Source organism: Pedococcus soli (assembly GCF_054782575.1).
Map to the genome: position 1 here is coordinate 1,181,115 of NZ_BAAGSF010000004.1, position 57,491 is coordinate 1,238,605.

Below are 57,491 nucleotides of genomic sequence, written 5' to 3' on the forward strand. Positions count from 1 at the left end.
CGGGCGAGTACGTCACGTTCGTCGACCACGACGACTTCCTCGGTCGGGACGGCCTGGCGACGGCCTGTGCCTTCGCTCGGCAGCACCACAGTGACGTCGTGGTCGCCCGCGAGGTGGGCGTGGGGCGCAGCATCGGGCGCTTCATGTTCACGCGCAACGAGCCGGACGCGACGTTCGAGAACTCGCCGATCGTCCGACTCCTCACGCCGCACAAGCTCTACCGGCGAGAGATGTTGCGCGAGAACGGTATTCGCTTCCCGGAGGGCAAGGTCCGGCTGGAGGACCACCTGTTCACGATGGCTGCCTACTTCGCGGCCGAACGGATCTCGATCTACGCCGACCACCCGTTCTACTACTGGACCCGTCGCGAGGGGACCGCGCACGCGTCCTTGGACCTGAAGGACCCGCACGAGTACGTCGAGGTGGCGCTCAACAGGGTGCTCGACCTCGTGGAGGAGCACGTGCCGCCTGGCCCGCGCCGGGACAGGATCAAGGCGCACTGGCTCGAACGGAAGCTGCTGCCCATCGTCGCCCGGGCGCCGATGCTCGAGTACCCGCCGGAGTACAGAGCGGAGATGGTGCGGGCGGCCCGGGCCCTGGTCGACCAGCGGTACCCGCCCGACGCCGACCGGGAGCTGCACTTCTCGGCCCGAGTCCGGGTCCACCTGCTGCGGGCTGGTGCCACCGAGGCGCTCATGGCCCTGGCGCGGACCGAGCAGGGGATCACCACCCGTGCCGTGGCAGAGCAGGTGACCTGGGGTCAGGAGGAGGTCGAGATCGGGCTGCGGGTCGAGCTGCTCCACCGAGACGGCCAGCCGGTGGAGTTCGCGGAGGTGGGCGGGCGCCTGCGCTGGGTGCCGAGGGAGAGCCTGGACGATCCCAGCCTCGACCTCGACGTCACCGACGAGGTCCAGCGTGCGTCGGTCCTGCTGGTCGTGGGGCGCCGCGACGGTGACGACGACTTCGCGGTCACGGTCCCGGGAGGGGTCGTGACGGGGGAGGCAGGCGCCGGTGGCCGGCGAGAGCTGGTCTTCACCGGGGTCGCGCACGTGCCGCTCGACCGGATGCTGCGACTGGCCGGCACCCGGGGTCGGGCTGTCCTCGATGTCCGGACGGAGACCGAGGTGCTGGGGTGGCGCTCCCTGCGAAGGGTCGAGGCCGGGGACGCGGAGGTGTCGGCCATGTCGCCACCTGTCGCCGCGGCGGGGCTCACGGCCTACCGCACCGCCAAGGGGAACCTCAGCCTGCGCCGTGGCGCCCCGGCCAAGGGGGAGGGTGAGCCGAGGTCGCGCGCCTCCTGGGGGCGCCGCGTCGCCCGCAGGGCGGTGCGTGTGGCTCGTTCCGTCCGTCGCGGCTACGGGCGCCGCTGACGCCGGACCTGACCGGTTCGCGTTGACAAGTACGGACAAACCGACTCATGATCATGGGGCTTCAAGCAGTCGGAGCCTTCCATTCGTCGCGAGCAAGGAGGCCGCCGATGACCGATTTCCTGGAGTCGGTGAGACCGGTCGAACCCCTCTCCCTGGCGGTTCCCGTCGCCCAGCGCGGGGGTGTGGAAGAGGTCGTGGGCGAGCCTGACGACGCGGCCACCGAGCCGAGCGTCCGCGAGCTCCTCTCGGAGCTGGCCCACCTCGAGGATCTCCTGCGTGCCGCCGGTCCGGTGGCTGTCGGTGACGACGAGGTCCTGGCGGTGATGGCGCGCGAGCAGGCGATCATCGACGAGCTGCACCGGCGCAACCCCAGCCGCCCCGGTGGGGCCCCGGCGCCTGCGTGACCGTCATCCTCCGCGTCGGGAAAGCGGTCAGGAACTGACCTGTTGTCTTCCTAGGCTGGGGCTGTCGCAGGTTCCCGGACGAGAGGCAGCACCATGGACTTCAAGATCGAGCTCATCCCCATCTCCGTGTCGGACGTCGACCGCGCGAAGGACTTCTACGCCCGGGTCGGCTGGGTCGCCGAGCAGGACGGCTCTCCCCACGAGGACCTGCGCTTCGTCCAGGTCACGCCGCCGGGATCGGCATGCTCCTTCTGCTTCGGCAAGGGGCTCGGGATGCTCCCCGAGGGTCAGGCGCAGTACATCCAGGTCGTCGTCGCGAACGCGGACGACGCTCACGCGTACCTCGTGGAGCGCGAGATCGAGTGCACCCCGGTCGAGGAGCTCGCGTGGGGGCGCTTCGTGAACTTCAGCGACCCCGACCGGAACCGCTGGGTCCTCCAGGAGCTCCCGGTCCGGGGGTGACCGGTCCGGGGGTGACCGGTCCGGGGGTGACCGGGCCGGGGGTGACCGGGCCGGGGGTGACCGACCCGGCACGGCGCGACAGCAGGAGGCCTGCCACCAGGGCCCCCGCAGTCCCCAGGACCTCGTCGCCGAGCGTATCCGTGTAGGCGGTGCCCAGCTCGGTGCCGTGCCGGATGAAGGTCCACCACTCGGCCACCTCCCACGCGATGGCGAGCACCGCGCCCAGCCCGGTCACCAGCAGCGCGCGCGCCCAGGGTTCCGCGATCCGTTGCAGGACAAGCATTCCCAGACCGCCGCAGAGCAGGGCCCAGTTGACGAAGTGGTTCGCGTCGTCCCACCAGTCGACCGAGTCGTAGAGATCCAGGGTGTTGCCGCTGACGTCGATGAGGAACGGCGCCATGACGAGGGCGAAGGCGCCCCACGGAGTCGGCGTGGGCCCTCGGCGGTGGGTCGCCCACCACGCCAGGGGCACGAGCAGCATGAGCACGGGGTAGGCGACCAGGCGCGCGCCGAACGCCTTGCCCTCGAACTGCGCCAGCCCGGTCGCGAAGGTCGCCAGCGCGAGCTGGCCCACCGTGGCCAGGAGCACCAGCGCCGGCACCCACCGGGGGCATCGGCGCCCACGCGTCACGTCCATCCCACGATCATGGGGGACGTCAGGGGCGGTCGGCGCGCGGCTCGCTCAGGCGGCGTAGACGGCGACCTCGCTCGCCTTCACGGTGAGGACGACCTCGGCACCGACGGCCAGGTCGAGCTCGGCGACCGCGGCCGGCGTGACGTCCGCGGAGACGTGGGCCGTGTGGACCCGCACCTGGTGGCCGTGGGGTTCGAGGTCGGTCACCGTGGCGCGCACCGTGTTGCGCGGGCTGCCGTGCGGAGCCTCGCGGTACACCCCCACCGAGCTCGGGCTGAAGACGGCGACGGCCGGCTCCCCGGCCACGAGCGACTCCTCGGCCAGACCCTCGACCCGCAGGCCCTCGGGGGTGCTGACGGCGGGCGTGGTCTCGGTGCCGGCGCTGGTCCCGCGCACGAGGTTGAGTCCGGCGATCCGGGCTGCGAACGCGCTGGTGGGGCGCGAGAGCACCCGCGTCGTCGGTCCCTGCTCGACGACCCGACCTGACTCGAGCACGGCCACGTCGTCGGCCAGCAGCACCGCGTCGAGGATGTCGTGCGTCACCACCACGGTCGTGCGGTCGCGCAGCACCCGCCGCAGCAGCTGGCGGATCGCGGGGGCGGCCTCGACGTCCAGGGCCGAGAGGGGTTCGTCGAGCAGGAGGAGCTCGGGCTCCGTGGCCAGGGCCCGGGCGATCGCCACCCGTTGCGCCTGGCCGCCGGACAGCTCCGCCGGGCGCCGCCGGGCGAGCTCCGACGCGTCGACCTCCCACAGCCAGTGGGCGGCCCGCTCTCGCGCCTCGCCACGCGGCATACCGGCACTGCGCGGACCGAAGGCGACGTTGTCGGTCACGTCCAGGTGGGGGAAGAGCCGTGCCTCTTGTGCCAGCAGGGCCACGCCGCGGGCGTGCGGGGGCACCCAGGTGCCGGATCCGTTGGAGGAGAACAGGGTCCGGTCGCCCATTCGGATCTCCCCGCTGTCGGGGTGGAGGAGGCCGGCGATGGAGGAGAGCGCGGTGGACTTGCCGGCTCCGTTGGCCCCCAGCAGCGCGAGAGTGCGTCCCTGCTCGACGTGGAGGTGGAGGTCGACGTCGCGTCCGGGGATGCGCAGGGTCGCGTCGAGCGTCACAGGGCGGTCCGGGATCGACGCGTCACGGTGATGACGACGGTGGCCACGACGACGAGCACCAGCGAGAGCGCCACCGCCGCCTGGGGGTCGGTCTCCCGCTGGAGGTAGATCTCGAGCGGGAGCGTGCGCGTCACGCCCTGCAGGCTGCCCGCGAACGTGATGGTCGCGCCGAACTCCCCGAGGGCGCGGGCGAACGCGAGGACCGCCCCGGAGGCGAGGCCGGGGAGGACCAGCGGCAGCGTGACGCGGAGGAACACCGTCGTCGGCCGGGCACCCAGCGTGGCGGCGACCTCCTCGTAGCGCTGCCCTCCTGTTCGCAAGGCCCCCTCCAGGCTCACGACGAGGAAGGGCAGCGCCACGAAGGTCTGGGCGAGGACGACGGCCGTCGTGGAGAAGGCGATCTGCAGGCCGAGGACCTCGATGGTGTTGCCGAGCAGACCCCGGCGGCCGAACGTGTAGAGCAGAGCGATGCCTCCCACCACCGGCGGCAGCACCAACGGCAGCAGCACGAGCGACCGCAGCACCGACTGCCCACGGAACTCGGTGCGCGCCAGGACGACCGCCATCGGTACGCCGAACACGACGCACAGCAACGTGCTGGTAGCAGAGGTCCGCAGACTGAGGAGCAGAGCCGCCCGGGACGACTCCGACGTCACGAGCTCGGGGAACTGGGTCCAGTCCACGCGGGTGAGCATCGCCAGCAGGGGCAGCACGACGAAGAGGGCGCCCACGGCGGCCGGGACGAACACCCAGCCGGGCAGTCCCAGTCGGGGTGCTGGGCGGCCTGGACGTCGGGAGCGGGTCACGGTGCCTTGGCGAACCCGGCGTCGGCGAGGACCTGCTGACCACCGGCTCCGGTGACGGCCTTGACGAAGGCATCGGCCAGCGCGGTGTTCTTCGAGGCCTTGAGGGCCGCGATCGGGTAGGAGTTCACGGCGGCCGACGATTCGGGGAAGGTGATCCCCTGGACCGTGGCGCCCGCGCCCTTGACGTCGGTGACGTAGACGAGGCCCGCGTCGGCCTCACCGGCGGTGACCTTGCCGAGCACGTCGGTGACGGACTGCTCCTCGCTCACGGGCGTGAGGTCGACACCGGCCGACGCCTCGACCTTGGCGGCGGCCGAGCCGCACGGGACGGCCGGTGCGCACACGACGACCTTGACCCCGGACTTCGCGAGGTCGGCGAACGAGGCGATCTTCGCCGGGTTGCCCGGCGGGACGGCGATCTCGAGGGTGTTGGAGGCGAAGACGACGGGGGCTGCGGCGGTGAGCGACTCGGCGGTCACCTTGTCCATGTTCTTGGTGTCGGCCGAGGCGAAGACGTCCGCCGGGGCGCCCTGCTGGATCTGCGCGACGAGGTCGGAGGAGCCGGCGAAGCTGAACTTCACCGTGGCGCCCGGGTTCGCCTTCTCGAGGTCGGCGCCGATCTGGGTGAAGGTCTTCTTCAGGGACGCTGCCGCGAACACGGTGATCTCGCCCGACAGCCCGCTGGACGACGAGCTCGAGCTCGTTCCCGCGGAGCCGGACCCGCCGGCGGCGTCGCCCGAGCTGCTCCCGCAGGCGGCCGTGCCGAGGGCGAGCGTCAGGGCGGTGGCGAGGAGGGCGAGGCGGGCGGGGCCGATCATGATGCTCCCTGCGGGGTCTCGACGATGACGGTGGTGGACTTCACGACGGCGATGGCGACCGACCCGAGCTCGAGGCCGAGGTCGCGGACGGCCTCGCTGCTCATGAGGGAGACGACGCGGAACGGGCCGCACTGCAGCTCCACCTGCGCCATCACCGGGTCGGTCTTGATGTCGGTGACCAGTCCGACGAAGCGGTTGCGGGCGGACCGCCCGACGGTCGAGGGATCGGTGGCGGTGTGGGCCTGGTCGCGGGCGAGGAGGGCGACCTGGTAGCCGTCCACCACCTTGCGCCCGGCGTCGTCGGCCTCGGAGGCGAGCGCGCCGCTGTCGACCCAGCGCCGGACGGTGTCGTCGCTCACCCCGAGGAAGGTGGCGGCATCCTTGATCCGTAGCTGCGGCATACGGGCCACTCTAGGACCGCAAGTGCGGGTATGGCGAGTGTTTCAGTCCGCGTCTGCGGTCTCGGGTGGGTCCTGGGCGCCATCTCGTTCGTCCCGCTCGGCCCACTCCACGAGCTGGTCGATCCCGAAGACCGCGTCGTCGATCCCCGCGTGCAGGTCGCCGAGCTCGGCGTAGCGGGCAGGAACGGTCGCGATGGTGAAGTCGTCCGGCGTGATGTCGTCGACCTCGTCCCAGCGGATCGGGGTGGACACCGTGCCGCGGGGGTTGCCGCGCACGGAGTAGGCGCTGGCGATGGTGTGGTCGCGGGCGTTCTGGTTGTAGTCCACGAACAGCGCCGCCGGGTCGCGGTCCTTGCGCCACCAGGTCGTCGTCACGTCCTCAGGGGCGCGGCGCTCCACCTCCCGTGCGAAGGCGAGCGCGGCCCTGCGGACGTCCTTGAACCCCCCCCGGGGGTCGATCCGCACGTACACGTGCAGTCCCGAGCCCCCGCTCGTCTTGGGCCAGCCCACCGCCCCGAGCTCGTCGAGCACCTCCTGGACGACGTGGGTCACGCGCTGAACCCGGTCCCACGGGCACTCCGGTCCCGGGTCGAGGTCGATCCGCCACTCGTCGGGCCGCTCCACGTGCCCGCGGCGGCTGTTCCACGGGTGGAACTCGACCGTCGACATCTGCACCGCCCAGATCACGTGGGCCAGCTCGGTGACGCACAGCTCGTCGGCCGTGCGGTTGTACCGCGGGAACTTCACCCGCACCGTCTCCAGCCACGGCGGGGCCCCGTGCGGCACCCGCTTCTGGTGCACCTTCTCGCCGGCCACCCCCTCGGGGAACCGGTGCATCATGCACGGCCGCTCCCGCAGGGCGTTGACGATGCCGTCGCCCACCGCCAGGTAGTACTTGACGAGGTCGAGCTTGGTCTCGCCGCGCTCCGGGAAGTACACCCGGTCGGGGTTGGAGATGCGCACGTCCCGGTCGCCGACCTCCAGCTCGATCGCGGGGGACGTCGCCTTGGCTGCCATGCAGCCCAACCTAGGCCCGGTGTGGCGCGGCGTCACCCGGAGTGGGTGGACTGCCGTCCCAGCCCGCGTGGGCCGTTCGACCGAACTGCCCGATTCGCCGCATACGCAGCACTTCCGCGGGCTACCGTCGTCGCCGTGCGCTCCCTCCGTCTCGTGGTCTCCGCAGGCGCCGCGACCCTCGTGGCGGCCGCCGCGCTGACCGCGGGTGCCGGGACCGCAGGAGCGGCGACAGCCACGGCGGCTGGGGCGGTCCCCGCCAGCGCCGCCCGGCCGCTGACGGTCGGCCACCGGGGTTCGAGCGCCGTCGCGCCCGAGAACACCCTCGCCTCGTTCGCCCTCGCGGTGCGACAGGGTGCCGACCTCGTCGAGAGCGACGTCCAGCGCTCCAAGGACGGCGGACTGGTCCTCATGCACGACACCACGCTGGCCAGGACGACCAACGTCGAGCAGCGCTACCCGACCAGGTCGCCGTGGCGGGTCGCCGACTTCACCCTGGCCGAGATCAGGACGCTGGACGCCGGGTCGTGGAAGTCCTCCCGCTATGCGGGGCAGCGGGTCCCCACCCTCGCCGAGCTGGTCAAGCTGGTCCGCTACTCGCGCTCGGGCATCCTCATCGAGCTCAAGTCACCCTCGCTCTACCCCGGGATCGAGGCGCAGGTGACGCGCACGTGGAAGCAGTTCCCCGGGTACCTCACGACAGCCCTGCGGACCAGGCGCCTGGTCGTGCAGTCCTTCGACGCGACCTCCCTGCGCCGGTACCACGTGCTCCAGCCGGAGGTCCCGGTCGGGTTGCTGGGCACCCCTGCGGTCGCGGACCTTCCCGCCCTGTCGCGCTGGGTCGACCAGGTGAACCCCGCCTACGCCACCTTCGACGCGGCCTACGTCGCACAGGCACACCGGTGGGGGCTGCAGGTCCTCGCCTGGACGGTCGACGGAACGGCAGCGATGGACGCCGCGCTCGACCGCGGCGTCGACGGGGTGATCACCAACCGGCCCGACCTTCTCGAGGCGGTCCTGACCCAGCGCGCCGCCGGGGTCACGAGCGCCGTCCGGCACGCGGCATAGGGGCGGCTGGGTCCCTTCCCGACGGGGCGGGTGGCCGCGCTGTCGGCGACCGCGAGCCGGTCGTATGCTCGGCCCATGCTCGAGCAGAAGCGCGTCCTCGCCACCAGCATCCCCGGCCCGAAGTCCCAGGCCCTCCAGCAGCGCAAGACCGCTGCAGTCTCCGCCGGGGTCGGCACCGGCCTCCCCGTCTACATCGAGCAGGCGGCCGGCGGCATCCTGCGCGACGTCGACGGCAACCAGCTCATCGACTTCGGCTCGGGCATCGCCGTGACGACGGTGGGCAACGGCAACCAGCGCGTCATCGACGCGGTGACGGCACAGATCAACGACTTCACGCACACCTGCTTCATGGTCACCCCCTACGAGGAGTACATCCTCGTCGCGGAGGCGCTGTCCGAGCTCACCCCGGGCACCCACGAGAAGCGTTCGGCGCTGTTCAACTCCGGCTCCGAGGCCGTCGAGAACGCCGTCAAGGTGGCCCGCCACTTCACCGGTCGGCAGGGGGTCGTCGCGTTCGACCACGCGTACCACGGCCGGACCAACCTCACGATGGGCCTGACCGCGAAGAACATGCCCTACAAGCACCGCTTCGGGCCGTTCGCGAGCGAGATCTACCGGGTGCAGATGGCCTACCCCTACCGCTGGCCCACCGGCCCCGAGGCCTGCGCCGACGAGGCGTTCGAGGCGTTCGTCGCCGACGTCCACGCGCAGGTCGGCGAGGACAACACCGCCGCCGTCATCCTCGAGCCGATCCAGGGCGAGGGCGGGTTCATCGTGCCCGCCCCCGGGTTCGTCAAGAAGGTCTCCGACTGGTGCACCGAGAACGGCATCCTCTTCATCGCCGACGAGGTGCAGACCGGGTTCTGCCGCACCGGTGACTGGTTCGCGTCCGAGCACGAGGACGTGGTCCCCGACCTCATCACCACCGCCAAGGGCATCGCCGGCGGTATGCCGCTCGCGGCCCTGACGGGGCGCGCGGACGTCATGGACGCCATCCACGTCGGTGGCCTCGGTGGCACGTACGGCGGCAACCCCGTCGCCTGTGCGGCTGCCCTCGCCTCCATCGAGACGATGAAGGAGGAGGACCTGCGCGGTCGGGCCAAGGCCGTCGAGGCGATGTTCCGTCCCCGTCTCGAGGCGCTCGCCGACAAGTACGGCGTCATCGGCGACATCCGCGGCCGCGGCGCCATGCTCGCCGTCGAGCTCGTCAGCGACCTGGACAAGAAGACCCCCGACGCAGACCTCACCGGGCGGATCAACAAGGCCTGCCACGCCGAGGGCCTCGTGACCCTGACCTGTGGCACCTTCGGCAACGTCTTCCGGTTCCTGCCGCCGCTGTCCTCTGGCGACGACCTGCTCTCCGAGGGACTCGACATCCTCGAGAACGCGTTCGCCACCTCCGTCTGACGCCTTCCGTCTGACACCCGCGTCCGAGGGGTGCGGTCGGACGGCTGCGTCCGGCCGCACCCGTGAGGTCCGCCACTGTTCACATGACCGTCGCGTGTCGGTGACCTGCCGGTGCGGTCGGCGCTGTTAGACAGGTGCTGACCCGGCCAAGTATGAGTTGGCCGGGTCGATTCATGCCCTGACGGGCCGGTGGGCCCGGCGTCGACGGGGCCCCGTGCGGCAGACTGCCGGCATGGTGCTTCCTCCGTCCCTCGACCTGTCCGGACGCACGGCCCTCGTCACCGGCGCGGGGAGCCCCAACGGGATCGGGTTCGCGACGGCCCGCCACCTCGGTGCGCTGGGCGCGGGCGTCGTCCTCGCGGCGACGACGAACCGGGTCAAGGACCGGGCCCGGGAGCTCGAGGACTCGGGGGTCGAGGCGCTCGGCCTCGTGGGCGACCTCACCGATCCCGAGGTCGTCGCCGACCTCGTCGACGCGGCGGCGGAGTGGGGTGGCCGGCTCGACGTCCTCGTCAACAACGCAGGCATGGTGTCCACCAGCCAGCCCGACTACCTCGAGGGAGACCTCACCGCGACGACGCCCGACCGCTGGTCGGAGTCGCTGCGCCGCAACCTCGACACCGCGTTCCTCGTGACCCGGGCGGCCCTGCCGCACCTGCGGGTCAGCGGCTCGGGGCGGGTGGTGATGGTCGCGAGCGTCACCGGTGCCGTCATGGGCATGCGCGGTGAGGTCGCGTATGCCGCGGCCAAGGCCGGGCTGGTCGGCCTCACCAGGGCGCTCGCCGTGGACGAGGCCGTGCACGGCGTCACCGTCAACGCGGTCGCCCCGGGTTGGATCGCCACGGGCTCCCAGACCGACGACGAGGCCGCCGAGGGGCTGGTCACGCCGGGCGGGCGCTCGGGGACCGCGGACGAGGTCGCCGCGGCGATCGCCTACCTCGTGAGCCCCGGCGCCGGGTACACGACCGGCCAGGTGCTCGTCGTCGACGGCGGCAACAGCATCACCGAGGAACGCGCGCTGCCCCGCTGAGTGCAGGCACTCGGCGGGGCAGCGTCAGCGTCTGGCGCTCGCGCGCCGGGTGTGAACCGGTCAGCGCGGGGGCATCCGCAGGGCGCCGTCGAGCCGGATGACCTCGCCGTTGAGCATCGAGTTGTCGACGATGTGGGCGACGAGGTTGGCGTACTCCTCGGGCTTGCCGAGACGGGACGGGTGCGGCACCTGCTTCTCCAGGAGCTCCTTCACCTCGCCGGGCAGGCCGGCGAGCATCGGCGTCTCGAAGGTCCCCGGAGCGACGGTGACGACGCGGATGGCCTTGTCCGCGAGGTCGCGGGCGGCGCTCAGGGTGAGGCCGACGACCCCACCCTTGCTCGCGGCATACGCGGCCTGGCCGATCTGGCCGTCGTAGGCGGCGATGGACGCCGTCATGACGACCACGCCGCGGTCGCCGTCCTGCGGCTCGTTCGCGAGCATCGCGGCGGCGGACAGGCGCAGGACGTTGAAGGTGCCGATGAGGTTGATGTTGACGACGTTCGCGAAGTCCTCGAGGCCGAGCGGGCCGCGCTTGCCGACAACGCGACCGGGGGTGGCGACACCGGCGCAGTTGACGACGATCCGCAGAGTCCCGAGCTCGGCGGCGGCGTCGATGGCGGCCTGGACCTGGGCTTCGTCGCGCACGTCCGCCGGGACGAACACGGCCATGTCACCCAGCTCTTCGGCGAGGGCCTGGCCGGGTGAGGAGGGGAGGTCGACGATGACGACGGCTGCACCCTCGGCGTGCAGGCGGCGGACGGTCGCGCCGCCCAGGCCAGAGGCGCCGCCGGTGACGAGGGCAACGGTGGAGTCGTTGATCTGCAAGGGTTTTCGGCCTTTCGGTGGGGAGGTCGGTATGGGGCGGGATCAGCCGCGGAGCAGCTGGCGGCTGATGACGAGCCGCTGGATCTGGTTGGTGCCCTCGAAGATCTGGGTCACCTTGGCCTCGCGCATGTAGCGCTCGAGCGGGAAGTCCTGGGTGTACCCGGCACCACCGAGCACCTGCACGGCGTCGGTCGTGACACGCATGGCGTTGTCGGTGCAGATGAGCTTGGCGACCGCCGCCTCCTTGCTGAACGGCCGTCCGGCGTCGCGGAGGCGGGCCGCGTGGAGGTAGGAGGCGCGCGCCGAGGTGACCGCCGCCTCCATGTCGGCGAGCAGGAACGCGAGGCCCTGGTTGTCGCCGATGGGGCGCCCGAACTGCTGGCGGTCCTTGGCGTAGTCGACGGCTCGGTCGAGGGCGGCCTGCGCGAGTCCTGTTGCGGCAGCTGCGATCCCGAGCCGACCGGAGTCGAGGGCGGAGAGGGCGATGGCCATGCCCTGACCGCGTTCGCCGACCAGGCGGTCGGCCGCGACGTCGACCCCCTCGAAGTGCACCTCGCTGACGGTGTCGCAGTGGAGGCCCATCTTCTTCTCGGGGGTGCCGAACGCGATCCCCGGGGCTTCGCCGGGGACGACGAAGCAGGACAGCCCGCGACCGCCGTCGTCGGAGGTGCGGACGAACGACGTGTAGAAGTCGGCGTGGCCGGCGTGCGAGATCCACGCCTTGGTGCCCTTGAGCCGGTAGGACGTCGGGTCGGTCTCGTCGTCCGCGACGGCCCTGGTCGTCATGGCGGCGACGTCGGAGCCGGCGCTGCGCTCGGAGAGGCAGTACGCCCCGAGCTGGTCGCCGGACAGCATGTCGGGCAGCAGGCGCTCCTTCTGCTCGTCGCTGCCGAAGGTCGCCACGGGGTAGCAGGTGAGGCCGTGCACCGAGACGCCGACGGCGACGCTCATCCAGACCGAGGCGATCTCCTCCACGACCTGCAGGTACACCTCATACGGCTGCGCGGCGCCGCCGAACTCCTCGGGGTAGGGCAGCGAGAGCAGGCCCGCCCGCCCCAGCACCCGGAACGCCTCGAGGGGGAGCTGTGGGGTCGTGGCGGCCGCCCGCTCGGCCTCGTCGACGACGGGCGCGAGCTCCTTGGCGCAGATCTCGCGGGTCAGGTCGATGAGGTCCTGGCCCTCCTCGGAGGGCATCAGACGGGTCGCAGGCATGGGGCAAGGGTAGTAGTAGGACGTCCTACTACCTGCATCGCCGAGGTGAGGGCCCCCGACCCAGCAGACGTTCGCCCCTGACCCAGCAGACTGTCCTGCCCTGCGGGCAGGTTGCCACCTACGCCCTCGGCAGCAACGTCTGCTAGCAGAGGTTGCTGCAGTCGGGGGGGGTGGGGGAGGGAGGGGAGCGGGGGCAGACGGGGGGCGCGGGCGGGGGTCAGGTATGGCGCTGGGTCGGCTCGACCGGGGTGAGCTCGGGTCGCTTCGCGGTCACGGTGTCGCCGGAGGACTCGCCGCGCAGCCGGCGCTGGACCCAGGGGGCGAGGTGCGTCCTGGCCCAGGCGGCGTTCGCGGCCGTCGCCTCCCGGCGGCCCACCGGTGGGAGCGGGGGCAGCGGAGTGCTCCAGTCGGCGCGGTCGGTGTCGTGGCCGAGCGCGGACAGGGCGTTGAGCGCGACGCGGCGGTGGCCCTCGGTGGTCATGTGGATCCGGTCGTCGGCCCACAACCGGAAGTCCTTGAGCGCGTCCATCCCCCACTGGTTGATGACGTAGCAGCCGTGCTGCTGGGCGATGCTGAAGATGTTGGCCGAGTGGATCGCGTGCCGGCCGCGCAGGTGGCGGAGCAGGGGAGCGCCGGACGGGTCGGTCGGGGTCGCGAGCAGGACGTCGCTCCCGGCGGCGCGCAGGCGCACCACCGCGGTCTCCAGCCGGTCGGCGATCGCGTCGAGGTCGGCCTTCGGGCGCAGGATGTCGTTGCCGCCACCCACCATGGAGACCAGGTCGGGCTGCAGACCGAGCGCGGCCTCCAGCTGGGGTCCGATGACGTCGGCGAGGAGCCGGCCGCGCACGGCGAGGTTGGCGTAGGCGAACTCCCCACCCGACCGGTGCGCGATCCCGGCGAGGTGCTCGGCGAGCCGGTCGGCCCAGCCCACGTAGCTGTTGTCGCGGGAGGGGTCGGCGTCGGACATGCCCTCGGTGAACGAGTCGCCGATTGCCACGTAGCGGTGCCAGACCTTGCCGCCGCTCTCGGGCAGGTGGGTCTCGTTGCCGGGCAGCTCGGTGGCCGCGTCGGTGGTGTGCTCGGCGGTCGGGTCGGTCACGGCAGGCTCCAGTCGATCGGGTCGGCGCCCTGCTGGGCCAGGAGCTCGTTGGCGCGGCTGAACGGGCGCGAGCCGAAGAACCCCGAGTGGGCCGACAGGGGTGAGGGGTGCGCGCTCTCGACGGACGGGACGTCCCCGAGGTGCGGCACGAGGTTGCGGGCGTCGCGACCCCAGAGGATCGCGACGAGGGGGCCACCGCGGTCGACGAGGGCCGAGATGGCCTGCGCCGTCACGGTCTCCCAGCCCTTGCCGCGGTGGCTCGCCGGCTTGCCGGGGTGGACGGTCAGCACACGGTTGAGCAGCAGCACGCCGCGGTCGGCCCACGGCGACAGGTCACCGGTGCTGGGTCGCGGCAGGCCGAGGTCGGTGCCGAGCTCCTGGTAGATGTTGGCCAGGCTCCGGGGCACCGGCTGGACGTCCGCGGCCACCGAGAACGACAGCCCCACGGCGTGACCGGGGGTCGGGTAGGGGTCCTGCCCCACGATGAGCACGCGGACGGCGTCCAGCGGCTGCTCGAACGCCCTGAGCACGCGGTCCCCGGACGGCAGGTACCCGCGCCCCGCAGCCACCTCGGCCCGGAGGAACTCGCCCATCGAGGCCACGGTGCCGGCCACCGGCTCGAGAGCCTTCGCCCACGAGGGGTGGACGAGCTCGGGGAGGGCTGCGGGCGGCATACCCAGAAACGTATCCCTGCCGTCGCACACCGGCACAGTTGACCCGGGCCTTGCCGAACCCGCACCGAATCCGGACCGCGTGTTGGCCGCGGAGTTGCCCACGGCGCAACGGGTTCGGGCCAGTCTCGCTGGTCATGACCTCCCCCTCCTCCCTCCTGCGCGCTGCCGCCGCGGCCACCCTCGCCCTCGCCGCGCTCCCCGTCGCGGCCTCCGCCGCCTCCGCCCTCCCGCCGCCGGCCCCGACCGTTGCTGACTCCCGTGACCAGCTCGCCACCCTGACCGTGGCGCCCGAGGACAACGCGGGGTACGACCGCACGCTCTTCACGCACTGGATCACCATCAGCGGGACCTGCGACACCCGCGAGACCGTCCTCAAGCGCGACGGCTCCGGGGTGGTGACCGACTCGGCGTGCAAGGCGACCAGTGGTTCCTGGACCAGCGTCTACGACGGCGTGAAGACGACCGATGCCTCGACGTTCGACATCGACCACGTCGTGCCGTTGGCCGAGGCGTGGGGTTCGGGCGCGAGCGGGTGGACGCCGACGGATCGCAAGAACTTCGCCAACGACCTCGTCCGACCCCAGCTCATCGCCGTGTCCGCCTCGAGCAACCGCAGCAAGGGTGACCGCGACCCGGCCGAGTGGCAGCCGACGAGCGCGACGTGGAAGTGCGAGTACGTCCGCGAGTGGATCAACGTGAAGTACTACTGGGACCTCGACGTCGACAGCGCCGAGAAGGCCGCGGTGGAGGACATGCTCGACACCGACTGCTGAGCCGACTGCTGAACCCCACGGCTCGACCCCTGCTGCTCGACCCCACGGCTCGAGCCGCACCGCGGGAGTCGCACCGCGCGAACCGCGCCGTCGCGGCCTGCCTAGGCTGTCCGGGTGAACTCGCTGCGCTGGCCCGTCGTCCTGTTCGACTTCGACGGCACCCTGGCCGACACCATCCCGCTCATCGTCGCCTCCTACCGCCACGCCCTGACGTCCGTGCTCGGTGAGTCCGCGCACGACGACGAGGTGCGCTCGTGGATCGGGCGCCCGCTCCAGCCGGTGCTCGAGGAGCGCTACCCGGGTCGCGGGGCCGAGCTCACCGACGTCTACCGCACCTGGAACCTCGCCAACCACGACGAGCTGATCCAGACCGTCGACGGCATCCCCGAGCTGCTCGACGACCTCCACGCCGCCGGTGCCCGCACCGGGGTGGTGTCCTCGAAGAAGGCCGAGACCGTCGAGCTCGGCCTGCGTGCCGTGGGTCTCGCCGAGAAGATCGATGTGCTCGCCGGCCAGGAGGCCACCCCGCTGCACAAGCCCGACCCTGCGCCCCTGCTGTATGCCGCGCAGCGCCTCGGCGCGGCCCCCTCCGACTGCGTGTACATCGGTGATGCCACCGTGGACGTCGAGGCGGCGAGGGCGGCCGGCATGGGGGCGCTCGCGGTCACCTGGGGTGCTGGGGTGCGCTCGGAGCTGGAGGCCACCGGCCCGCACGCGGTCGTCGACGACGCGGTCGGCCTGAGGGCCGAGCTGCTGGGGTCCGCCCGGCCCTAGACTCGCCGCGTGCACGGCTACAGCGACCAGCAGCTAGAGATCCTCGGCGATGCGATCCTCGCCTACTCCGCCGACCGGTTGAAGCTCGACCCGGTCCCCCTCGACGGGCCACGGACGCTCGCCGAGCTCGACGCGGCCGCCGGGATGACGATCACCCCGGACGGCATCGGCGGCCTCGCCGCGCTCAAGCTGTTCGAGGAGGACCTCGCCCCGGCGTGCATCTCCACCGACCACCCGCGCTACCTGTCCTTCATCCCGTGCGCGCCCACCGAGGCCTCGGCCATGTTCGACCTCGTCGTCGGGGCCTCGTCGATCTACGGCGGCTCCTGGCTCGAGGGAGCCGGCGCCGTGTACGCCGAGAACCAGGCGCTGCGCTGGATCGCCGACCTCGTCGGCCTCCCCGACAGCGCCGGCGGCGTGTTCGTGCCCGGCGGCACGATCGGCAACCTCTCCGCGCTGGTGGCGGCCCGTCACACCGCCCGGATGGAGGCCACCCAGCAGGGACGCCGTGGCGATGGCTCCAGGCCGTGGCGCGTCGCGGCGACGCACGGCGCGCACTCCTCGATCCAGTCGGCGTGCGACGTGATGGATGCCGAGTTCGTCGGGGTCGAGGTCGACGACATGGGCCGGCTCACCGGGCCGGCGCTGCGCGAGGTGCTCCTCGAGCACGGGCCCGAGACGTTCTTCGCCGTGGTCGCCACGTCGGGCACGACCAACTTCGGGATCGTCGACGACCTCGAGTCCGTCGCCGCGGTCTGCCGGGAGTTCGGGATCTGGTTCCACGTCGACGGTGCGTACGGCGGCGCCGGCCTCGCCGCGCCCTCGGTGCGCCACCTCTACGAGGGGATCGAGCACGCGGACTCGTTCATCGTCGACCCCCACAAGTGGCTCTTCGCCCCGTTCGACTGCTGCGCCCTGCTCTACCGCGAGCCCGCCCTGGCCCGGGCCGCGCACACCCAGCACGCGTCCTACCTCGACGTCCTCACCGAGGCCGCCGACTGGAACCCGACCGACTACTCGGTCGGCCTCACCCGTCGCGCCCGTGGGCTGCCGTTCTGGTTCAGCCTCGCCACGCACGGCACCAAGGCCTACACCGAGGCCGTCGAGCGGACCCTGGCAGTGACCCGGTTCGCCGCGGAGGAGATCGGTCGCCGTGACTACGTCGAGGTCCTGCGCGAGCCCGACCTGTCGGTCGTGGTGTTCCGCCGGATCGGCTGGACGCCGTCGGACTACCAGCGATGGTCGGACCGCCTGCTCGAGGAGCAGTTCGCGTTCGTGGTGCCCACGTCGCACGACGGGGAGACGCTGACGCGGTTCGCGATCGTCAACCCCAAGACCTCCGAGGACGACATCAGCGCCATCCTCGACACCATGGCCTGAGGTCGTCCCAGGCCCGGCGGGAGGCTCGGTGGAGCACCTGTGGGGTGCGTGTGACAGGTGTGACCGAGCACGGAAAGTCGTCGGGCACGGCTCGCCGAACAGAATGACAAGCGTGTGATTCCCTCCGTATAGTTGCCCCTGCAAGGCACCGTCACGAAGGGTCGAGAGTGAACGCCGCACACGAGCAGGATCACGTCAGCGCCGCCGCAGGGCTGAGCGAGCGCGATCGCGAGATCATCGCCTTCGAGCGGCAGTGGTGGAAGTACGCCGGGGCCAAGGAGCAGGCCATCAAGGAGCTCTTCGACATGAGCGCCACCCGCTACTACCAGGTGCTCAACGCCCTCATCGACTCCCAGGCCGCCCTCGAGGCGGACCCCATGCTCATCAAGCGCCTGCGCCGACTGCGCGCCTCGCGCCAGCGCGCCCGCAGCGCCCGACGGCTCGGCATCCAGCTGTAGCCGGTCCCCCAGACACAGTCACGCCCGTCCAGAATCGACTGGACGGGCGTCGCTGTGTCCGCGGGCCCTCGCCGCCCGCACAAAGCGGGTGTCGCTCGGCGAACCGGGTGTTATTTGTGCCGGGTTTGCCGAACGACACCCGCTTTGCGGGGCAGGGCGGCAGGGGAGGACGGTATGGCGCCTGCGCGGCTCTGCGCGCGCCATACCGTCTCCGCGTGCTTGACTGCCGCCGTGACCGACGTGCGCACGCGCCCCGCGGGACCTGACGACGCCCTGGTCGTGGCCGGCCTGACCCTGCAGTGCGCGCTGCACCGGGGCGGCACCCCCGAGCCGGGCTTCCTCGACCGGTTCGCCCGGGCCTGGTCGGCCCAGGTCCGCACCCGCCCGGCGTGGATCGCCGAGGTCGGCGACCAGCACGCGGGCTACCTGCAGGCGGCCGTCGTGCCGGCCCTGCCGTGGCCGGGGCGCAGCGACGCGGCAGGCGTCCTGCTCGTCGACACCTTCTTCGTCCGTCCGACGCACCGGGGCCTGAGCGTGGGGGAGTTCCTCCTGCGCGCTGCCGTCGACTGGTCCCGGGCACAGGGCCTGACCGAGGTCCGGATGACGGCGGGGAAGTTCACCCGGCCGATGGTCGAGCGGGTGGGGTTCGTCGCCCACGACGCCGCCCACCACCTGGAGCTGTCGTGAGCGAGGGGCTGAGGATCGGGTCGATCGTCGTGCACGTCGCCGACGTCGCCCGGGCGATGGCCTTCTGGGCGTCCGCACTGGACTACGAACCGCGGGACGAGCCCGAGCCCGACTGGGTCATCCTGCGACCTCGCGAGGGTCGGTCCGGCCCCAACCTCTCCCTCGACGGCGTGGGTGCCGACCCGCCCCAGTTCCCCGAGATCCACCTCGACCTCTACGCCCGCGACCAGGGCGCCGAGGTGGAACGCCTGGTCGCCCTCGGTGCCCGCCGGGTCGAGGACTGGCCCTACCCCGACGAGCCGCACGACTTCGTCGTCCTGCAGGACCCGGACGGCAACCGGTTCTGCGTCGTCGACGCCTCCGAGGACTGAGCCCGTGCGACCCGGCCCGACCAACTCCCTCACCGACGTCCCGGGGATGCGGGTCGGCCACGCCACGCGCACCGAGCCCGGCTGGCTCACCGGCACGACCGTCGTCCTGGCTCCCGGTGCCGGGGCGGTCGGTGGCGTCGACGTCCGCGGCGGGGCCCCGGGCACGCGCGAGACCGACCTGCTCGACCCGCGCAACCTCGTCGACCGCGTCAACGCCGTGGTGCTCACCGGTGGGAGTGCCTTCGGCCTCGCCGCCGCGGACGGAGTCGTCCGACGCCTGTATGACGCCGGTGTCGGGTGGCCGATGGGGGCGCCGGGGCAGGTGGTGCCGATCGTGCCGGGTGCGGTGCTGTTCGACCTCGGGCGGGGTGGCGAGTTCGGGAACGCCCCCGGTGCCGTCGACGGGGCTGCGGCCTTCGACGCGGCAACCGCTGGGGCGGTCGTCCAGGGCTGTGTCGGGGCCGGTACCGGTGCCAGGGTTGGGGGCCTCAAGGGCGGCGTCGGCTCGGCCAGCGCCGTGCTCGCGGACGGCACCACCGTGGCCGCCCTGGTGGTGGTGAACGCGATCGGTACGGCCGTCGACGACCGGACCGGGGAGCTCTTCGCGACCCGCTTCGGGCTCGACGGGGAGTTCGCCGACGTCGGGGTGCCGGCAGCCTCGGAGCTGGACGCGGCCCGGGAACGTGCTGCCGCGGCACACCAGGGGCAGCCGGTCCGGCCCGGCACGGCCACGACGATCGGCGTCATCGCGACGGACGCCGTCCTCACGAAGGCCCAGTGCCAGAAGGTCAGCGGGTTGGGCCACGACGGGCTCGCGCGGGCGATCCACCCGGTCCACACCCTGCTCGACGGTGACACGCTCTTCACCCTCTCGACGGGGGAGCGCCCAGCGCCCGACCTCCCGTCCCTGCACGCGCTCATGGTGGCGGCCGGTGACTGCGTGACGCGGGCCGTCGCGCACGCCGTCCTCGCCGCGACCTCGGTGGACAACGGCACAGTCGACCTGCGGTCCTATCCCGATGCCTTCCCGTCGGCTGTCAGGATGGGGCGATGAGCAACGACTGGAGCACCCCCGAGGGAATCGCCGCCATCAAGGACGCGCTCGCCGCGACCATCGAGGGGTGGGTGGCCCCGGTCGCGTACGGCGTGGGGATCAGTCCGGCGTCGAGCTCGCCGGAGCGGGAGTTCCCGCACGTGAACGGACCCGGAGGGACGCACGGCCTGCCCGCCGTCGTGCTCGCGAAGATCGTCGGCCACGCCCACGGCACCCAGACCTATGACCTGTCCAGGGCCCAGGTCGAGGCGGCCGTCGAGACGCTGGCCCCGGCGGAGGCCTGCACGTCGATGGACCACCCCAACCTCGCCGCCCTGCGGACCGTCCTCGCCGAGCTCGAGTCCAACCCGGCGCGCGAGGCGCAGGTCGTGTTCGTCGGCGACCTCGACGACCCGGTGTCGTCGGAGGCCGACGCCACCCTGCGCACCCTGGTGCAGTCGTAGTCGTCCGACCGAGGGTGGTCGTGGTCGGGGGCCGTGGCTGGCTGTCGCGGTCGTTCGTCACCATTTGACCTGACAAAGCACGAGATTGTCAGCGTGGACCGTTTCGTCCCACTGTGGAAGGGTTGCTGACGCAGGTCAACGAGGACCTGCAGTCGGTGCAGACAGCCCCCTGGCCCGTGCCGACGTCCGAGCCCGGAGGTCCCCCGATGCGTCTCTCCCGCCGTGCCGTGCTGCTGACCAGCGGTACCGCCCTGTCCCTCGTCCTGTCCGGGTGCGTGGGCGCCAAGGACAACAGCACCACCGCAGACCCCAAGGCGAACGCCGACGCCAAGGACGTCACGCTGACCATCAGCGCGAACGACGTCGTCGGCGGCAAGAACGCCGCCGAGGCCGCGTGGATCACCGACAGCGTGATCCCCGGGTTCGTCGCGGCGCAGAAGGCCAAGGGCGTCACGGCGAAGGTGACGTTCAACGGGTCCGGCGTCGAGGACGAGCAGTACAAGACCAAGCTCGAGCTCAACCTCAAGACCGGCAGCGGCGCCGACGTGTTCGCCGCCGACGGCATCTGGCTGGGCGAGCTGGCCAGCGCCGGGTACGTCCAGCCGCTCGACACCGTCGTCGGCGACACGGCCAAGAAGTGGGACGGCTGGACCCAGATATCCAAGGCGGTCCAGCAGAACCTCACCTTCAAGGACCAGCTCTACGGCATCCCCAACGGCACCGACGGCCGGGTGCTCTACTTCAACAAGACCCTCTTCGCCAAGGCCGGTCTGCCCACCGACTGGCAGCCGAAGTCGTGGGCCGACATCCTCAGCGCCGGCCAGGCGCTGAAGAAGCTCTCCGGGGTCACCCCGATCCAGATCAACGCCGGTGTCCCGATGGGTGAGGCAACGACCGCCCAAGGGTTCCTCCCGCTGCTGGCCGGCACGGGTCAGCCGCTCTACGACGACTCCGGTGCGAAGTGGCAGGGCGCGACCGCCGGCGTGAAGGACGTCCTCGGCTTCTACACGTCGATCTACGGAGGTGGCCTGGGGGACCCGAAGGTGCAGCAGGACAAGGCCGGACGCGACCAGTCGTTCGCCGACTTCAGCAAGGACAAGATCGGCATCCTCGCCGAGGGCGACTACTTCTGGCGCTCGGTCATCTGCCCCAGCACCACCGACTGCGCGACCACGGCCATGCCGAAGCGCAACGACGTCGTCGGGTGGGCCAAGATCCCGGCGATGGCGCCGGGCAAGGGCGTGAACGGCCAGGACTTCGTCAGCGTCTCCGGTGGCGCCGGCTGGATGCTCAACCCGAAGACCAAGTACCCCCAGCAGGCCTGGGAGCTGATGGCGTGGATGTCCTCGGCGCAGATGCAGACGGCACTGTCCAAGGCCCAGATCCGCATCTCTGCGCGCGCCGACGTCAACGCCCAGACGCTGACCGACGACCCGCTGCTGAGCTTCATCTCCAAGGAGGTCCTGCCGATCACGACCTACCGGCCCTCCGACGAGAAGTACAACGAGGTCTCGCTGGCCATCCAGGAGGCGACCGCAGCGGTGGTGAGCGGGAAGTCGCCCGACGAGGCCGCCGCCACCTACCAGTCCGCCCTCCAGAAGGCCGTCGGTGCCGACCACGTCTCCGGGAGCTGACAGCGACGTCGTCGGGCTCGGCCGTGGCCGGGCGATGGCGTTCGTCGCGCCCGCGCTCGTCCTCGTCGGGGTGTTCCTCGTCTTCCCGGCGGCGTGGACCATCTACCTCGGCCTGCTCGAATACAGCCTCAGCGGTTCCGGCGCCAAGGCACCCACCTTCGTCGGGCTCGGCAACTACGTCACGGCACTCGGGGACCCGGCGTTCACCAAGTCGCTCTACCTGACCCTGCTCTACGTCGGGTTCTCCGCGGTCGTCGGGCAGAACGTCCTCGGCTTCCTGCTCGCGTGGTTCTTCCGGACCACCCGGCCGGCCATCCGCAACACGCTCAACGTCCTGGTCCTGCTCGCCTGGATCCTGCCGGGCTCGGTGGTCGCCTTCCTCTGGCAGGCGTTGCTCGACCGGCGCGACGGCACCCTCAACGCCCTGCTCGGCACGACCGACATGGCGTGGGCGCTGGACCACCCGATGGCGGTCATCATCATCTTCAACATCTGGCGTGGCACGGCCTTCTCGATGCTGCTCTACTCGGCCGCGCTCAACACCGTCCCGCGCTCGCACCTCGAGGTGGCGCGGATGGCGGGAGCCAGGCCCTGGCAGCAGCTGCGGGACGTGGTGCTCCCGACCGTGAAACGGCACGTCCTGACCAACACGCTGCTCATCACGCTGTGGACCTTCAACGACTTCTCGCCCTACCTGCTCACCGGGGGCGGTCCCGACAACGAGTCCGAGATCCTCCCGGTCTACATCTACAAGGAGGCCATCATCGGCGGCCACCTCGGCTACGGCTCGGCGATCTCGTTGCTGCTCCTGCTGGCCAACCTCGTCATCGCCGTGGTCTACATCCGGTTGCTGCGCAACGGCAGCGACAAGGAGGCGACCGCATGAGCGCCGCGACGGCGACCCACGCCCCCTCGGCCCGTCCCGCCGCCAACCCGGCGCGGACCATCGCGGCCCGGTCCCTCGGCTACGCAGGTCTGTGCGTGCTCGTGGTGTTCTTCGCGCTGCCCCTGCTGTGGCTGGTGCTGACGCCGTTCTCGCCGACCCCGTCGTACCGGGCGACCTTGTCCGGGTTCACGTTCGGCAACTTCGACAAGCTCTTCGCGAACCCCCAGACGTGGCCGTCCATCCGCAACTCGCTCGTCCTGGCGATCGGCTCCTCGGTGCTGGTGATCGTCCTCGCGGCGCTGGCGGCATACGCCCTCTCGCGGGTGCGCATCCCGGGACGCGACCAGCTCCTGTACGCCCTCCTGCTCCTCAGCTCCATCGTCACGGGGACGGCAGCGATGGTGCCGATCTTCCTCATGCTGTTCCAGCTGGGGATCATCGACCGGCAGTTCGGGGTGGTGCTCGTGCTGTCGGGCGGCCTGCTGCCGGCGGCGGTCTTCATGCTCAAGGACTTCGTCGACTCCATCCCCAAGTCCTACGAGGAGTCGGCCCGCGTCTTCGGCGCCTCACCCGGTCAGATCCTGCGCCACATCGTCCTGCCCGTGATCCGCCCCGGTATGGCGACGGTGGGGGTCTGGGCGCTGGTCCAGGTCTGGGGCAACTTCCTCGTCCCTTACGTCCTGCTGTCCGATCCGGCGAAACAGCCTGCGGCAGTGGTGATGTACACGTTCTACGACGCAGGCGGCCAGCCGAACTTCTCCCTCATCTCGACGTTCGCGCTCGTGTACTCCGTGCCCGTCGTCGTGCTGTACCTCGTCGTGAACCGCCGCTACGGGTTCGCCTTCCAAGGAGGAATCAAGGGCTGATGGCCTCAGTGACACTGACCGGACTGGTCAAGGAGTACCCCGGCGGCGTGCGTGGCGTCGACGGCGTGGACGTCGAGATCGGCGACGGCGAGTTCTTCGCGCTGCTCGGGCCGTCGGGCTGCGGCAAGACCACCTTGCTGCGCACGCTCGCGGGGCTCGAGGCAGCGACCGAGGGATCGGTCCGGATCGGCGACCGCGACGTCACGCGGCTCGATCCGGGGGACCGGGACGTCGCGATGGTCTTCCAGGACTACGCCCTCTTCCCCCACATGACGGTGACCGACAACGTCGCCTACCCGCTGCGGATCCAGAAGGTCGCCAAGGCCGAACGCGAGTCACGGGCGCGCGAGACCGCCGAGGGGCTGAGCCTGGGGGCGTTGATGCAGCGCCGTCCGGCACAGCTGTCGGGCGGCCAGCAGCAGCGGGTGGCCCTGGCCCGCGCCATCGCCTGCCACCCGCAGGTGTTCCTCTTCGACGAGCCCCTGTCCAACCTCGATGCGCGCCTGCGGCTCGAGGCGCGCACCTTCCTCAAGCAGCTGCAGAAGTCGCTCGGCGTCACCACCGTCTTCGTCACCCACGACCAGGCGGAGGCCTTGGCGATGGCCGACCGGATGGCGGTCATGGAGTCGGGGCGGATCCGCCAGATCGGGACGCCGCGTGAGGTGTTCCAGCGTCCAGCCAACACGTTCGTGGCCAACTTCATCGGCGCCACCCCGATGAACCTGCTCGACGCCCAGGTGGTCGACGGACGCCTCGACCTCGGTGGGTTCACCCTTCCCGTCCCCGACGGCTTCGCGGTCGGTGAGGGCGACAAGGTCGTGTACGGCGTGCGCCCCGAGTACGTCCTTGCCTCACCCGGGGATCGTGAGGGGGTTCCCGGGCGGGGTGAGGCCAGCCACCCGAAGGTTTCCGGGATGCGTGGCACGGTCAGTGCCGTCGAGAACCTCGGGGTCAACGTGCTCGTGACGGTGGACGCCGGGGAGCAGGCGGTCCGCGCGGTCGTCCCGGAGTCCGAGGAGCCCGGACTCGGCGACACCATCGACCTCGCCCCGGCGCCCGGCCGGGCCCTGCTCTACCGCGCCGACGGGGACGGCGAGCTGATCGGGTCGTGATCCGTCACGCCGGGACCTGGACCCCGGACGACCGCGCCGGGTCCGTCTGGCAGTACCTGCCGTTCGAGGTGTCCGCGTCGACCGCGGGGGTACGCGTGACCCTCGACTTCGACCGGTCCCACGGCGCGGGCGGCGTGCTCGACCTCGGTCTCGTCGACCCGCAGGGCTGGCGCGGCTGGTCCGGCGGCGCGCGCAGTGTCGTGGAGATCGGTCCCGGCTCCAGCACACCGGGCTACCTCGACCGGGGTCTGCCGACAGGGGAGTGGCAGGTCGTCCTCGGCCTCCACCGCCTGCCGGCCCAGGGCCTCCCGTGGCAGGTCGTCGTCGACACCGACGCCACGGTGGTCGACTCCTCGGTGGTCGACTCTGCGGTGGTGGGCTCTGCGGTGGTCGACTCCCCGGGCGTGTGGTCCGGCCCCCGGTCTCCCGTCCCACCTCGTCGGCCGCGGCGTGACCTCCCGGCGGTGGACGGCCTCACCTGGCGGGCCGGGGACTGCCACGCCCACACGGTCCACTCCGACGGTTCGCTCACGATCGACGAGCTCGCGGCGCTGGCTGCCGGTCGGGGCCTGGACTTCCTCTGGGTCACCGACCACAACACCACGAGCCACCACCCGTTCCTGGCCGAGGCGGGTGCGCGCCACGGGATCGAGCTGCTGCCCGGCCAGGAGGTGACCACGGCCGACGGCCACGCGAACGCGTTCGGCGACATCGGCTGGGTCGACTTCCGGCGCCCGGGCGGAGAGTGGGCGGCGGACGTGACGAGCCGCGGCGGGCTGCTGTCGGTCAACCACCCGGTGTCCGGGGACTGCGCCTGGCGGCACCCTCCGCCCGCCTCAGCCGATGGCGCGCCGACCTCGCCCGCCCCGGCGGCGGAGGTCTGGCACTCGTCGTGGACCGACCGCACCGACGGCGGCCCGTTGGCCTGGTGGATCGCTGCCGGGAGCCCGCTCCCGTTGGGGGGCAGCGACTTCCACCGTCCCGGTCATGACGCGGCCCCCGGATCACCCACGACGTGGGTGGCGTGCGAGGACGGCGACGTGCTCGGCGCGATGCTCGCGGGCCGCACCGCGGTCTCGGCCGGCCCGGACGCGCCGCTGCTCCTGCGGGTCGGTGACGAGCTCGTGGCGATCGATGCCGACGGCACGATGCTCGTCTGCCCGGATGGCCGCCGGTCGCCGGTCCGTGGTCGCCGTGCCATCGTCGGAGGCCACGAGGGCCACCACCTCCTCGAGCTCACCGACCGCACCGTCGTCGCCATCGCCGCCTGACGACCGCCCCCGCCCGCCCCCGCCCGCCCCGTCCCGCCCGCTGAACCCCGCGCCATACCTGTCGGAACCACTCGCCCCCACGAGAAGGAGCACCATGCACGACGACCGTCGCCTCATCGAAGGACGTCTCCGCCGGACCCTGCAGCGGATCGAGGGCGCCGTGTGGTCGGCCCCGGTACCGGTCGACCTGGGCCGCTGGGACGCGCCCGGCGAGCCCGTCCCGGTCGAGGAGGGCCTCGCCGCCCCGTATGCCGCCGCGCAGGTGAACGACCGCTGGGGGCCGCCCTGGGGCACCACCTGGTGGCGGGTGCGGGCGACCGTGCCCGACACGCACGCGGGGCGACCGGTCGACCTGAGGCTCGACCTGGGGTTCGACCCGCTGCGCACCGGGTTCCACGTCGAGGGCCTCGTCTACCGGGCCGACGGCACCCCGGTGAAGGGGCTCAACCCGCGCAACCAGTGGGTGCGCGTCACCGACGAGGCGAAGGGTGGTGAGGAGGTCGAGCTGTTCGTCGAGTCGGCCTCCAACCCACTGCTGCTGGGTGGGGGCGGGTTCGACTTCACTCCGTCCCCGCTCGGCGAGAAGGAGACGGCCGGGAGCGAACCGCTGTACTCCGTCGTGCGCGCCGAGCTCGCCGTCTTCGAGCAGGAGGTCTGGGAGCTCCAGCAGGACCTCGAGGTGCTGGGTCAGCTCGCGTCCGAGCTGCCCGAGAGCGACCCGCGCCAGTGGCAGCTGCTGCGCGCGATCGACCGGGCGTTCGACGCCCTCGACACCTCCGACATCAGCGGGTCCGCCTCGGCCGCGAGGGCGCAGCTCGCCGGGGTCCTCGCCGACCCGGCCCGCGCCAGTGCCCACCGCATCTCGGCCGTGGGCCACGCCCACATCGACTCGGCCTGGTTGTGGCCGGTGCGCGAGACCGTCCGCAAGGTCGCCCGCACCAGCTCGAACGTCCTCGCACTCATGGACGAGCACCCCGAGCTGGTCTACGCGATGTCGTCGGCCCAGCAGTTCGCGTGGCTGCGCGACCACCGGCCGGAGGTGTGGGCCGGGGTGGTCGAGCGCGTCCGTGAGGGCCGGTTCGTCCCCGTCGGCGGGATGTGGGTCGAGTCCGACACGAACATGCCCGGCGGCGAGGCGTTGGCGCGCCAGCTGAACCACGGGAAGCGCTTCTTCCTCGACGAGTTCGGCATCGAGACGCGCGAGGTGTGGCTGCCGGACTCGTTCGGGTACACCGCCGCGCTGCCGCAGCTCATCGCGCTCTCGGCGTCGCAGTGGTTCCTCACCCAGAAGATCTCCTGGAACACGACGAACCGCTTCCCTCACCACTCGTTCCGCTGGGAGGGGCTGGACGGCACGCGGATCTTCACGCACTTCCCGCCGGCCGACACCTACGGCTCGGAGGTCTCCGGCGCCGAGGTGGCGCACGCCGCCCGCAACTTCTCCGACAAGGGCGACGCGACCCGCTCGCTGCTGCCGTTCGGCTGGGGCGACGGTGGTGGCGGCCCCACCCGCGAGATGCTCGCGCGGGCCGCACGGCTGAAGGACCTCGACGGGTCGGCCCGCGTCGAGGTCGAGCGGCCGGATGCGTTCTTCGAGCAGGCCGAGGCGGAGTACCCCGACGCGCCGGTCTGGGTCGGTGAGCTCTACCTCGAGATGCACCGCGGCACGTACACGTCGCAGGCCAAGACCAAGCAGGGCAACCGTCGCAGCGAGCACCTGCTGCGCGAGGCCGAGCTCTGGGCGAGCACCGCCACGGTCCGCACCGGCGCGGCATACCCGTTGGAGGAGCTGGACCGGATCTGGAAGGTGGTGCTGCTGCAGCAGTTCCACGACATCCTCCCCGGCTCCTCGATCGGGTGGGTGCACCGCGAGGCGGTCGCCAACTACGAGGCCGTGGCGCAGGAGCTCACCGCGATCATCGAAGGGGCCCAGGCGGCCCTGGCCGGGGACGGCGACGTCGACGTGGCGTTCAACGCGAGCCCGCACCCGCGCGGGGGAGTCGCCGCGCTCGGTGGCGGCCCACGCGCCGCTGACCTGGCTGAGGTGGAGGTCGCCGCCGAGGGTGACGGGTGGGTGCTGTCCAACGGGCTCGTCCGCGCGGTCGTCGACGCGCGGGGGCTGCTCACCTCCGTGGTCGACACGACCACCGGCCGGGAGGCGCTGGCTCCCGGTGCCGCCGGCAACCTGCTCCAGCTGCACCCCGACACCCCTGTCGACTTCGACGCCTGGGACGTCGACGCCTACTACCGGCGGACCTGGACCGACCTCACGGGCGTCTCGTCGCTCTCGGCCGTGGACGGTGGGGTCCGTGTCGTGCGGCACTTCGGGGAGTCCACCGTCACCCAGCTCGTGACGCTGACGCCGGGCGAGGCCCGGGTCGACGTCGACACCGAGGTGGACTGGCGCGAGCGCGAGAAGATCCTCAAGGCCGGGTTCGACCTCGACGTGACGACGGAGCGCTCGACCGCCGAGGTGCAGTTCGGCCACGTCCAGCGCCCGACCCACACCAACACGTCGTGGGATGCGGCCAAGTTCGAGATCTGCGCGCACCGCTGGGTCCACGTGGGCGAGCCCGGGTACGGCGCGGCCGTCGTCAACGACTCGACCTACGGCCACGACGTCACCCGCCGCGACCGTGACGGCGGCGGCACCACGACGCAGGTCCGGCTCTCCCTGCTGCGCGCCCCGCAGAGCCCCGACCCGGTCGCCGACCTCGGGGTCCACCGCCTCCGGTATGCCGTCGTCCCCGGCGCCGGGATCGCCGACGCCATCCGCGAGGGGTACCGGATCAACCTCCCCCTGCGGACGGTCCCCGGCTCGGGAGCCGTGGTCGAGCCGCTGGTCACCGTGTCGGAGGGCTCCGCCGTCGTCGAGGCGGTCAAGCTGGCCGACGACGGGTCGGGTGACGTCGTGGTCCGGCTCTACGAGTCGCTGGGCTCCCGGAGCTCGGCCACCGTGATGGCAGGGTTCGAGTTCGGTGGGGTGGAGGCGGTCGACCTGCTCGAGCGCCCGCTGCCGACTCCGGGCGTCGAGGCCGTCGACGGTGGGGTGGGGCTCGCCCTGCGCCCGTTCCAGGTGGTCACCCTGCGCTTCACCCGCTGACCCCGGCCCGCTCGCTGTCCCCACGCCCCGAGCCCCGAGCCCCGACTGCAGCAACCTCTGCTAGCAGAGGTTGCTGCAGTACGGGCAGGGAGCAACCTGTGGCCACGGCAGCAGCCTCTGCTGGGTCGAGCAGGTGCCTCGAGGTCAGGCGTCGGCGTCCATCGCGTCGAAGGCCAGCTCGACCGTCTCCAGCACCACGTCGCTGGACGACGCGTCGAGCGGGGTGAGCCGGTGGACGACGGGGAACGCGTTGCGGAACCGCCAGGTCAGCGCCGGCGAACCCGTCGCGTCGAGCAGCCGCACGGCGACGTCGCGATCGACCGACGGGTCACCGTCACGGGCGGACGTCCACCAGTGCCAGAGCTCAAGGTCGTTCGTCAGGCCCGGCGAGAGCACGAGGTGGGAGTAGTGCGACAGCCCCGGCGCCTTGCGGGAGGCCGGCGTCCTGTCGGTGCCGGAGCGATGGGCGACCTCGTCGACCACCGCCTGGGGCAGCTCGACGCGGGAGAACGAGGAGCTCACGAGTCCGTCGATCTCGACCTGGAAGTTTGAGCCCTCGAACGGCTCGGGTGGCGCTGCCATGGCTCAGGCTCCCACCAGGACCCGGCCCCGCGCCATACCCTCCCCGCCACCGTCCGCCGACGGTGCGTGCTCACGGTGACGGCTGCGTCGTCCACGCGAATCGAGGGCGCGACGGCCGGTGATCGCAGTGACCGGCAAGCGTCCCCTAGGTGACCGGCGGACGACCGCGAGTGTTCACGGTGAGCGGTCGCCGTGGGAGGGGCCCCCGGAGCGGCGAGAGGCGTTTGCACTCTCGGGGGGAGAGTGCCAATAATGGCGTTAGCACTCTCACCATGAGAGTGACAATCATGGCCTCAAAGTGAGGTCCGGGGAACGTGTGCGACGTGAGCCGCCGGAACCGGGCCGTCCGTCGCGGGCACGGCGAGGCCGCCACACACGATTCGCGTGGGAGGAACCACCCGAATGGCCAAGATCATCGCATTCGATGAAGAGGCACGTCGCGGTCTCGAGCGGGGCATGAACATCCTCGCCGACGCCGTCCGCGTCACCCTCGGCCCGAAGGGCCGCAACGTCGTCCTCGAGAAGAAGTGGGGCGCCCCCACGATCACCAACGATGGCGTGTCCATCGCCAAGGAGATCGAGCTCGACGACCCGTACGAGAAGATCGGTGCCGAGCTCGTCAAGGAGGTCGCCAAGAAGACCGACGACGTCGCTGGCGACGGCACCACCACCGCCACCGTCCTCGCCCAGGCCCTCGTCAAGGAGGGTCTGCGCAACGTCGCGGCAGGCGCCAACCCGATGGCCCTCAAGCGCGGTATCGAGAAGGCCGTCGAGGCCGTCTCCGCCCAGCTGCTCGAGATGGCCAAGGACGTCGAGACCAAGGAGCAGATCGCTTCGACGGCCTCGATCTCCGCTGCTGACCCCCTGATCGGCGAGATGATCGCCGAGGCCATGGACAAGGTCGGCAAGGAAGGCGTCATCACCGTCGAGGAGAGCAACACCTTCGGCCTCGAGCTCGAGCTCACCGAGGGCATGCGCTTCGACAAGGGCTACATCAGCCACTACTTCGTGACTGACACCGAGCGCATGGAGGCCGTGCTCGAGGACCCCTACGTCCTCGTCGTGAACTCCAAGATCTCCGGCATCAAGGACCTGCTGCCCCTCCTCGAGAAGGTCATGCAGTCCGGCAAGCCGCTGCTCATCATCGCCGAGGACGTCGACGGCGAAGCGCTGTCGACCCTGGTGGTCAACAAGATCCGTGGCACCTTCAAGTCCGTCGCCGTCAAGGCCCCGGGCTTCGGTGACCGTCGCAAGGCCATGCTGGCCGACATCGCCATCCTCACGGGTGGCCAGGTCATCTCCGAGGAGGTCGGCCTCAAGCTCGACACCGCGGAGCTCGACCTGCTCGGCCGCGCGCGCAAGGTCGTCGTCACCAAGGACGAGACCACGATCGTCGAGGGTTCGGGCGACGCCGACCAGATCCAGGGTCGCGTCAACCAGATCCGCGCCGAGATCGACAAGTCGGACAGCGACTACGACCGCGAGAAGCTGCAGGAGCGCCTGGCCAAGCTGGCCGGCGGCGTTGCAGTCATCAAGGCCGGTGCCGCGACCGAGGTCGAGCTCAAGGAGCGCAAGCACCGCATCGAGGACGCCGTGCGCAACGCCAAGGCTGCTGTCGAGGAGGGGATCGTCGCCGGTGGTGGCGTGGCCCTGCTCCAGGCGACCAAGGCCGCGTTCGAGAAGCTCGAGCTCGAAGGTGACGAGGCCACCGGCGCGAACATCGTCCGCGTCGCCGCGTCCGCTCCGCTCAAGCAGATCGCGATCAACGCCGGCCTCGAGGGCGGCGTCGTCTCCGAGAAGGTCTCCAACCTGCCTGCGGGCTGGGGCCTCAACGCTGCGAGCGGCGAGTACGTCGACCTCATCGCCGCGGGCATCATCGACCCGGCGAAGGTGACGCGTTCCGCGCTGCAGAACGCCGCGTCGATCGCTGCGCTGTTCCTCACCACCGAGGCCGTCATCGCGGACAAGCCCGAGAAGGCTGCCGCTGCGGCTCCCGGTGGCGACGAGATGGGCGGCATGGGCTTCTGAGCCCAGCTCCTCACCGAGTCACCAGCACGACACGGAGGGCGGTTCCCCGAGAGGGGGGCCGCCCTTCGGCGTGAGCCGACATGTCGCAGCGGCGTGAGCCGACATGTCGCAGCGGCGTGAGCCGACATGTCGCAGCGGCGTGAGCCGACATGTCGCAGCGGCGTGAGCCGACATGTCGCAGCGGCGTGAGCCGACATGTCGCAGCGGCGTGGGCGCCGCGGGTGCCCCGACGGCACGGTATGGCGCCATACCGCGCCATACCGTGCGGGGCCGGTCGTCCGCCCAGGGGTTTGCCACCCACGGCACAGTCGGTGCGTGTAGAAACGGTGCGTGCCCGAACTCGACGCGACCCCGCTCACGCTTGGCCCCCTGCTGCGCCACGTGGCGGAGACGAGCGCGACCGTGTGGGTGCAGACGCGGGACGCGGCGACAGTGACGGTGCGGGCGTTCGACCGGTCGTGGGATGCGCCGACGTTCGCCGCGCACGGCCACCACTACGCCCTGGTCGTCCTCGACGGCCTCGAGCCGGGGGCCACGAGCGAGTACACCGTCGACGTCGACGGGTCCCAGGTCTGGCCGTCCACGGCCGAGCCGGAGGGGTCGCTCGCCGCCACGCTCCCGCCCAGCCGGATCACGACGCTGCTCCGCAGCGAGCCGACGCGGATGGCGTTCGGCTCGTGCCGCACGAGCGTGCCGCACGACGCCGAGGGCAACAAGAGCAACGGGGTCGACGCGCTGCGTGCCTACGCCCACCACCTCCGGGGCGCGGACCCGGCGCACTGGCCGCACCTCGTGGTCTTCCTGGGCGACCAGGTCTACGCCGACGAGACCTCGGAGGAGATGCGCGAGTTCATCGCCGCCCGGCGCAGCCTCGACGAGCCGCCGGGCGAGGAGCTGAAGGACTACGTGGAGTACGCGCACCTCTACCGGCTCGCGTGGTCCGACCCCCTCAACCGCTGGCTGCTGTCGACGCTGCCGAGCGCGATGATCTTCGACGACCACGACATCCGCGACGACTGGAACACCTCGCAGGACTGGCACCGGGAGATGAACCGCAAGCCGTGGTGGCACGACCGCATCGTCGGCGGTCTCGCGTCGTACTGGGTCTACCAGCACGTGGGCAACCTCAGTCCCGAGGGCCTCGCGGACGACGAGGTGTGGCAGCTCATCGCCCGGCACGCGGAGTCGGGAGCCGAGGGCGAGCTCGACCTCACCGAGGTGCTCGACACCTTCGCCGAACGCGTCGACAAGCACCCCGAGACCTATCGCTGGAGCTACTCCCGCGACCTCGGCGACTCCAGGCTCGTCGTGGTGGACAGCCGCGCCGCCCGGCTGCTCGAGCCCGACCGCCGCTCGATCCTCGACGACGACGAGATGGCCTGGCTCGACGGTGAGCTGCGTGGCGACGTCGACCACCTGTTCATCGGCACCTCGCTGCCGTTCCTCATGGCCCAGGGGATCCACGACCTCGAGGCGATCAACGAGGCGATGGCCACCGGTGCCTGGGGTCCGCGGGTCGCGACGTGGGGCGAGAAGATGCGCCGCGCGCTCGACCTCGAGCACTGGGCGGCGTTCCAGGACGGCTTCGCCAAGGTGCTCGCCATGGTGGTGGAGGTCGCGGAGGGCAAGCGGGGTCGGGCCCCGGGAACCATCACCTTCCTCTCGGGCGACGTGCACAACTCCTACGTCACCGAGATCGAGCCGGGTCAGCTCCCCGCCGGCTCGAGCCGGATCATCCAGGCGGTCTGCTCCCCGATCCGCAACCCCCTGCCGCGCCAGGCCCGCATCGCCCAGGCCATGCTGGGCAAGGGCCTGGCCCGCCCGCTCAAGCTGCTGGTGCGCCGCACGCCGAAGGTACCCAACGCGCCCTACGACTGGCCGATGACCGAAGGACCGTGGTTCGACAACAACCTCGCGACCCTCGAGGTCCGGGGGCGGGGCCTCGTCATGCGCTGGGACATGGGGGTCGTGCGGGGCGAGCGGTATGACGCGCCAGACCTCGAGCAGGTGGCTCGCGTCGTCATCAGCTGACGGTTCGTCCGGGTGCGGACGGGATGCGGGTGGTTTGTCACCGGGGTGCTGACGGTCCGGCTCAGGGTCGGGTCAGGGGCGGCTCGGGGTCTCACCCGAGAGTGGAGCATTGTGGGTGTCCCTAGCGTTGTCATCCGTGAGAACCACCACCATGAGCCCGGGAGCCCCGATGACCGCCACGCCCTCGTCCGACACCACCCGTGTGGCCAGCGACGGGTCGACCCGCGCACCGGCTGCCCGGGTCCGCGACCTGAGCAAGGTCTACGGCAAGGGCGAGGCCCAGGTCCGCGCCCTCGACGGCGTGAGCCTCGACATCGCCGCGGGGGAGTTCACGGCGATCATGGGGCCGTCGGGGTCGGGCAAGTCGACGCTGATGCACTGCGCGGCGGGGCTCGACGCGGCCACGGCCGGTGAGGTCTACATCGGGGACGTCGACATCACCCAGCTCAAGGACAAGGCCCTGACGACCCTGCGGCGCGACCGGGTCGGGTTCGTCTTCCAGTCCTTCAACCTCATCCCGACCCTCAACGCCGAGGAGAACATCCTCCTGCCGCTGGCGATCGCGGGGCGCAAGGCCGACCCGCAGTGGTTCGACCTGGTCATCGAGACGGTGGGGCTGCGCGACCGCCTCACCCACCGGCCCAACGAGCTGTCCGGCGGTCAGCAGCAGCGCGTCGCCTGTGCCCGCGCGCTGGTGAGCAAGCCCGAGATCGTGTTCGCCGACGAACCGACCGGCAACCTCGACTCGACGTCGGGCGCCGAGGTCCTGGGGTTCCTGCGGCGCAGTGTCGACGAGTTCGGCCAGACGATCGTCATGGTGACCCACGACCCGGTGGCCGCGGCCCACACCGACCGCGTCGTCTTCCTCGCCGACGGCGTCGTGGTCGACGAGATGCGCGAGCCCACCGCCGAGAAGATCCTCGAGCGGATGAAGAAGCTCGACACCCGGCTGCAGTCCCCGGCCGTGTCCTCGGGAGCCTGACCGTGCTGCGCGCCAGCTGGAAGAGCCTGCTCGGCCGCAAGCTGCGGCTGTTCATGAGTGCCTTCGCGATCATCCTCGGCGTCTCGTTCGTCTCGGGCTCGTTCATCTTCACGGACACCCTGGGCAAGGCGTTCGACGGCATCGTCAACACCGTGGGCGACGTGGTCGTCAGGCCCGAGAGCGCCAGCTCCGACTTCGACTCCGGTCCCACGGCCAAGACCGTCCCGGCCTCCCTCGTCGACTCGCTGAAGGGGCTGCCGGGGGTGGCCCGTGCCGACGGGAACGTCAGCGACCCGACGACCTTCGTCATCTCCAGCAAGGGCAAGATCATCGGCGGCGGGGGCCCGCCCGGACTCGGCCTGAGCCACAACGACGCCCCGACGTCCGCCGGTGACCCGCCGGCCACGTTGTCCCAGGGTCGTTGGCCGAAGGGGAGCGGCGAGGTCGTGCTCGACTCCGGCACCGCCAAGCGCGCCGGGTACGTCATGGGCGACACCGTGCGGCTCGTCACCAGCGGCGCCCAGCCCATCGTCACCGCGAAGCTCGTCGGCATCGCCGAGTTCAAGGGCGGCACCGTCGGGGCGACGCTGGCGTTCTTCGACACCGCGACGGCGCAGCAGCTCTACTACGGCGGCAAGGCCCAGTTCACCGATGCGTGGGTCACGGCCACCGACGGCACCAGTGCGGAGGACCTCGCCAAGACCGTGCAGGCCAAGCTCCCTGCGGGGTTCGAGGCGGTCACCGGCAAGGCCGTCGCCAAGGAGTCCGCGACCGGCATCAACAAGGCGCTGAGCTTCATCAACATCTTCCTGCTGGTCTTCGCGGGGATCGCCCTGTTCGTCGGCTCGTTCCTCATCATCAACACCTTCTCGATCCTCGTCGCGCAGCGCAGTCGCGAGCTCGCCATGCTGCGGGCCCTCGGCGCGGGTCGTCGGCAGGTGACGCGGTCGGTGCTGTTCGAGGCGTTCGTCGTGGGTCTGTTCGGCTCGACCGTCGGGCTCGGCTGCGGCTTCCTGCTCGCGATCGGCATCCAGACCCTGTTCGCCCAGTTCGGCCTCGACCTCAGCGGGTCCCCCCTCGTCTTCCAGCCGAGCACCGCCCTCATCGCGTATGGCGTCGGGATGGTCGTGACGATGCTGGCCGCGTACCTGCCCGCTCGCCGCGCCGGCGCGATGCCGCCGGTGGCCGCGATGCGCGACGACGTGGCCATGCCCGAGTCGACCCTGCACCGCCGCGTCTGGGTCGGCGCAGCGTTCTTCGTGGCCGGTCTCGTCTGCACCTGGCTGGGGTCGTTCACCACGATCGACAACGGCGCCTACTGGGTGGGCGGCGGTGTGCTCGGTCTCGTCCTCGCCGCCATCCTCACCTCGCCGGTGATCGGGCGACCGGTCATCGCCGGGCTTGGCTGGGTCTACCGGCGGCTGTTCGGGTCGGTCGGCCTGATGGCCGAGCAGAACGCCACCCGGAACCCCCGCCGCACCGCAGCCACGGCCTCGGCGCTGATGATCGGCCTGACCCTCGTGGCGATGATGTCCGTGTTCGGTGCGTCGGCCAAGGCCAGTGTCGACAAGTCGATCAGCTCGACGTTCGCCGCCGACTACGTGGTGTCGAACGCGGTCGGCCAGCCGTTCTCGCCGGCCGTGACCAAGGACGTCGCAGCGGTCCCGGGTGTCGCCACCGTGAGCCCGCTGCGCTACCTGCCGGTGTCGCTCGACGGGGACCGCGGCTTCGCGGCCGCCATCGACCCGGGGTCGTTCGGCAAGGCGGTTCCGCTCGAGTTCGCCGCCGGCTCGCTCGACAAGCTCACGAACCGGTCGGTCCTGGTCTCCGAGAACCGCGCCAAGCAGCAGAAGCTCTCGGTCGGCAGCACGGTCAAGGGCGAGGTCGCCGGTCAGCAGGCGGACTACACGGTCGGCGGCATCTTCGTCACGTCAGCGTCGGTGCCCAACTCCATCCTCATCACCCTGGACACCGCCAACGCGGCAGGCGTCCCGAACCAGGACAGCGTGGCGTTCGTGGTGCGGGACAAGAACGCGAACCCGGCGGCCGTGGAGGCGGCGATCGAGAAGGTCATCGCCGATGTGCCGACGGTGACGCTCAAGGACCAGGACGCGTTCGCCGCCGAGCAGCGCAAGCCGATCGACCAGCTCCTCTACATCATCTACGCGTTGCTCGGTCTGGCCGTGATCATCGCCATCCTCGGGATCATCAACACCCTGGCGCTGTCGGTGATCGAGCGCACCAGGGAGATCGGGCTGCTGCGCGCCGTCGGCCTGAGCCGGCGGCAGCTGCGGACGATGCTGCGGCTGGAGTCCGTGGCGATCGCCCTGCTCGGGGCCGTCCTCGGCGTCGTGCTCGGGCTCGTGGCCGGCTGGGCCCTCCAGCGCAGCCTCGCCGACGACGGGATCGACGTGCTCGCCATCCCGGGGCTGCAGCTCGCGGTCTTCGTGGTGCTGGCCGGTGTCGTCGGCGTGCTCGCGGCGCTGTGGCCGGGACGTCGCGCCGCTCGCCTGGACGTGCTGCGCGCCATCACCACGGAGTAGCGTTCGCGCGCGACAGGTCAGGGCTGCGCGGCCCGGTCAGGTCAGGGATTGATCAGCCGCGCCTTGAGGGTGTCGTACTCCGCCCGACTGATGTCCCCGTTGGCGAGCAGCCGTGCCAGGTCGGTGAGTCCGGCCACGGGGTCCGGCCGCACGGCCGCGGTGGGCGTCGGTGGAGGCGGCGCCGCCACGGGGACCATCCGGGCTCTGTGGTTGGCGATGCCCGTGTTGATCATCCCGCTCAACCGCTTGGCGTCGTGCATCCGGTTCTCGGTCTGGTTCGTCGTCACGCCCTCGCTGCGCCTGACGACGCAGGTGCCGTAGTTGAGCACGAAGCCGAAGAACCCGTGTCGGTAGGAGGACTCGAAGAGCGCCGGCCAGGGGTTGTTCCAGTCGAGGGCCTTCCACGGGAGGATGCCGCCCCTGATCCGCAACCCCTCGGGGAGCACCGTCCAGGTGACGCTGTGCAGGTAGGCGACGCGGTACGCGCCACGGACCAGGACGGCGACGACCAGCAGCGTGACGAACGTCTTGGCGCCTCCGGACAGGCCCGCAGCGACCAGGCCGAGGAAACCGGCCAGCAGCACCGTCCCCACGATCGTGTAGAGGTACGCGATCAGGCTCTTGCGGAAGACCACGCCGCCGGAAGTCGTCGTCATGGTCGCACCCTAGGACCGGCTCCGGAGGGAGGCATCGGCCGATCTGCGTGGACCATTACCGCAATCCACCCTCTCCGGACACCTCGGCCGGCGTCAGCTGAACATCCGCAGGGTCTGCGCCTCCGTCTCCGCGTACTGCACGCCCGCGGCGGCCAGTACGCCGCCGATCGAGTCGAGCGAGGCACGCACCTGGCGCTGGGTGCCCTGCCACTCGGTGACGAGGGCCTGGAACCGTGCCGACGCGGTGCCGGTCCACGCGCCCTGCAGGCCGTTGAGCCGCGCCATCATGGCGGTCACCTGGCCGTCGATCTCGCTCGAGATGCGGGCGATGTCGCCCGACGCTGCCTGGATCTGGCCGGTGTCCACCTGGAACTGTGCGCTCATGACCGTCCTCCTCACGGGTCGTCGGTGCCTCCGTGGCACCACTGTCCGGCGAGGCTAGGCGCAACGCGCGTACCGCCTGCGGGCTTTTCCACAGGCCTGCCCGTCGCGGGGTAGCGTCGGGTCGTGACCATCTGGATCGACCCGCCCGCGTGGCCGGCCCACGGACGGCTCTGGTCCCACTTGGTCAGCGACGCGTCATACGACGAGCTGCACGACTTCGCTGTCGCGCAAGGGATCCCGCGCCGTGGCTTCGAGGGTGACCACTACGACGTGCCCGAGGAGCGGTATGCCGCGCTCGTGGCGGCAGGTGCGCAGGAGGTGCCCGGCAAGGAGATCGTCCGCATCCTCCAGCGCAGCGGTCTGCGGATCCAGAAACGCAAGCACGAGAAGGTGATTCGCTCGATTCCGGAGGCGTCGTGGCTGCCACCCGGGTCGCGTGCCGACATCATCACGTCACGCCAGCCCGAGCCACCGGCGAACACGGTCGTGGTGCGTCTCGCACTCCTGCGCGGTCCGGACCTGCTCGTCCTCGAACGCCTCACCGGTGGGCTCGACCTGCCGTCGGCCCCCGTCGGGAGCCTGGACCCGCGCGATGCGCTGGGGCGGCTGCTCACCGTGGTCGTCGGTGAGCAGCCCGCTGTGGCACCGCAGCTGCTCGGCTACGTGCGCAACACCGTCCCCGACCCAGACGCCGACTACCCGTGGCCGGTGCCGAAGGCCTGCTTCGCCGTCTGGCACGCGGAGCTGGGCGGCCGGGTCGAGCTGGACACCGGCGTGGGGCAGTGGATCCGGCGCGACCGGGCGGCGGAGTCGCTGACGGACCGGCACTGGTGGCCGCTCGTGGCGCACCTGGACGAGGTGCCGCGATGAGCCGTGGGGCGACCAGCCGTTCGGTGCGCCTCGACGACGTCGTGTTCACCGACGGGTCGGTGTCGCACGTGGTGCTGACGACCACTCCGGACCCGGCGCCCGAGGAGGCCGTGTTCGCCGCCATGGTCGTGCTCCGCGACGCCAATGGCCGCTACGCCGTGACGTGGAGCCCCCGCCGACGTGAGTGGGGACCGCCCGGCGGGGCGCGTGAGGACGGCGAGTCAGTCGTCGAGTGCGTGGTCCGTGAGGTGGCCGAGGAGATCGGCCTCGATCTCGACCCGTCGACGCTGGTCCCGGTGGGGCACGAGGCCTTCGAACCGGTCACCCCCGGACGCTGGCCGAGGGAGGGCGGCTACCTGCAGCTGTATGCCGCCGACTGGCCTGCCGTGGGGCCCGCCCTCGTGGCGCGGGAGGCGGACTCGCTCGATCCGGAGTGGGTGGAGGCGGCCGAGTTCCGGGCCCGTGCGGGGGCGCAGTTCTGGTGGCCGGTCGTCGAGGGCGTCCTGCGCGACTGACGGGCGCCTCAGCTGCCGGTGAGGACGGCCAGCTCGCGCACCAGGTTGCTCCTCGCCCGTTCCTCCCACAGGTGCCGGGCGGTCTGCGTCGCGTAGATCGACTCCCGCTCGAGGAACGGGCGCAGGATCGCCGCGCGGCCCGCGCGGAAGGCGTCGTCGGGCACGGCCGCATACTCGGCCCGCACCTGGGCCGTGTAGTCGTCGTAGCGTTCGTCGCCGGACCCGAGGATCCACAGGTCCGCGTCGTGGAAGGCCGCCGGGAGGCCACCGTCCCTCAGGTCGTGGCCGACGGTCGCGAGGACGAGGTCGCGGACCGTGTCCACGTCGTCGGACGGCAGCCCGAGGGCACGCAGGTCGCGCACGGCGAGGTCGGCGCTGTCGGCCTCGTTCGCCCCGGCCGGTGCCGACGGGTCGTAGACGGCGTCGTGGAACCAGCCTGCGAGGCGGCCCAGCACCCCCTCGCGCGAGGTGGTCTCCCCGCCCTCCTCGAGGTCCTCCAGCGCCCAGAAGACCTCGACCAGGTGGCGGGTGTCGTGGTAGCCGCGGTGCGGTTCGGTCCAGCGCCGCATGAGGTCGGTGCCGATGGCCATCACCGCGTCGTCGTGCGCGCCGGGGGCGATCTCGGCGAGGTCGAGCTTCCACCAGGTGATGAGGGCAGGCACGGTGTCGAGTGTCCCAGAGCCGGGTCCGCACGAGCGGCAGACGCGGCGGTGGGTCAGGTCCCGTCCAGCGCAGAGGGGAGGGGTTCGGCGTGCACGACGGTCAGGGCCGACACGGCTCGGGTGAGGACGACGTAGAGACGCCGCAGGCCGGTGCGCTCGTCCGGCTCGGCCGCAGCGATCGCCGCCGGCTCGAGGACGACGACCCGGTCGAACTCGAGCCCCTTGGCGACCGTGGCCGGCACCACGTCGACCTGGTGGTCGATGTCGCCGTGGTCCTGACCGAGGACGCCGTGCTCGATTCCCTTGTCCTGCAGTAACTTCGACACGCGGTCGACCCAGGCATCCGGCACGATGACGCCGATGGAGCCGGGCTCCTCGACCTCGCTCCCGACGACCCGGGCGACCGAGGCGAGGAGGTCGTCGGCCTCGACCGCGAGGACGTCGAGACGCCCCGGGTTGTCACGCACCGACACCGGCGCCCCGAGACCGGCGGCCATGTGCGGGAGGAGCTGCGCGGCATACTCGATCACGCTGGCGGGCACACGGAAACCCCGGTCGAGCACCTCGATGTGGCTCCCCGGCTTGCCGAGGTGGGCGAGCGAGGACTCCCACGAGTCCGTGGCCCACGGGGTGGTGCCCTGGGCGATGTCGCCGAGGACGGTCGCGGCGCCCGTCGAGCAGCGACGCCCCACGGCTCGCAGCTGCATCGGCGACAGGTCCTGCGCTTCGTCGAGGACGACGTGCCCGAGGGACGGGGTCCTGGAGATGTGGTCGGTGAGCTCGTCGAGCAGGACGGTGTCGGGTCGCGACCACCGGGCAGATCCCTTGCTGCGTGGGGGTTTCTCCCACACCAGCAACGCCTGCTCCTCCTCGGTGAGGTGGTCCGCCGCGTGCCGCGCGAGCTCGCCCGGGTCGGAGAGCAGCGAGAACAGCACCGCCTTGGCATCGAGCGCGGGCCAGACGGAGGCGACGTACTTCTTGACGATCGGGCTGCGGGCCACCGTGTCCTGCACCCGGTCGTCGGGGGAGTCGCCGGCCTGCTCCATCTGCAGCAGGACGGCGTGGGCCAGGCGCTGCGGCAGCATCTGGCGGGCTGCGTCGTAACGGACCCCGCGGGTGCGGAGCTCCTCGAGGATCTCGTTGACCTCGTATGCCGGGACGCGCCACTTGCGGACGCCGCGCGGGACGACGAGGGCCTCGGTCGCAGGCTGTACCTGCGACCAGACCGCTGCACGCAGCACCTCGGCCAGCCGGGCGTCGCCCTTGAGGACCGCGGTCGCCGTGGAGTCGGTGCCGCGCACCGGGACGGAGGCGACGAGCTCCTCGATCGTCGTGTGGCCGACCGCCACCTCGCCGAGGGCGGGCAGCACCGCGCCGATGTGCTCGAGGAACGCGCGGTTGGGGCCGATGACCAGGACGCCGGAACGGGCCAGCTTGTCGCGGAACGCGTAGAGGAGCCAGGCCGCCCGGTGCAGGCCTACTGCGGTCTTGCCCGTGCCGGGGGCGCCCTGGACGCAGATGGTCTGCTCGGCTCCCGCGCGGACGATCTCGTCCTGCTCGGGCTGGATGGTCGCGACGATGTCGCGCATCGGGCCGACGCGGGGGCGCTCGATCTCCTCGGCGAGGATCTGGCTGCGCACCTCGTGCTCGGCGCGGTCCTGCAAGTGCTCGTCCTCGTAGGCGGTGATCGCGCCACGGTCCAAGCCGAACCGTCGCCGCAGCACCACACCCATCGGCTCGGTGCGCGAGGCGCGGTAGAAGGCGGTCGACATCCCGGCGCGCCAGTCGATGACGAGCGGGTCACCGTGGTCGTCGGCGACGTGGCGACGGCCGACGTACCAGCGTTCGTCGCTGTCCGTGTCGATCCGCCCGAAGAACAACGTGGTCGACGGGTCGTCCTGCAGGGACGCCGCGCGCAGGTGCAGGGTCCGCGCCAGGTGCTCGGCCGAGATCGGGTCGTGGGCCTGCACCTTGAGCGAGAGGGTCTGCTCCCGCATCCGGGCCAAGGCCGCTCGAGCGGTGCTGAGGTGGTCCTGCTCTCGCTTCAGCTCGGGGGAGGCAGACACAAGGGTCCACAATGCCACCGCAGCGTCCGTCGGGCGAACGAATTGCGTCCCCTGACGCGGTCGGGGGCGGTAGGGGAGCTCTCGCTCACCCTCCCGCCCCCGAAGCCGGGACGCGATACCGGTTACTGCGTCGTGCCGGACTTGGCCACGAGGGTGGCGGTCAGGTCGAGCTGCTTGCCACCGCGCAGGACCGTGAGGGCGACCTTGTCGCCAACGGCCCGCTCGCGGATGGTGGCGACCAGGGCGAGGGCCGAGTCGACCCGCTCACCGTCGACCGCGACGACGACGTCACCCTTCTGCAGGCCGGCCTGGGCGGCGGGCGTGTTCGCCGTCAGCGCCGACACCTCGGCGCCGGCTCGCTGGCTGGTGCCGTCGGAGGCCGTCCCGTCGGCCAGGCTCACGCCGAGGAACGCGTGCTCCGCGGTGCCCTTGTCGATGAGCTGGGTCGCGATCGACTTGGCCTCGTTGGCCGGGATGGCGAAGCCGATGCCGATGCTGCCGCTCTGGGAGGAACCGCTCGACGACCCGAGGCTGGCGATGGCGGAGTTGATGCCCACCAGCTGCCCGGAGGCGTTGACGAGGGCGCCGCCGGAGTTGCCGGGGTTGATGGCGGCCGACGTCTGGATGGCGTTGGTCACGACGTCGTTCCCGCCGGTCTGCGTCTGCGGCGCCTGGCCCTGGCCGAACGGGTTCTGCTGCTGGCTGTTGTCGTCCTCTGCCGCGGTGGTCACGGGGCGGTTGAGGGCGCTGACGATGCCGGTGGTCACGGTGCCGGCGAGCCCGAGCGGGTTGCCGATCGCCATGACCGGGTCGCCGACCTTGATGGCGTCCGAGTTGCCGATGGCGATGGGGGTGAGGTTGCTCGGCGGGTTCGTCAGGGTGATGACGGCCAGGTCCGTGGTCGGGTCGGTCCCGGCGACCGTGGCGGAGTACGTCCGGCCGTCGTTGAGGGTCACCGTGAGCTTGGCGTTCTGCCCGGCGCCGGCGACGACGTGGTTGTTCGTGAGGATGTGGCCCTTGCCGTCGATGACCACGCCCGAGCCCTGGCCCTCGCTCGAGCTCGACGCCACGGTGATCGAGACGACGCTCGGGGAGACCGCGGCCGCGGTGGCCGTCCAGTTGGGGTTCGTCGCATCCGCCTGCACCACCGGCGCAGCGTCTGCGCCGCGGCCCAGGGTCGACGAGGACGCAGTGGAGGAGGACTGCGTCCCGTCGGTGAGCTGGGCCGCGGCGTAGGTGCCGCCGCTCGCGAGGAGGGCGGCGAGCGCCGCGACGGCGGTGAGTTCCGTCCATCGGCGCCGATTGCCCGGCTGGGCAGGCTCTGCTCCATCCCGTGTGTGCGCGGGAGGGGGCGGCCCAGCCGGTGGCTGTGCGGTCGGGGGGTATGCGGTGTGGTCGCCGGTGCCGTACGGCCCGAAGGCGTCGGAACCACCGGGGGCGCCGGGCGTCGCGCTGTCGCGGGAGAACGACTGCGTCTGGCCGAACCAGACGGGGGCGGTGTCGTCGGGCCGGGCGAACGGCTCGGTGGGCGGCTGCGGGGTCGATGCCTGCGCGGGGGACTCCTGGGCCGGGGCGATCGGCGGCTGCTGCATCGGGGCGAGCGGCAGCTGCTCGCCGGGCTGGGTGCCGGAGTCCTGGACGACGGGGCCGGTCGAGCCAGCGTGCTGCTGGGGAGGCTGGCCGCCCTCACCGGTCGTGCCCGGCTGGGTGTCCTGGTGGATCTGGGTCATGGCTCTCGCACTCCTTGGTGTGGCTTGGTGACCTCAGTCAACACACCCGACGTCAAGGAGTACTGGGCGCCGGCTGGGAGTTTGCTGTGGGCATCTGCACCACGAACGTGGCACCGCCACCGGGCGTCTGGGCGACACCGATGCGGCCGTCGTGGCCGGCGACGATCGCGGCGGCGATGGCCAGGCCGAGGCCGTTGCCGCCACCGCTGCCTCGCCCGCGCGAGGGGTCCGCGCGGAAGAACCGCTCGAACACCTTCTTGGCCTGGTCGGGATCGACACCGGGGCCGTGGTCGCGGACCTCGACGACGGCGAGGCCGTCGGAGCGCCGTACACCCACCGCCACCTCGATCGGGGTGCCGGCCGGGGTGTGGCCCAGGGCGTTGGACAGCAGGTTGGCCAGGAGCTGGCGCAGCTTCGAGTCGTCGCCGCGCACCACCGTCGGGCCCATCGGTCCGTCGAGGCCGGTGACCGTCACGGGCCGGTGCGTGTCGATGGCCCGCGCGTCTTGGGCCGCGTCGGCAGCCAGCACCGTGAGGTCGACGTCGTCCATCTTCAGGGGGCGCTGGTCGTCGAGGCGGGCCAGCATCAGCAGGTCCTCGACCAGCCCACCCATCCGGCTGGCCTCGCCCTCGATGCGCGACATGGCGCTCGCGACGTCGGTCGGTTCACGGACTGCACCCTGCCGGTACAGCTCGGCGTAGCCGCGGACCGCGGCGAGAGGGGTGCGCAGCTCGTGGGAGGCGTCCGCGACGAACTGCCGCATCCGCTCCTCGGACTGCTCCCGCTGGGAGAAGGACTGCTCGATCTGGGCGAGCATGACGTTGAGCGAGCGGGACAGCGAGGTCACCTCGTCCTTGGCCGTCCGCGTCGGGATGCGCCTCGTCAGGTCCCCCGCGGCGATGGCGGACGCGGTGTCCTCGATCTGGCGCAGCGGGCGGAAGGCGCGGTGCACGGCATACCAACCGCCGGCGGCGCAGGCGAGGAGCACGCCCATGCCGATGAGCAGCTCGACCAGCACGAGCTTGTGCACGGTCCGGTCGACGGTGCGCAGCGGTACGGCGACGACGACCACGGCCTCGCTGCCGCGCAGCGTGCCCGCGATCGCCCGCCACTTCAGCTCGCCCTCCTTCGAGGCGATGGTGAAGGGGTCGCCGGTGCGGACCTGGGGGCTGTCGACGGTGAGCGACGGGACGGCGGGGTGCATCGGTTCGCCGATGGGGTTGGCGGCGATGGGCGCGCGACCGTCGTTGGGCAGCACGACGAAGGCGTAGCCGTTCGGTATGCCCTCGCTGATCGCACTGCCGAGGTCGTTGAAGGCCTGTTTCGCGACGGGGTCGGCGGCGAGCCGCAGCTGCTGGTCGACCCGGCTCACGAGGTCGCGCCGCATGAGGACAGCGGTCGCGGAGGCCGTGAGCGTCAGGGCGAGGAGCAGCAGCACGAGCATGACCGCGATGAGGCGCAGCCGCAGCGGCAGCGCCTCCAGCCGGCGGGACGCCCGGGCCAGCGCGCGCTGGTGCCTGGGCTGGACTGCCGGGTCCACCTACGCCTCCGGTGGCTTGCGCAGGACGTACCCGACCCCGCGCTTGGTGTGGATCAGCGGCGGCAGGCCCTCGGTGTCTATCTTGCGACGCAGGTAGGAGATGTAGGACTCCACGATGCCGCTCTCACCGCGGAAGTCGTAGTCCCACACGTGGTCGAGGATCTGGGCCTTCGACAGCACGCGGTTGGGGTTGAGCATGAGGTAGCGCAGGAGCTTGAACTCGGTGGGCGACACGTCGATCGAGCGGGTGCCGCGGCGGACCTCGTGCGAGTCCTCGTCGAGCTCGAGGTCCTCGAACCGCAGCGCCGACGACTCGTCCACCTCGCCACGGGTCCGCCGCAGCACGGCGCGGATCCGGGCCACCACCTCCTCGAGGCTGAACGGCTTGGTGACGTAGTCGTCGCCCCCGACCGTGAGGCCCTTGACCTTGTCGTCGAGGGAGTCGCGCGCCGTGACGAAGACGATCGGCAGCTGGCGGCCCGTGTCACGCAGCTTGCGCGTCACGGTGAACCCGTCCATGTCCGGGAGCATCACGTCCAGGACGACCAGGTCCGGCTCGTGGGCGGTGGCGAGGTTGAGGGCGGTCGCCCCGTCGGCGGCCACGTGCACCTCGAAGCCCGCGAACCTCAGGGAGGTCGCGAGCAGCTCGCGGATGTTGGGCTCGTCCTCGACGACGAGCAGGCGGGCTTCGGGTTCGACGCTGGTCACGGTCCCAGTGTCCGGGTGGAGTCTGGGAGTTGCCTGTATGCCGACTGGGCGCGTCGTGCGCCCGGTCGCCCTGCCGCCGTGGCCGGTTCAGCTGGACCGGGCCACGGCCTTGCGCAGCCCCGCCTGCATGGACTCGAGGGTCAGCGAGAAGTGGGCCTGGGCGCAGCGCCCCGCCCCGTCGGCGTCGCCGAGGACGACGTGGCGGACCAGCTCGGCGTGCTCGGAGCGGGCCTGGGCGAGGAACTCCGGGGCGTAGGGCTCGGCGCCGAACCCGAGGGTGGCCGCGGCGGTCAGCCGAGCGCTCAGCAGGCTCAGGTGCGGGTTGCGGGCCGCCGCGGTGATGAGCCCGTGGATCCGGTGGTCGACGGCCCTGGCCTCGATCATCCCCTCGACCCGGTCGAACTCCGCCAGCGCCGCGTTCAGCTCGGCGACGTCCTCGGCGGTGCGTCGCTCAGCGGCGGTCCGCGCGATCATCCCCTCGACGAGGCAACGGAAGTCGAACAGGTCGCGCAGCCGCGGCAGCTCGACCTCGAGGGTGCGACGGGCCACCTGCGGCGCCACCTCGCTCCAGTCGACGGTGGACACGAACGTGCCACCGCCGCGTCCCCGGCGGGCCTCGACCAGGCCGAGCTCGGAGACCTGGCGCAGCGCCTCGCGCAGGGTCACGCGGGAGACTCCGAGCGAGGAGGCGAGCTCTCGCTCCGGGGGCAGGCGCTCCCCGGGGGAGTAGGCGCCGACGGCGATGGCGGTGACGAGCCGGTCGGCGAGCGAGGCGGTCATGCTCACGCGGAGCGGGTCGAGACCCCCTGCCGCGCCCCCTCCGCCCGCGGCCCCCAGAAGCTCTGCGCCCTCGTCCACGCGGGGAGTCTACGGGTCGGGGTCCGGCCGCCCGTCTCGTCACCCGATCAAAGGTATTGTCACCAGACCATTTCTGCGGTTGAGTGTCGCGGTCGCCCGCAGGGGCGTCCCAGGACCAGCCGAGGAGACCTGTGAACCAGACAGCCGTCCGCGCCATACCCGAGCCGAGCCGGACCGGGACGGTGCCCTTCCGGGGTCACGAGACGTGGTTCCGCGTCACCGGCGACCCCGACGCGCTGCGCCCCGACGCGCCGCGGGCGCCCCTCGTGGTGCTGCACGGAGGGCCCGGGGTCGCGCACGACTACACCCTCGCGATGACGGCGCTCGCCGGCGACGGGCGTGCGGTCGTCCACTACGACCAGCTCGGCTGCGGCCTGAGCACCCACCTGCCCGACGCCGACCCCGCCTCCTGGACCGTGGAGCTCTTCATCGAGGAGCTGCGCGCCGTCGTGGACCACCTCGGCATCGGCGACCGGTTCCACCTGCTCGGCCAGTCGTGGGGAGGCATGCTCGCCAGCGAGGTGCTGCTCGCCGACCCGCACGGTGTCGCGACCCTGAGCATCTGCGACAGCCCCGCGTCGATGGCCCTCTGGCTCGAGGCGGCGGCCACCTTGCGCGCCGAGCTCCCCGAGGAGGTCCAGGCGGCGCTGCTGCGGCACGAGGAGGCCGGCACCACGGACAGCCCGGAGTATGCCGCCGCGATGCAGGTCTTCTACGACCGCCACGTCTGCCGCGTGGTGCCCAACCCGCCGGAGGTGCTCGCGTCCTTCGCCCAGCTCGAGGCCGACCCGACGGTCTACCACACCATGAACGGGCCGTCGGAGTTCCACGTCGTGGGCACGCTCAAGGACTGGACCGTGGTCGACCGCCTCCCGGGCATCACCGCGCCGACGCTCGTGGTCAGCGGTGCGCACGACGAGGCGATGCCGATCGTGTGGCAGCCCTTCGTCGACCGCATCCCGGGTGCCCGCTCGCACGTGTTCGCGCAGTCCAGCCACATGCCGCACGTCGAGGAGCCCGAGTGGTTCACCGCCGTGGTCGGCGCCTTCCTGCGCGAGCACGACTGAGACAGCACGACCACCGGCCCCCGTCCCCACCGTCCCCCGTCCACGTCCCCCGTCCACGTCCCACCCCTTCCCCCGAGGAGCGTCGTGAGCAGCACCCATGACACCGAGCTCGCCGAGTTCGGTTACCGCCAAGAGCTGAACCGCACCCTGTCCACCACGGACCTGATCATTTATGGCCTCGTCTTCATGGTGCCCATCGCGCCGTGGGCGATCTTCGGCGTGGTCTACAACGAGTCGAAGGGCATGGTGCCCCTCGTCTACCTCATCGGCCTGGTGGCGATGATCTTCACCGCCATGTCGTACGCGCAGATGTCGCGCGCCTTCCCGATCGCCGGGTCCGTGTACTCGTACGTCGGTCGGGGGCTCAACCCCAAGCTGGGCTTCCTCGCGGGCTGGACGATCCTGCTCGACTACCTTCTCGTGCCGACCCTGCTCTACGTGTTCGCCGCCGAGTCGATGGCCGGGATCTTCCCCGACATCCCGAAGGCGCTGTGGATCGTGCTCTTCCTCGTCGTCAACACCGGCGTGAACTACATCGGCATCTCGTTCACGGCCATCGTCAACCGGCTCTTCCTCGCGGCCGAGCTGCTCTTCGTCGTGATCTTCGTCGTCATGGCCGTGGTCGCCATCGCCCGCGGGACGAGCGGTGCCCGGTTCACCACGGCGCCGCTGTTCGACTCCGGCGACTTCACCCCGGGCCTGGTCGCGACCGCGCTGTCCATCGCGGTGCTGAGCTTCCTCGGGTTCGACGGCATCGCGACCCTCTCGGAGGAGGCCAAGGGCGGACGCAAGGCGGCGGGCCTGGCCATGGTGGTCGGGCTCGTCCTCGTCGCGTTCTTCTTCGTCTCCCAGACCTGGCTCGCGGCGATGCTCGTGCCGGACACGCAGCAGTTCGGCGACGACGAGGTCAACAACGCCTTCTTCGGCATCGTCGAGCAGGTGAGCAGCCACGGGTGGCAGGTCGCCTTCCTCGCCATGAACGCCCTGGCCGTCGGCATCGCCAACGCCGTCGCCGCCCAGAGCGCCACCTCACGGCTCCTGTTCTCGATGAGCCGTGACGGGCGGCTGCCCGGCTTCCTGGCCCACGTCAACAGCCGCACCAAGGTGCCCGAGCGCGCGATCCTGCTCGTCGGTGGCCTCACCCTCGTCACCGGGCTGTTCTTCGTCGGACAGGTCGGCCTGATCTCGTCGCTGGTCAACTTCGGCGCGCTCACGAGCTTCCTGCTCCTGCACGTGTCCGTCGTGTCCTGGTACGGCGTGCGGAAGCATTCGCGCAACGTGTTCCTGCACTGGGTCTCCCCGGTGCTGGGCTTCGCGGTGATCGGCTACGTCCTGTGGAACGCCGAGGCGGCCGCCAAGATCGGCGGGCTCGTCTGGCTGGCGATCGGCTGCCTCGTCCTGGCGTGGTACACCACGCACGACCGGGGCATCCTGCCCGAGCACGCCGCGGACGGGCCTGCGGCGCGGGACCAGCCCGTCGAGGCCCCGAGGGGAGGACGGGCATGAGCGAGCACCTGCTGACCAGAGACCAGGGGCGGCCGGGGCTGTCGGCCGCCGATGAGCCCGTGCTTCGGGTCGCGGCCGGGGGCGGTGACCGCATCACCTTCGAGACCGACGACACGGCATACGCCCAGATGGAGGAGCGGCGCGACCTCGCCAAGGTGACGGCGCCCCTCAACCCGGTCACCGGACCGGTGTTCGTCGAGGGTGCGGAGCCCGGCGACGCGCTCGCCGTCACCATCGAGGACATCACCTTCGGCGACTTCGGCTGGTCGGTGTACATCCCGGGCGCGGGCGCGCTCGCGGGACCGATGGGCGAGGAGTGGTTCGTGCGTCGGATCCCGTTGCGCGACGGGCGGGTCCAGCTCACCGACGGCCTCGACTGCCCCGCTGCCCCCATGGTCGGCTGCGTCATGGTTGCCCCCGCCGACGGCGACCTCTCGACAGTCATGCCCAGCTACCCCACCGGCGGCAACATGGACCTCACCGACGCCGCCCCGGGGTCGACGGTCTACCTGCCCGTCCAGGTGCCGGGGGCGCTGCTGTCGCTCGGCGACCTGCACGCCGTGATGAGCAGGGGGGAGTCGTCGTTCGTGGCCATCGAGGCGGCCGGCCGCGTCACGGTGACCGTGGACGTCGTCAAGGGGCTGGGCGCCCGGCTGCGCGCACCGCGGGTCGACACCGGTCGTGAGCTGGTCTGCGTCGGTCTCGGCGACCCCGTCCAGGACTCGATCGACATGGCCTACGAGTCGCTCTTCTCGGTGCTCGTGGACGAGCGCGGGGTGAGTCGTGAGGACGCCTACGTCGTGATGAGCGCGCTGGCCCACACCGAGCTCGGCGGCCCGACGGGGTCGGTGGCTCCCGACCCGCTGCACCCCTTCCGCCCGGTGGGGGCCGTCACCCTGGCGCGGATCGCGCACGAGGTCCTCGACGCGCTCTGAGCCCGGCGGGTGGCCGACGCGGCGGCGCCCTCCCGTCGCAGGGAGGGCGCCGCGCTGGTCCGGGTCAGGGGTGTGACCACCCCGGAGGGGTCGGCTCAGAAGCGGATGAAGGAGTCGAACTGGCCGTGCGCCGAACCGCGGCTGACCGTGCGGGTGCCGTAGTGCTCCGGGTGCGACCAGTTGTACTCCTCCACGACGAACGTGCCGTTGGCGTTGACCTTCGCGACGTAGGCGACGTGGCCGAAGCTGCCGGCGTCGCTCTGGGCGATGTCACCCACGTGCGGGCGGCTGCTCACGGTCACACCGGCGGCGCGGGCGGCGTCGTCCCAGTGGTTGGCGTTGCCCCAGTGCTGGCCCTTGTAGGAGTTGGTGAAGCCGACGTGCTTGACCGAGCGGGCGCGGAACGCGGCGAACGACGTGCACTGGCCCTTGTAGAAGTTCCAGGGGTCGACGCCCGACGTCTGGCCGCTGTACGGGTAGTTGTTGCCGATGACCCCGCTCGGGGTGCTCGGGGCCGGGGCGGAGCCGCCGCACTTCGGGGCGACGCGGCCGTCGGAGCCGGTGTAGATGTAGGCGTCGGAGACGAACCGGCCGGTGCCGATCTTGTCCCAGATGTTCGAGGTGCCGTAGGTGCCCTTGACCGTGCTGCCCGTGGTCTGGCAGATGATGTTGACCTTGGCGCCCTTCTTCACGGTCCCGACCTTGGCGTAGCCGGTGCCGGGGCCCTTGCGGACGGACAGGCTGGCGCCGGACGTCTTCACGGTGCCGGTCGCGGCGTCGGCGGCGAGGGCGATGCCCCCGGCGAGGCCCAGGCCGGCGACGGAGGCGACGGCGAAGCGGACGGGCTTGCGGGTCATGACGGTGCTGAGCATTGCGGTGATCCCCTCGGTAGTGGTGCCCGGCCACCTCGGCCCGGCTGCAGAACCGAAGGTAGGAGCGGGGGATGGCCCCCGGCGATGGGGAGAGGTCCCCGCCTCACGTCCACGTGGGTATGGCGTCGAGCCGAGTTCTATTGCAGCACAACGGAACTCGGCGGACGCTGAACGTGTGGTCACCGCGAGGGGAGAGCTCCCCTTCCGCGCTGAGGGGTCGGGATCTGCCGCTTCACCGGCTGGTGAGTCGGCCGGTTCCCGCTCCTCGGCGGGACGGCGTGGTCAGGCGGGGACGTCGCCCAGGTCGTCGGCGTCGACGATGCGGTAGGCATAGCCCTGCTCGGCGAGGAACCGCTGCCGGTGCGCGGCGAACTCGGCGTCCACGGTGTCGCGGGCGACCACCGAGTAGAAGTGCGCCGTGCGGCCGTCGCCCTTGGGACGCAGCACCCGGCCGAGGCGCTGGGCCTCCTCCTGCCGGGACCCGAAGGTGCCGCTCACCTGGATGGCGACGCTGGCCTCGGGCAGGTCGATCGAGAAGTTCGCGACCTTGGAGACGACCAGCAGGTCGATCTCACCGACGCGGAAGGCCTGGAACAGCTTCTGGCGCTCGGCCACCGAGGTGGCGCCGGTGATGACCTCTGCCCCGAGGCGCTGGGAGAGCTCGTCCAGCTGGTCGAGGTACTGGCCGATGACGAGCGTGGGCTCGCCCCGGTGCTGGGCGACGATCTTCTCCACCACGGGGATCTTGACCGGGCTGCACGAGGCGAGGCGGTAGCGGTCCTCGGGCTCCGCAACGGCATACGCGAGGCGCTCGCTGTCGGGGAGCGTGACCCGCACCTCCACGCAGTCGGCCGGCGCGATGTAGCCCTGCGCCTCGATGTCCTTCCACGGGGCGTCGTAGCGCTTCGGGCCGATGAGCGAGAAGACGTCGGCCTCGCGGCCGTCCTCGCGCACGAGCGTGGCGGTGAGGCCGAGGCGACGGCGGGCCTGGAGGTCGGCCGTCATCCGGAAGATCGGGGCCGGGAGCAGGTGCACCTCGTCGTAGACGATGAGGCCCCAGTCGCGGGCGTCGAGCAGGTCGAGGTGCGTGTAGACGCCCTTCCGCCGGGTCGTGAGCACCTGGTAGGTCGCGATGGTGACCGGGCGGATCTCCTTGCGGGCACCGGAGTACTCGCCGATCTCCTCCTCGGTGAGGCTGGTGCGCTTGATCAGCTCGTCGCGCCACTGCCGGGCCGAGACGGTGTTGGTCACGAGGATCAGCGTGGTGGCCTTGGCCTGGGCCATCGCCCCGGCGCCGACGAGGGTCTTGCCGGCGCCGCAGGGGAGGACGACCACGCCGGAGCCGCCGTGCCAGAACCCGTCGACCGCCTGCTGCTGGTACGGCCGCATCGACCAGTCGGCGTTGTCGAGGTCGATCCGGTGGGCCTCGCCGTCGACGTACCCCGCCTCGTCCTCGGCGGGCCAGCCGACCTTGAGCAGCTCCTGCTTGAGGTGGCCCCGCTCGGACGGGTGGACGAGGACGCGATCGGCGTCGATGCGCTCACCCATGAGCGGCTTGATCTTCTTGTGCCGCAACACCTCCTCGAGCACCGGGCGGTCCGTGGTCCGCAGCAGCAGGCCGTGCTCGGGGTCCTTCTCGAGGGTGAGGCGGCCGTACCGGTCCATCGTGTCGGCGACGTCCACGAGCAGGGCGTGCGGCACGGCATACCGGCTGAACGTGATGAGCGCGTTGACGACCTGCTCGGCGTCGTGCCCCGCGGCCCGGGCGTTCCACAGACCCAGCGGCGTGACCCGGTAGGTGTGGATGTGCTCAGGGGCGCGCTCGAGCTCGGCGAACGGGGCGATCGCCCGACGCGCCTCCTCGGCGCGCGGGTGGTCGACCTCGAGCAGGAGCGTCTTGTCGCTCTGGACGATCAGCGGTCCGTCGGTCACGGACTGGTCGACCCACCCACGGCAGCGATACCGACGAGGCCGGCGATGGCGAGCACGACGAGGACGACCGTGACGGCCAGGGCGATCCAGCCCCACCTGGTCCACTTGCCCATCTCGGAGGGCTGGTCCTTCTTGGTCACCGCGATGATCGCGAAGACCAGGGCGGGGATGCCGATGCCGCAGCCACCGATGGTCAGCAACCCGGACACGACGAGGAGCGCGATCGTGCTGCCGCTCAGGGAGCCGGACGCGGGTCCGCCTCCGTACGGAGCCTGTCCGTAGGCCGGGGCGGGCGCGCCGTAGCCGGCCTGGCCGTAGCCGGGAGGCGGCGGGGGCGTGCCGGGGGCGCCGTGCTGGGAGGCCACCTCACCCTGGGTGGGGTAGCTCGGGGCGGCCGGCGGCGCGGCATACGGGTTCTGCGCAGCAGGGTCCGGGGAGGCGTACGGGTTCTGCGGAGCATCCGCCGCCGGCGGGGCGCTGTACGGGCTCTGGGGCGCCGCGGGAGGCGGGGGCACCGACGACTCGGTCGGGACCTGCTGGGTGTCACCACCGGTCGGCAGCTGCTCGGTGTGCTCCGTGGCTCCGGCCGACGCCGGCGAGCCGTAGGACGGCGCGTCGCTGGGAGCCGTCGGGTCGCGGAAGATGTCGTCTCCGCGGTCCTCGGTGCTGTCGTTCCTGGGGGTGTCGCTCATGCGATGTCCTTCAGCCGGGTCCGGTACTGCGCCCAAATCTAACCTGCGCCGCCGGGCCCGGTGTCCGGCAACCACGAATCCGGGCAGTGGCAGGATCAGGGACGTGACCACCGGACTGCCGCAGCTCGAGCTCGCCACCGACCTGCCCGGGGCCGTGACCATCTACGAGGTGGGTCCGCGCGACGGGCTGCAGAACGAGAAGACCGTCGTCGCCGCCGAGGTGAAGGCGGAGTTCGTGCGGCGCCTCGCAGCTGCCGGACTGCGGACGATCGAGACGACGTCGTTCGTCCCCGCAGCCTGGGTCCCGCAGCTGGCGGATGCCACCGAGGTTCTCGCGCTCCTCGGCGACGCCGGCAAGGGTCCGCAGCGCCCCGTCCTGGTCCCGAACGAGCGAGGGCTCGACCGGGCCTTGGAGGCCGGGGTCGGGGCGGTGGCGATCTTCGGCAGCGCCACGGAGACGTTCGCCCGCAAGAACCTCAACCGCACGGTCGAGGCGTCGATCGCGATGTTCGCGCCGGTCGTCGACCGGGCGCGCCAGTCGGGCCTGTGGGTCCGCGCCTACCTGTCGATGTGCTTCGGCGACCCGTGGGAGGGACCGGTGCCGGTCGACCAGGTCGCCGACGTCGCGGTGCGGCTGATGGACCTCGGCGCGGACCAGCTCTCCCTCGGCGACACCATCGGGGTCGGCACGACCGGGCACGTGAGCCGGTTGCTCGACGCCCTGGAGGCCCGCGGCATACCGGCCGACCGGGTCGGCGTGCACTTCCACGACACGTACGGCCAGGCGCTCGCGAACACGATGACGGCCCTGCGGCACGGCGTGACCGTCGTCGACGCCTCCACCGGTGGCCTGGGCGGGTGCCCCTACGCCAAGAGCGCCACCGGCAACCTCGCCACCGAGGACCTTGTCTGGGCCCTCGACGGTGCGGGGGTGCAGACCGGGGTCGACCTCTCGTCGCTCGTCGAGACGAGCACCTGGATGGCCGAGCAGCTCGGGCGGCCGTCCCCGTCGCGGGTGGTCAAGGCACTCGCCGGGAGCGACTGACCGGCGCCGGTCGGGCGTCAGCCGACGGCAGCGCCGGTGACGCGGTGGATCGACAGGGTGCGGTTCAGGCCCTCGGTGGTCCCGTGGACGCGGCCGCCCTCGACCCGCTCGGGGTAGAACAGCAGCCGCTGGACCCGACCGTCCGCGTCGGAGTACCCGAGCCAGACGGCCTGACGGTCGGCGGCGGCGTCACGCAGCACGGCGAGGGTGGTCGTCGGGTCGGTGCTCGGCAGGCTGGGTCCGGGGCGCGTGGCCACCTGTTCGCGGTGGTAGTCCGCCGCCGCCTCTCCGGCCCGTAGCGCGCCGACCAGGGTGGTGACGAGCTCGTCGTCGACACCCGTGGCCGTGACGGGGGAGGTGCGTCGCTGCAGCGGCGTCCGGTGCCGTCCCGCCTGCGGGACGACGATTCCGCCGTCCGGGGTCTCGGCCGCGGGGGCGAAACCGTTCTCCCGCAGGAAGTCCACGACTGTCTCGGCCGCCACGGGGGAGACGAGGACGGTCGGGGCGATGCTGCGCAGCTGGAGGGGCGACAGCGCCCGCTCGGCGAGCATGGCTCCCAGCGTGGTCTCGTCGTCGCACCGGATGTAGGCGCGCATCGCCCCGACCCGCGCCTGGCCGTGGCGTCGTGCGACGTCGCGGACCAGGTAGTCGAGGGGTTGCGGGACGGGGGTGTGGCTGGCGTCGCTGAGGGTGCCCACCACCTGGTCGACCGACCACCCGGCGTCGAGCGCGCGCCGCACCGAGTCGGGGGTGAAGCGGTAGACCGTCGCGCCGCCGCGCGACTCGACGTCGGCGACCAGACGCATGAAGGTCGCGAGGCCTCCGGCCAGGGGACCGGGTGCGATGGCGGTGAGGTCGGCCTGGAGGAGCACGTGCTCGACGGGGTCGGGCAGGTGGGGCTGCATCGCCGCGGCGAGGGAGGACTGGTCGCGCCCCTCGAGCAGGGCCCGCCCCGCGGTGGAGAGCGCGCCGCGTCCGGTGACGCCCAGCCACTCGGCCTCGCGGAGCGTTGCGGCGATGACGGCCTCGAGGGTGCCGGGGACGCGACGGGGCCGCCGCCAGCGCAGGGCGTTCGCGACGGACGCCGGTGCCGGGGCCAGCCCGGTGGGGGCGTCGCCGAGCTGGTCGAGGACGTCCCGGCGAAGACCCCTGGCCGGTGGCCAGTGGGCGTCCGGGCCGAGGGCGTTCACGGTGCCCGACGCGCCCGTAGGGGTGGTGCCGACGAGGTGGGGTGCGCGGGTCGTGAGGAGCCAGGCCCGCGCGACCACGGCCCAGCGCTGGTCGCCGGGCTGCTGCTGCCACTCGTCGTACGCCGGCGTCGGAGCCCACGACGGGTCGAGCGAGCCGTCGTCGGTGAGGAGGCCGGCGGCATACGCGAGCTCGACGACGAAGGCCGCCCGGGTCTCGTCGACGTCGAGGACCGAGCCGATCCGCTTGAGGTCGCGCACGGCGAGGCCACCGGACCGCAGCACGCGTGGCGGTCGCAGCCCCCACTCGGCAGCGAGCTCGTCGACCAGTGCGAGGAGGTCGGTGACCTGCTGACCGGCGGCGGCGTCGACCGCGTCCGGGGTGCGGTCCTCGCCGTGGAGGTCGGGTGAGGTGAGGGCGGGTTCGGCGTGGCTGCGGCCGCCGCGCAGCGCGAGGGCGACCTCGCGGGGCAGGGCGATCTGCTCACCGCCGACCGAACGCACGAGGTGGTGCTCGAGCAGCCAGCGCGCTCCCTCGGCCACGCGGTCCGGGGTCCCGGTCGGGAGCACCGCCATCGGCGGTCCCCAGGTGAGGCGGTCGAGGATGGCACGGGCGGCCGGTGGCGCGTCGGCGACGGCGGCGACCACGGCGTCGGCAGCCGGCGCGGGGGCCGCGCCGGGCAGGTCGGTCGCGCGGGGGCCGAGTCCGGCGGGGTGGACGAGCACCTCGCCGACCGTGCGCACGACTCGCAGGCCCTCGGGGCTGCGCCAGAGCAGGGCCACCGTCCAGAGGTCGTCGAGCAGGGGCTGCACCTCGGCCGCGGTCGACCCGAGCAGGGCCGCGACGGCCGACGGCTGCACCGGCGACGAGCTGGTCGCGGGAGCGGTCAGGGCCGCCTCGAGGACCTGGAGGTGGGCCAGGTCGAGGGAGTCGACGGCGCGCTGGACGCTGGCGCG

General features: G+C 71.8%; 53 protein-coding genes (2 of these 53 cut by a window edge). 30 read left to right on the forward strand and 23 right to left on the reverse strand.

What is annotated here, in order from left to right:
• The 3 genes from ACYVKF_RS11735 to ACYVKF_RS11745 all read left to right on the forward strand — a co-directional run.
• Positions 1-1,370: the 3' portion of a glycosyltransferase family 2 protein gene (locus ACYVKF_RS11735; RefSeq protein ID WP_460966516.1), read on the forward strand. It extends 241 nt beyond the left edge of the window; the window shows 1,370 of its 1,611 coding nt (coding positions 242-1,611); its start codon lies off the left edge, out of view; the stop codon is at positions 1,368-1,370.
• 107 nt (positions 1,371-1,477) lie between these two features.
• Complete coding sequence (locus tag ACYVKF_RS11740) at positions 1,478-1,774, forward strand: hypothetical protein (protein WP_460966517.1); 297 nt, start codon at positions 1,478-1,480, stop codon at positions 1,772-1,774.
• A 93-nt stretch (positions 1,775-1,867) separates the two neighbouring features.
• Positions 1,868-2,236 (forward strand): VOC family protein, encoded by a 369-nt coding sequence (locus ACYVKF_RS11745; RefSeq protein WP_460966518.1) that lies wholly within the window; start codon positions 1,868-1,870, stop codon positions 2,234-2,236.
• Here the strand turns inward: ACYVKF_RS11745 and ACYVKF_RS11750 are convergent.
• Genes ACYVKF_RS11750 through ligD form a run of 6 tightly spaced genes read right to left on the reverse strand, consistent with a single transcriptional unit; the run spans position 2,181 to position 7,019 of the window.
• Positions 2,181-2,873, reverse strand: coding sequence for a hypothetical protein (locus ACYVKF_RS11750; RefSeq protein WP_460966519.1), 693 nt, complete (start codon positions 2,871-2,873; stop codon positions 2,181-2,183). The genes ACYVKF_RS11745 and ACYVKF_RS11750 overlap by 56 nt on opposite strands.
• Before the next feature lie 45 nt (positions 2,874-2,918).
• The gene (locus ACYVKF_RS11755; protein WP_460966520.1) at positions 2,919-3,977 is read right to left on the reverse strand and encodes a sulfate/molybdate ABC transporter ATP-binding protein; all 1,059 of its coding nucleotides are present in this window, start codon (positions 3,975-3,977) and stop codon (positions 2,919-2,921) included.
• Complete coding sequence (locus ACYVKF_RS11760; RefSeq protein WP_460966934.1) at positions 3,974-4,744, reverse strand: ABC transporter permease; 771 nt, start codon at positions 4,742-4,744, stop codon at positions 3,974-3,976. The genes ACYVKF_RS11755 and ACYVKF_RS11760 overlap by 4 nt, the downstream gene beginning before the upstream one ends.
• A 35-nt stretch (positions 4,745-4,779) precedes the next feature.
• Complete coding sequence (gene modA / locus ACYVKF_RS11765) at positions 4,780-5,601, reverse strand: molybdate ABC transporter substrate-binding protein (RefSeq protein WP_460966521.1); 822 nt, start codon at positions 5,599-5,601, stop codon at positions 4,780-4,782.
• Complete coding sequence (locus tag ACYVKF_RS11770) at positions 5,598-6,002, reverse strand: TOBE domain-containing protein (protein ID WP_056916410.1); 405 nt, start codon at positions 6,000-6,002, stop codon at positions 5,598-5,600. Before ACYVKF_RS11770 ends, modA begins: the two co-directional genes overlap by 4 nt.
• A gap of 42 nt (positions 6,003-6,044) precedes the next feature.
• Complete coding sequence (gene ligD / locus ACYVKF_RS11775) at positions 6,045-7,019, reverse strand: non-homologous end-joining DNA ligase (protein WP_460966522.1); 975 nt, start codon at positions 7,017-7,019, stop codon at positions 6,045-6,047.
• A gap of 135 nt (positions 7,020-7,154) precedes the next feature.
• On the opposite strand from ligD, the gene ACYVKF_RS11780 reads away from it, so the two are divergent.
• The 3 genes from ACYVKF_RS11780 (at position 7,155) to ACYVKF_RS11790 (ending at position 10,521) form a co-directional block, all read left to right on the forward strand.
• Positions 7,155-8,084, forward strand: coding sequence for a glycerophosphodiester phosphodiesterase (locus tag ACYVKF_RS11780; protein WP_460966523.1), 930 nt, complete (start codon positions 7,155-7,157; stop codon positions 8,082-8,084).
• A 75-nt stretch (positions 8,085-8,159) separates the two neighbouring features.
• The gene (gene gabT / locus ACYVKF_RS11785; RefSeq protein WP_460966524.1) at positions 8,160-9,491 is read left to right on the forward strand and encodes a 4-aminobutyrate--2-oxoglutarate transaminase; all 1,332 of its coding nucleotides are present in this window, start codon (positions 8,160-8,162) and stop codon (positions 9,489-9,491) included.
• 232 nt (positions 9,492-9,723) lie between these two features.
• Positions 9,724-10,521, forward strand: coding sequence for an SDR family NAD(P)-dependent oxidoreductase (locus ACYVKF_RS11790; protein WP_056919687.1), 798 nt, complete (start codon positions 9,724-9,726; stop codon positions 10,519-10,521).
• A gap of 60 nt (positions 10,522-10,581) precedes the next feature.
• Here the strand turns inward: ACYVKF_RS11790 and ACYVKF_RS11795 are convergent, their stop codons facing one another.
• From ACYVKF_RS11795 to ACYVKF_RS11810, 4 genes are all read right to left on the reverse strand, one after another.
• Positions 10,582-11,346, reverse strand: coding sequence for a 3-hydroxyacyl-CoA dehydrogenase (locus ACYVKF_RS11795; protein ID WP_056916413.1), 765 nt, complete (start codon positions 11,344-11,346; stop codon positions 10,582-10,584).
• A 42-nt stretch (positions 11,347-11,388) separates the two neighbouring features.
• On the reverse strand, positions 11,389-12,558 hold the full coding sequence (locus ACYVKF_RS11800; RefSeq protein WP_460966525.1) for an acyl-CoA dehydrogenase family protein: 1,170 nt from the start codon (positions 12,556-12,558) through the stop codon (positions 11,389-11,391).
• A 217-nt stretch (positions 12,559-12,775) separates the two neighbouring features.
• Entirely contained in the window at positions 12,776-13,612 is an 837-nt protein-coding gene (locus ACYVKF_RS11805; protein WP_460966936.1) for an SGNH/GDSL hydrolase family protein, read from the reverse strand.
• A 41-nt stretch (positions 13,613-13,653) separates the two neighbouring features.
• The gene (locus ACYVKF_RS11810; RefSeq protein WP_056919689.1) at positions 13,654-14,331 is read right to left on the reverse strand and encodes a uracil-DNA glycosylase; all 678 of its coding nucleotides are present in this window, start codon (positions 14,329-14,331) and stop codon (positions 13,654-13,656) included.
• A 134-nt stretch (positions 14,332-14,465) separates the two neighbouring features.
• On the opposite strand from ACYVKF_RS11810, the gene ACYVKF_RS11815 reads away from it, so the two are divergent.
• The 14 genes from ACYVKF_RS11815 (at position 14,466) to ACYVKF_RS11880 (ending at position 29,143) form a co-directional block, all read left to right on the forward strand.
• Entirely contained in the window at positions 14,466-15,104 is a 639-nt protein-coding gene (locus tag ACYVKF_RS11815) for an HNH endonuclease family protein (RefSeq protein ID WP_460966526.1), read from the forward strand.
• A 114-nt stretch (positions 15,105-15,218) separates the two neighbouring features.
• Positions 15,219-15,878, forward strand: a complete 660-nt coding sequence (locus ACYVKF_RS11820) for an HAD family hydrolase (RefSeq protein WP_460966527.1) — start codon at positions 15,219-15,221, stop codon at positions 15,876-15,878.
• Positions 15,879-15,887: 9 nt separating this feature from the next.
• Positions 15,888-17,258, forward strand: a complete 1,371-nt coding sequence (locus ACYVKF_RS11825) for a pyridoxal phosphate-dependent decarboxylase family protein (RefSeq protein ID WP_056916418.1) — start codon at positions 15,888-15,890, stop codon at positions 17,256-17,258.
• A gap of 167 nt (positions 17,259-17,425) precedes the next feature.
• On the forward strand, positions 17,426-17,716 hold the full coding sequence (locus tag ACYVKF_RS11830) for a DUF3263 domain-containing protein (protein WP_200947831.1): 291 nt from the start codon (positions 17,426-17,428) through the stop codon (positions 17,714-17,716).
• A gap of 231 nt (positions 17,717-17,947) precedes the next feature.
• Positions 17,948-18,403 (forward strand): GNAT family N-acetyltransferase, encoded by a 456-nt coding sequence (locus tag ACYVKF_RS11835; RefSeq protein WP_460966528.1) that lies wholly within the window; start codon positions 17,948-17,950, stop codon positions 18,401-18,403.
• On the forward strand, positions 18,400-18,774 hold the full coding sequence (locus ACYVKF_RS11840) for a VOC family protein (protein WP_460966529.1): 375 nt from the start codon (positions 18,400-18,402) through the stop codon (positions 18,772-18,774). Before ACYVKF_RS11835 ends, ACYVKF_RS11840 begins: the two co-directional genes overlap by 4 nt.
• 4 nt (positions 18,775-18,778) lie before the next feature.
• The gene (locus ACYVKF_RS11845) at positions 18,779-19,828 is read left to right on the forward strand and encodes a P1 family peptidase (RefSeq protein WP_460966530.1); all 1,050 of its coding nucleotides are present in this window, start codon (positions 18,779-18,781) and stop codon (positions 19,826-19,828) included.
• Entirely contained in the window at positions 19,825-20,271 is a 447-nt protein-coding gene (locus ACYVKF_RS11850) for a hypothetical protein (RefSeq protein WP_056916421.1), read from the forward strand. The genes ACYVKF_RS11845 and ACYVKF_RS11850 overlap by 4 nt, the downstream gene beginning before the upstream one ends.
• A 113-nt stretch (positions 20,272-20,384) precedes the next feature.
• On the forward strand, positions 20,385-21,905 hold the full coding sequence (locus tag ACYVKF_RS11855; RefSeq protein WP_235529230.1) for an extracellular solute-binding protein: 1,521 nt from the start codon (positions 20,385-20,387) through the stop codon (positions 21,903-21,905).
• Positions 21,880-22,791: a carbohydrate ABC transporter permease gene (locus ACYVKF_RS11860; protein WP_460966531.1), complete on the forward strand. Its 912-nt coding sequence runs from the start codon at positions 21,880-21,882 to the stop codon at positions 22,789-22,791. Before ACYVKF_RS11855 ends, ACYVKF_RS11860 begins: the two co-directional genes overlap by 26 nt.
• The gene (locus ACYVKF_RS11865; protein ID WP_082553293.1) at positions 22,788-23,657 is read left to right on the forward strand and encodes a carbohydrate ABC transporter permease; all 870 of its coding nucleotides are present in this window, start codon (positions 22,788-22,790) and stop codon (positions 23,655-23,657) included. The genes ACYVKF_RS11860 and ACYVKF_RS11865 overlap by 4 nt, the downstream gene beginning before the upstream one ends.
• Positions 23,657-24,769, forward strand: coding sequence for an ABC transporter ATP-binding protein (locus ACYVKF_RS11870; protein ID WP_056916423.1), 1,113 nt, complete (start codon positions 23,657-23,659; stop codon positions 24,767-24,769). The genes ACYVKF_RS11865 and ACYVKF_RS11870 overlap by 1 nt, the downstream gene beginning before the upstream one ends.
• The gene (locus ACYVKF_RS11875) at positions 24,766-26,040 is read left to right on the forward strand and encodes a CehA/McbA family metallohydrolase (protein ID WP_460966532.1); all 1,275 of its coding nucleotides are present in this window, start codon (positions 24,766-24,768) and stop codon (positions 26,038-26,040) included. The genes ACYVKF_RS11870 and ACYVKF_RS11875 overlap by 4 nt, the downstream gene beginning before the upstream one ends.
• A 94-nt stretch (positions 26,041-26,134) precedes the next feature.
• Entirely contained in the window at positions 26,135-29,143 is a 3,009-nt protein-coding gene (locus tag ACYVKF_RS11880; RefSeq protein WP_460966533.1) for an alpha-mannosidase, read from the forward strand.
• Between the two features lie 144 nt (positions 29,144-29,287).
• On the opposite strand, the gene ACYVKF_RS11885 is transcribed toward ACYVKF_RS11880, so the two are convergent.
• Positions 29,288-29,725, reverse strand: a complete 438-nt coding sequence (locus ACYVKF_RS11885; RefSeq protein WP_460966534.1) for a phage tail protein — start codon at positions 29,723-29,725, stop codon at positions 29,288-29,290.
• Between the two features lie 402 nt (positions 29,726-30,127).
• Between ACYVKF_RS11885 and groL the strand changes: the two genes are divergently transcribed.
• The 4 genes from groL (at position 30,128) to ACYVKF_RS11905 (ending at position 37,309) form a co-directional block, all read left to right on the forward strand.
• Complete coding sequence (gene groL, locus ACYVKF_RS11890; RefSeq protein WP_056916426.1) at positions 30,128-31,753, forward strand: chaperonin GroEL; 1,626 nt, start codon at positions 30,128-30,130, stop codon at positions 31,751-31,753.
• A gap of 330 nt (positions 31,754-32,083) precedes the next feature.
• Positions 32,084-33,784, forward strand: a complete 1,701-nt coding sequence (locus ACYVKF_RS11895; RefSeq protein WP_460966535.1) for an alkaline phosphatase D family protein — start codon at positions 32,084-32,086, stop codon at positions 33,782-33,784.
• 169 nt (positions 33,785-33,953) lie between these two features.
• A complete protein-coding gene (locus tag ACYVKF_RS11900; RefSeq protein ID WP_082553294.1) occupies positions 33,954-34,766 on the forward strand; it encodes an ABC transporter ATP-binding protein in 813 nt (270 codons plus the stop codon).
• A gap of 2 nt (positions 34,767-34,768) precedes the next feature.
• Entirely contained in the window at positions 34,769-37,309 is a 2,541-nt protein-coding gene (locus tag ACYVKF_RS11905) for an ABC transporter permease (RefSeq protein ID WP_460966536.1), read from the forward strand.
• A 41-nt stretch (positions 37,310-37,350) separates the two neighbouring features.
• On the opposite strand, the gene ACYVKF_RS11910 is transcribed toward ACYVKF_RS11905, so the two are convergent.
• On the reverse strand, positions 37,351-37,965 hold the full coding sequence (locus ACYVKF_RS11910) for an SHOCT domain-containing protein (RefSeq protein ID WP_460966537.1): 615 nt from the start codon (positions 37,963-37,965) through the stop codon (positions 37,351-37,353).
• A gap of 93 nt (positions 37,966-38,058) precedes the next feature.
• A complete protein-coding gene (locus ACYVKF_RS11915; protein ID WP_056916429.1) occupies positions 38,059-38,349 on the reverse strand; it encodes a WXG100 family type VII secretion target in 291 nt (96 codons plus the stop codon).
• Between the two features lie 123 nt (positions 38,350-38,472).
• Here ACYVKF_RS11915 and ACYVKF_RS11920 point away from each other — a divergent pair, with 123 nt between their 5' ends.
• Positions 38,473-39,219 carry a DUF4031 domain-containing protein gene (locus tag ACYVKF_RS11920; RefSeq protein ID WP_460966538.1) on the forward strand — a complete coding sequence of 249 codons (747 nt, stop codon included), beginning with the start codon at positions 38,473-38,475 and terminating at the stop codon, positions 39,217-39,219.
• On the forward strand, positions 39,216-39,734 hold the full coding sequence (locus ACYVKF_RS11925) for an NUDIX hydrolase (protein ID WP_460966539.1): 519 nt from the start codon (positions 39,216-39,218) through the stop codon (positions 39,732-39,734). The genes ACYVKF_RS11920 and ACYVKF_RS11925 overlap by 4 nt, the downstream gene beginning before the upstream one ends.
• 8 nt (positions 39,735-39,742) lie before the next feature.
• Here ACYVKF_RS11925 and ACYVKF_RS11930 read toward each other — a convergent pair whose 3' ends face one another.
• The 6 genes from ACYVKF_RS11930 to ACYVKF_RS11955 form a co-directional block, all read right to left on the reverse strand.
• Positions 39,743-40,396: an HD domain-containing protein gene (locus ACYVKF_RS11930; protein ID WP_460966540.1), complete on the reverse strand. Its 654-nt coding sequence runs from the start codon at positions 40,394-40,396 to the stop codon at positions 39,743-39,745.
• 53 nt (positions 40,397-40,449) lie between these two features.
• Complete coding sequence (locus ACYVKF_RS11935; protein ID WP_460966541.1) at positions 40,450-42,462, reverse strand: HelD family protein; 2,013 nt, start codon at positions 42,460-42,462, stop codon at positions 40,450-40,452.
• A gap of 122 nt (positions 42,463-42,584) precedes the next feature.
• Complete coding sequence (locus ACYVKF_RS11940; protein WP_460966542.1) at positions 42,585-44,192, reverse strand: S1C family serine protease; 1,608 nt, start codon at positions 44,190-44,192, stop codon at positions 42,585-42,587.
• A 52-nt stretch (positions 44,193-44,244) separates the two neighbouring features.
• Complete coding sequence (locus ACYVKF_RS11945; protein ID WP_235529234.1) at positions 44,245-45,732, reverse strand: sensor histidine kinase; 1,488 nt, start codon at positions 45,730-45,732, stop codon at positions 44,245-44,247.
• Positions 45,733-46,440: a response regulator transcription factor gene (locus tag ACYVKF_RS11950; protein ID WP_056916432.1), complete on the reverse strand. Its 708-nt coding sequence runs from the start codon at positions 46,438-46,440 to the stop codon at positions 45,733-45,735.
• 87 nt (positions 46,441-46,527) lie between these two features.
• Positions 46,528-47,298 carry a FadR/GntR family transcriptional regulator gene (locus ACYVKF_RS11955; RefSeq protein ID WP_157581472.1) on the reverse strand — a complete coding sequence of 257 codons (771 nt, stop codon included), beginning with the start codon at positions 47,296-47,298 and terminating at the stop codon, positions 46,528-46,530.
• Between the two features lie 131 nt (positions 47,299-47,429).
• On the opposite strand from ACYVKF_RS11955, the gene ACYVKF_RS11960 reads away from it, so the two are divergent.
• The 3 genes from ACYVKF_RS11960 (at position 47,430) to ACYVKF_RS11970 (ending at position 50,806) form a co-directional block, all read left to right on the forward strand.
• Entirely contained in the window at positions 47,430-48,365 is a 936-nt protein-coding gene (locus tag ACYVKF_RS11960; RefSeq protein WP_460966543.1) for a proline iminopeptidase-family hydrolase, read from the forward strand.
• Between the two features lie 84 nt (positions 48,366-48,449).
• Complete coding sequence (locus tag ACYVKF_RS11965) at positions 48,450-49,871, forward strand: APC family permease (protein ID WP_460966544.1); 1,422 nt, start codon at positions 48,450-48,452, stop codon at positions 49,869-49,871.
• Positions 49,868-50,806, forward strand: a complete 939-nt coding sequence (locus ACYVKF_RS11970) for an acetamidase/formamidase family protein (RefSeq protein WP_056919704.1) — start codon at positions 49,868-49,870, stop codon at positions 50,804-50,806. Before ACYVKF_RS11965 ends, ACYVKF_RS11970 begins: the two co-directional genes overlap by 4 nt.
• Positions 50,807-50,901: 95 nt before the next feature.
• On the opposite strand, the gene ACYVKF_RS11975 is transcribed toward ACYVKF_RS11970, so the two are convergent.
• From ACYVKF_RS11975 to ACYVKF_RS11985, 3 genes are all read right to left on the reverse strand, one after another.
• On the reverse strand, positions 50,902-51,678 hold the full coding sequence (locus tag ACYVKF_RS11975) for a CHAP domain-containing protein (protein WP_082553295.1): 777 nt from the start codon (positions 51,676-51,678) through the stop codon (positions 50,902-50,904).
• A 282-nt stretch (positions 51,679-51,960) separates the two neighbouring features.
• Complete coding sequence (locus ACYVKF_RS11980) at positions 51,961-53,610, reverse strand: DNA repair helicase XPB (protein WP_056916437.1); 1,650 nt, start codon at positions 53,608-53,610, stop codon at positions 51,961-51,963.
• Complete coding sequence (locus ACYVKF_RS11985) at positions 53,607-54,302, reverse strand: hypothetical protein (protein WP_460966547.1); 696 nt, start codon at positions 54,300-54,302, stop codon at positions 53,607-53,609. The genes ACYVKF_RS11980 and ACYVKF_RS11985 overlap by 4 nt, the downstream gene beginning before the upstream one ends.
• Before the next feature lie 103 nt (positions 54,303-54,405).
• Here ACYVKF_RS11985 and ACYVKF_RS11990 point away from each other — a divergent pair, with 103 nt between their 5' ends.
• Positions 54,406-55,347, forward strand: a complete 942-nt coding sequence (locus tag ACYVKF_RS11990; RefSeq protein WP_460966549.1) for a hydroxymethylglutaryl-CoA lyase — start codon at positions 54,406-54,408, stop codon at positions 55,345-55,347.
• Between the two features lie 17 nt (positions 55,348-55,364).
• Here the strand turns inward: ACYVKF_RS11990 and ACYVKF_RS11995 are convergent, their stop codons facing one another.
• On the reverse strand, positions 55,365-57,491 hold the 3' portion of the coding sequence (locus tag ACYVKF_RS11995) for a helicase-associated domain-containing protein (protein ID WP_460966551.1). The gene runs 162 nt beyond the window's last position; 2,127 of the gene's 2,289 nt are visible here — the last part of the coding sequence; its start codon lies off the right edge, out of view; it ends in the stop codon at positions 55,365-55,367.

Excerpts from the sequence above, each read along its gene's own strand:
- ACYVKF_RS11910 (WP_460966537.1), bottom strand. The coding sequence starts at position 37,965 with ATGACGACGACTTCCGGCGGCGTGGTCTTCCGCAAGAGCCTGATCGCG.
- ACYVKF_RS11770 (WP_056916410.1), bottom strand. The coding sequence starts at position 6,002 with ATGCCGCAGCTACGGATCAAGGATGCCGCCACCTTCCTCGGGGTGAGC.
- ACYVKF_RS11800 (WP_460966525.1), bottom strand. The coding sequence starts at position 12,558 with ATGCCTGCGACCCGTCTGATGCCCTCCGAGGAGGGCCAGGACCTCATC.
- ACYVKF_RS11970 (WP_056919704.1), top strand. The coding sequence starts at position 49,868 with ATGAGCGAGCACCTGCTGACCAGAGACCAGGGGCGGCCGGGGCTGTCG.
- ACYVKF_RS11850 (WP_056916421.1), top strand. The coding sequence starts at position 19,825 with ATGAGCAACGACTGGAGCACCCCCGAGGGAATCGCCGCCATCAAGGAC.
- ACYVKF_RS11940 (WP_460966542.1), bottom strand. The coding sequence starts at position 44,192 with ATGACCCAGATCCACCAGGACACCCAGCCGGGCACGACCGGTGAGGGC.
- groL (WP_056916426.1), top strand. The coding sequence starts at position 30,128 with ATGGCCAAGATCATCGCATTCGATGAAGAGGCACGTCGCGGTCTCGAG.
- gabT (WP_460966524.1), top strand. The coding sequence starts at position 8,160 with ATGCTCGAGCAGAAGCGCGTCCTCGCCACCAGCATCCCCGGCCCGAAG.
- ACYVKF_RS11870 (WP_056916423.1), top strand. The coding sequence starts at position 23,657 with ATGGCCTCAGTGACACTGACCGGACTGGTCAAGGAGTACCCCGGCGGC.
- ACYVKF_RS11985 (WP_460966547.1), bottom strand. The coding sequence starts at position 54,302 with ATGAGCGACACCCCCAGGAACGACAGCACCGAGGACCGCGGAGACGAC.
- ACYVKF_RS11885 (WP_460966534.1), bottom strand. The coding sequence starts at position 29,725 with ATGGCAGCGCCACCCGAGCCGTTCGAGGGCTCAAACTTCCAGGTCGAG.
- ACYVKF_RS11865 (WP_082553293.1), top strand. The coding sequence starts at position 22,788 with ATGAGCGCCGCGACGGCGACCCACGCCCCCTCGGCCCGTCCCGCCGCC.
- ACYVKF_RS11810 (WP_056919689.1), bottom strand. The coding sequence starts at position 14,331 with ATGCCGCCCGCAGCCCTCCCCGAGCTCGTCCACCCCTCGTGGGCGAAG.
- ACYVKF_RS11745 (WP_460966518.1), top strand. The coding sequence starts at position 1,868 with ATGGACTTCAAGATCGAGCTCATCCCCATCTCCGTGTCGGACGTCGAC.
- ACYVKF_RS11750 (WP_460966519.1), bottom strand. The coding sequence starts at position 2,873 with ATGGACGTGACGCGTGGGCGCCGATGCCCCCGGTGGGTGCCGGCGCTG.
- modA (WP_460966521.1), bottom strand. The coding sequence starts at position 5,601 with ATGATCGGCCCCGCCCGCCTCGCCCTCCTCGCCACCGCCCTGACGCTC.
- ACYVKF_RS11815 (WP_460966526.1), top strand. The coding sequence starts at position 14,466 with ATGACCTCCCCCTCCTCCCTCCTGCGCGCTGCCGCCGCGGCCACCCTC.
- ACYVKF_RS11975 (WP_082553295.1), bottom strand. The coding sequence starts at position 51,678 with ATGCTCAGCACCGTCATGACCCGCAAGCCCGTCCGCTTCGCCGTCGCC.
- ACYVKF_RS11900 (WP_082553294.1), top strand. The coding sequence starts at position 33,954 with ATGACCGCCACGCCCTCGTCCGACACCACCCGTGTGGCCAGCGACGGG.
- ACYVKF_RS11790 (WP_056919687.1), top strand. The coding sequence starts at position 9,724 with ATGGTGCTTCCTCCGTCCCTCGACCTGTCCGGACGCACGGCCCTCGTC.
- ACYVKF_RS11915 (WP_056916429.1), bottom strand. The coding sequence starts at position 38,349 with ATGAGCGCACAGTTCCAGGTGGACACCGGCCAGATCCAGGCAGCGTCG.
- ligD (WP_460966522.1), bottom strand. The coding sequence starts at position 7,019 with ATGGCAGCCAAGGCGACGTCCCCCGCGATCGAGCTGGAGGTCGGCGAC.
- ACYVKF_RS11880 (WP_460966533.1), top strand. The coding sequence starts at position 26,135 with ATGCACGACGACCGTCGCCTCATCGAAGGACGTCTCCGCCGGACCCTG.
- ACYVKF_RS11740 (WP_460966517.1), top strand. The coding sequence starts at position 1,478 with ATGACCGATTTCCTGGAGTCGGTGAGACCGGTCGAACCCCTCTCCCTG.
- ACYVKF_RS11925 (WP_460966539.1), top strand. The coding sequence starts at position 39,216 with ATGAGCCGTGGGGCGACCAGCCGTTCGGTGCGCCTCGACGACGTCGTG.